The sequence below is a fragment of the Streptomyces sp. NPDC047515 genome, from assembly GCF_040643055.1.
GTDB lineage: Bacteria > Actinomycetota > Actinomycetes > Streptomycetales > Streptomycetaceae > Streptomyces.
Map to the genome: position 1 here is coordinate 1 of NZ_JBEYTM010000055.1, position 54690 is coordinate 54690.

General features: G+C 69.0%; 38 protein-coding genes and 7 pseudogenes. 17 read left to right on the forward strand and 28 right to left on the reverse strand.

All coding sequences use genetic code 11. From position 1 onward, the window contains the following. A partial coding sequence (locus ABZ826_RS31455) for a transposase (RefSeq protein WP_361455841.1) occupies positions 1-495 on the reverse strand: 495 nt, incomplete at its 3' end. Positions 496-830: 335 nt separating this feature from the next. On the opposite strand from ABZ826_RS31455, the gene ABZ826_RS31460 reads away from it, so the two are divergent. After that, positions 831-1208: a peptidase inhibitor family I36 protein gene (locus tag ABZ826_RS31460; RefSeq protein WP_361455844.1), complete on the forward strand. Its 378-nt coding sequence runs from the start codon at positions 831-833 to the stop codon at positions 1206-1208. A gap of 218 nt (positions 1209-1426) precedes the next feature. Here the strand turns inward: ABZ826_RS31460 and ABZ826_RS31465 are convergent, their stop codons facing one another. Next, positions 1427-2812 carry a hypothetical protein gene (locus ABZ826_RS31465; RefSeq protein WP_361455934.1) on the reverse strand — a complete coding sequence of 462 codons (1386 nt, stop codon included), beginning with the start codon at positions 2810-2812 and terminating at the stop codon, positions 1427-1429. A 180-nt stretch (positions 2813-2992) separates the two neighbouring features. On the opposite strand from ABZ826_RS31465, the gene ABZ826_RS31470 reads away from it, so the two are divergent. Then, positions 2993-4357 (forward strand): molybdopterin-dependent oxidoreductase, encoded by a 1365-nt coding sequence (locus ABZ826_RS31470; protein ID WP_361455847.1) that lies wholly within the window; start codon positions 2993-2995, stop codon positions 4355-4357. A 373-nt stretch (positions 4358-4730) separates the two neighbouring features. Here ABZ826_RS31470 and ABZ826_RS31475 read toward each other — a convergent pair whose 3' ends face one another. Genes ABZ826_RS31475 through ABZ826_RS31485 form a run of 3 tightly spaced genes read right to left on the reverse strand, consistent with a single transcriptional unit; the run spans position 4731 to position 6975 of the window. Continuing rightward, positions 4731-5537: a class I SAM-dependent methyltransferase gene (locus tag ABZ826_RS31475; protein WP_361455937.1), complete on the reverse strand. Its 807-nt coding sequence runs from the start codon at positions 5535-5537 to the stop codon at positions 4731-4733. Between the two features lie 20 nt (positions 5538-5557). After that, on the reverse strand, positions 5558-6244 hold the full coding sequence (locus tag ABZ826_RS31480) for a DUF2064 domain-containing protein (RefSeq protein WP_361455850.1): 687 nt from the start codon (positions 6242-6244) through the stop codon (positions 5558-5560). Then, positions 6241-6975, reverse strand: a complete 735-nt coding sequence (locus tag ABZ826_RS31485; protein WP_361455853.1) for a glycosyltransferase family 2 protein — start codon at positions 6973-6975, stop codon at positions 6241-6243. Before ABZ826_RS31485 ends, ABZ826_RS31480 begins: the two co-directional genes overlap by 4 nt. A 431-nt stretch (positions 6976-7406) precedes the next feature. Here ABZ826_RS31485 and ABZ826_RS31490 point away from each other — a divergent pair. After that, positions 7407-8093, forward strand: a pseudogene (locus ABZ826_RS31490) (response regulator transcription factor); the annotation flags it as partial. Beyond that, positions 8090-9197, forward strand: a pseudogene (locus ABZ826_RS31495) (HAMP domain-containing sensor histidine kinase). The pseudogenes ABZ826_RS31490 and ABZ826_RS31495, both read left to right, overlap by 4 nt. Here the strand turns inward: ABZ826_RS31495 and ABZ826_RS31500 are convergent. Then, positions 9175-10302, reverse strand: a complete 1128-nt coding sequence (locus ABZ826_RS31500; RefSeq protein ID WP_361455856.1) for an NAD-dependent epimerase/dehydratase family protein — start codon at positions 10300-10302, stop codon at positions 9175-9177. The pseudogene ABZ826_RS31495 and the gene ABZ826_RS31500 overlap by 23 nt on opposite strands. Before the next feature lie 668 nt (positions 10303-10970). On the opposite strand from ABZ826_RS31500, the gene ABZ826_RS31505 reads away from it, so the two are divergent. From ABZ826_RS31505 to ABZ826_RS31515, 3 genes and pseudogenes are all read left to right on the forward strand, one after another. Further along, positions 10971-11891 (forward strand): NADP-dependent oxidoreductase, encoded by a 921-nt coding sequence (locus tag ABZ826_RS31505; RefSeq protein WP_361455859.1) that lies wholly within the window; start codon positions 10971-10973, stop codon positions 11889-11891. A gap of 125 nt (positions 11892-12016) precedes the next feature. After that, positions 12017-12229 (forward strand): annotated as a pseudogene (locus tag ABZ826_RS31510) (short-chain dehydrogenase); the annotation flags it as partial. Between the two features lie 258 nt (positions 12230-12487). After that, positions 12488-13417: an NAD(P)H-binding protein gene (locus ABZ826_RS31515; RefSeq protein ID WP_361455862.1), complete on the forward strand. Its 930-nt coding sequence runs from the start codon at positions 12488-12490 to the stop codon at positions 13415-13417. Positions 13418-14767: 1350 nt separating this feature from the next. Here the strand turns inward: ABZ826_RS31515 and ABZ826_RS31520 are convergent. The 3 genes from ABZ826_RS31520 to ABZ826_RS31530 are packed head-to-tail and all read right to left on the reverse strand — an operon-like array spanning position 14768 to position 16171. Continuing rightward, positions 14768-15625: a class I SAM-dependent methyltransferase gene (locus ABZ826_RS31520; protein WP_361455864.1), complete on the reverse strand. Its 858-nt coding sequence runs from the start codon at positions 15623-15625 to the stop codon at positions 14768-14770. Between the two features lie 20 nt (positions 15626-15645). Further along, positions 15646-15990 carry a VOC family protein gene (locus ABZ826_RS31525; protein WP_361455867.1) on the reverse strand — a complete coding sequence of 115 codons (345 nt, stop codon included), beginning with the start codon at positions 15988-15990 and terminating at the stop codon, positions 15646-15648. A 1-nt stretch (position 15991) separates the two neighbouring features. Continuing rightward, positions 15992-16171, reverse strand: coding sequence for a ribbon-helix-helix protein, CopG family (locus ABZ826_RS31530; RefSeq protein WP_361455870.1), 180 nt, complete (start codon positions 16169-16171; stop codon positions 15992-15994). A gap of 860 nt (positions 16172-17031) precedes the next feature. On the opposite strand from ABZ826_RS31530, the gene ctaD reads away from it, so the two are divergent. Beyond that, on the forward strand, positions 17032-18675 hold the full coding sequence (gene ctaD / locus ABZ826_RS31535; protein ID WP_361455940.1) for a cytochrome c oxidase subunit I: 1644 nt from the start codon (positions 17032-17034) through the stop codon (positions 18673-18675). Further along, complete coding sequence (locus ABZ826_RS31540) at positions 18672-19061, forward strand: cytochrome c oxidase subunit 4 (protein ID WP_361455873.1); 390 nt, start codon at positions 18672-18674, stop codon at positions 19059-19061. Before ctaD ends, ABZ826_RS31540 begins: the two co-directional genes overlap by 4 nt. A gap of 9 nt (positions 19062-19070) precedes the next feature. Here ABZ826_RS31540 and ABZ826_RS31545 read toward each other — a convergent pair whose 3' ends face one another. After that, positions 19071-20711: a ubiquinol-cytochrome c reductase cytochrome b subunit gene (locus ABZ826_RS31545; protein ID WP_361455876.1), complete on the reverse strand. Its 1641-nt coding sequence runs from the start codon at positions 20709-20711 to the stop codon at positions 19071-19073. 399 nt (positions 20712-21110) lie between these two features. Between ABZ826_RS31545 and ABZ826_RS31550 the strand changes: the two are divergent. Continuing rightward, positions 21111-21286 (forward strand): annotated as a pseudogene (locus ABZ826_RS31550) (glyoxalase superfamily protein); the annotation flags it as partial. A 60-nt stretch (positions 21287-21346) separates the two neighbouring features. After that, positions 21347-22024 (forward strand): HdeD family acid-resistance protein, encoded by a 678-nt coding sequence (locus ABZ826_RS31555; protein WP_361455943.1) that lies wholly within the window; start codon positions 21347-21349, stop codon positions 22022-22024. 763 nt (positions 22025-22787) lie between these two features. On the opposite strand, the pseudogene ABZ826_RS31560 reads toward ABZ826_RS31555, so the two are convergent. After that, positions 22788-23758, reverse strand: a pseudogene (locus ABZ826_RS31560) (tellurite resistance/C4-dicarboxylate transporter family protein). Positions 23759-24603: 845 nt separating this feature from the next. Here ABZ826_RS31560 and ABZ826_RS31565 point away from each other — a divergent pair. Both ABZ826_RS31565 and ABZ826_RS31570 read left to right on the forward strand, forming a co-directional pair. Further along, the gene (locus tag ABZ826_RS31565; protein WP_361455879.1) at positions 24604-25917 is read left to right on the forward strand and encodes a GAF domain-containing SpoIIE family protein phosphatase; all 1314 of its coding nucleotides are present in this window, start codon (positions 24604-24606) and stop codon (positions 25915-25917) included. A gap of 135 nt (positions 25918-26052) precedes the next feature. Next, positions 26053-26322, forward strand: coding sequence for a carboxymuconolactone decarboxylase family protein (locus tag ABZ826_RS31570; RefSeq protein WP_361455882.1), 270 nt, complete (start codon positions 26053-26055; stop codon positions 26320-26322). A 95-nt stretch (positions 26323-26417) separates the two neighbouring features. On the opposite strand, the gene ABZ826_RS31575 is transcribed toward ABZ826_RS31570, so the two are convergent. The 5 genes and pseudogenes from ABZ826_RS31575 to ABZ826_RS31595 form a co-directional block, all read right to left on the reverse strand. Then, positions 26418-26825, reverse strand: a complete 408-nt coding sequence (locus ABZ826_RS31575) for an STAS domain-containing protein (RefSeq protein ID WP_361455885.1) — start codon at positions 26823-26825, stop codon at positions 26418-26420. Positions 26826-27382: 557 nt separating this feature from the next. After that, positions 27383-27667 (reverse strand): MGMT family protein, encoded by a 285-nt coding sequence (locus tag ABZ826_RS31580; RefSeq protein WP_361455888.1) that lies wholly within the window; start codon positions 27665-27667, stop codon positions 27383-27385. A gap of 8 nt (positions 27668-27675) precedes the next feature. Then, positions 27676-28203 (reverse strand): annotated as a pseudogene (locus tag ABZ826_RS31585) (DUF488 domain-containing protein). A 114-nt stretch (positions 28204-28317) separates the two neighbouring features. Then, the gene (locus tag ABZ826_RS31590) at positions 28318-28527 is read right to left on the reverse strand and encodes a DUF2945 domain-containing protein (protein ID WP_361455946.1); all 210 of its coding nucleotides are present in this window, start codon (positions 28525-28527) and stop codon (positions 28318-28320) included. A 1175-nt stretch (positions 28528-29702) separates the two neighbouring features. After that, the gene (locus ABZ826_RS31595; RefSeq protein ID WP_361455891.1) at positions 29703-30926 is read right to left on the reverse strand and encodes a saccharopine dehydrogenase C-terminal domain-containing protein; all 1224 of its coding nucleotides are present in this window, start codon (positions 30924-30926) and stop codon (positions 29703-29705) included. Between the two features lie 116 nt (positions 30927-31042). Here ABZ826_RS31595 and ABZ826_RS31600 point away from each other — a divergent pair, with 116 nt between their 5' ends. After that, complete coding sequence (locus ABZ826_RS31600) at positions 31043-31771, forward strand: TetR/AcrR family transcriptional regulator (protein ID WP_361455894.1); 729 nt, start codon at positions 31043-31045, stop codon at positions 31769-31771. 164 nt (positions 31772-31935) lie between these two features. On the opposite strand, the gene ABZ826_RS31605 is transcribed toward ABZ826_RS31600, so the two are convergent. The 6 genes from ABZ826_RS31605 to ABZ826_RS31630 form a co-directional block, all read right to left on the reverse strand. Then, positions 31936-33462 (reverse strand): alpha/beta hydrolase, encoded by a 1527-nt coding sequence (locus ABZ826_RS31605; RefSeq protein WP_361455897.1) that lies wholly within the window; start codon positions 33460-33462, stop codon positions 31936-31938. A 199-nt stretch (positions 33463-33661) separates the two neighbouring features. After that, on the reverse strand, positions 33662-34612 hold the full coding sequence (locus tag ABZ826_RS31610) for an SDR family NAD(P)-dependent oxidoreductase (protein WP_361455900.1): 951 nt from the start codon (positions 34610-34612) through the stop codon (positions 33662-33664). A 792-nt stretch (positions 34613-35404) separates the two neighbouring features. Further along, a complete protein-coding gene (locus ABZ826_RS31615) occupies positions 35405-36223 on the reverse strand; it encodes a DUF2690 domain-containing protein (RefSeq protein ID WP_361455903.1) in 819 nt (272 codons plus the stop codon). A gap of 91 nt (positions 36224-36314) precedes the next feature. After that, positions 36315-37325, reverse strand: coding sequence for a teichoic acid biosynthesis protein C (locus ABZ826_RS31620; protein WP_361455906.1), 1011 nt, complete (start codon positions 37323-37325; stop codon positions 36315-36317). A 77-nt stretch (positions 37326-37402) separates the two neighbouring features. Next, positions 37403-37834 carry an SH3 domain-containing protein gene (locus ABZ826_RS31625; protein ID WP_361455909.1) on the reverse strand — a complete coding sequence of 144 codons (432 nt, stop codon included), beginning with the start codon at positions 37832-37834 and terminating at the stop codon, positions 37403-37405. Positions 37835-37975: 141 nt separating this feature from the next. Further along, the gene (locus ABZ826_RS31630) at positions 37976-38215 is read right to left on the reverse strand and encodes a hypothetical protein (RefSeq protein ID WP_361455912.1); all 240 of its coding nucleotides are present in this window, start codon (positions 38213-38215) and stop codon (positions 37976-37978) included. 814 nt (positions 38216-39029) lie between these two features. Between ABZ826_RS31630 and ABZ826_RS31635 the strand changes: the two genes are divergently transcribed. From ABZ826_RS31635 to ABZ826_RS31645, 3 genes and pseudogenes are all read left to right on the forward strand, one after another. Continuing rightward, a complete protein-coding gene (locus ABZ826_RS31635; protein WP_361455915.1) occupies positions 39030-39299 on the forward strand; it encodes a hypothetical protein in 270 nt (89 codons plus the stop codon). 78 nt (positions 39300-39377) lie between these two features. Beyond that, positions 39378-39902 (forward strand): annotated as a pseudogene (locus ABZ826_RS31640) (reverse transcriptase domain-containing protein); the annotation flags it as partial. A gap of 93 nt (positions 39903-39995) precedes the next feature. Continuing rightward, entirely contained in the window at positions 39996-40289 is a 294-nt protein-coding gene (locus tag ABZ826_RS31645; protein ID WP_361455949.1) for a group II intron maturase-specific domain-containing protein, read from the forward strand. A gap of 588 nt (positions 40290-40877) precedes the next feature. Here ABZ826_RS31645 and ABZ826_RS31650 read toward each other — a convergent pair. The 6 genes from ABZ826_RS31650 to ABZ826_RS31675 all read right to left on the reverse strand — a co-directional run. Beyond that, positions 40878-42164, reverse strand: a complete 1287-nt coding sequence (locus ABZ826_RS31650) for an MFS transporter (protein ID WP_361455918.1) — start codon at positions 42162-42164, stop codon at positions 40878-40880. 88 nt (positions 42165-42252) lie between these two features. Continuing rightward, complete coding sequence (locus ABZ826_RS31655; RefSeq protein WP_093897039.1) at positions 42253-42459, reverse strand: MbtH family NRPS accessory protein; 207 nt, start codon at positions 42457-42459, stop codon at positions 42253-42255. A gap of 86 nt (positions 42460-42545) precedes the next feature. Continuing rightward, a complete protein-coding gene (locus tag ABZ826_RS31660; protein WP_361455922.1) occupies positions 42546-44042 on the reverse strand; it encodes an amino acid adenylation domain-containing protein in 1497 nt (498 codons plus the stop codon). Then, on the reverse strand, positions 44039-47383 hold the full coding sequence (locus ABZ826_RS31665) for an amino acid adenylation domain-containing protein (protein ID WP_361455925.1): 3345 nt from the start codon (positions 47381-47383) through the stop codon (positions 44039-44041). The genes ABZ826_RS31660 and ABZ826_RS31665 overlap by 4 nt, the downstream gene beginning before the upstream one ends. Beyond that, a complete protein-coding gene (locus tag ABZ826_RS31670) occupies positions 47376-49175 on the reverse strand; it encodes a carbamoyltransferase C-terminal domain-containing protein (RefSeq protein WP_361455928.1) in 1800 nt (599 codons plus the stop codon). Before ABZ826_RS31670 ends, ABZ826_RS31665 begins: the two co-directional genes overlap by 8 nt. Before the next feature lie 50 nt (positions 49176-49225). Beyond that, positions 49226-54690, reverse strand: a 5465-nt coding sequence (locus ABZ826_RS31675; protein ID WP_361455931.1) for an amino acid adenylation domain-containing protein, incomplete at its 5' end; no start/stop codon positions are given.

A 54690-nucleotide genomic window follows, 5' to 3' on the forward strand; every position in this document is an offset into this window, starting at 1 on the left:
TCGGCCGTAGCGGCGCCCCCAGTCCTCGTCGACCAGCTCGTCCAGCAGATGGGGGGAGGTGCCGGCGACTTCTTCCAGTGCGGCGCGTACCGCCTCTGTGATCAGCTCCAGGCGGGTCAGGTCGCGTACCGCAGCCAGGACATGAGTGGAGTCGGTGCGTTGTGTGGTGCGTTCGCGCACCAGGCCGGACTCCTTGAGGCGGGCCAGAGCGAGATCGAGGAGGCGGTCAGCACGATCGTCTTCGGCGAGACGGTCGCGGAAGTCGCCCAGCACGCTGTGGTGGAAGCCGGGGTCGACCAGCTCCATGGCCATGGCGTACTTGAAGTCGATGCGGCAGCGGACCGCCTCGGCGGCCTGCCGATCCGACAGACCAAGCAGGAACTGCAGCACACAGACGGTGGCCAGTTGGGCGGGCGAGAGGCCTGGACGCCCGTCGCGTGGGTACCAGTCCGCGAAGTCCTCGTCGCACCACAGGCCATCCAGCTGGTCACGCACCCATATCGCCGTCGTGCCGTCCGGGTTACTCGCCCGCGCGACCCGCGCAGTCAGAGGCGGAACTTGCTCACCGGAACGGGGACACAGGGACAACGGACACCTCGACAGCTATAACGGTCATCGGAACGACCCGAGCTTGCCCGTTGACCATACGGCCGCACCGGGAAACTCCAAGATCCCCGACAGAGTCAAGCTTAGAGTCCGGCGCGAAAGGGCGTCACCGTCTCTGGTCGGGCGAGCGCGGCGCGGCAGGCCGAGCGCCGATCCCGCTCTCCGGGGTCGGCCGGGCGGTGTTCACCGATGCCTCATTCCCGGAACGAAAGGAGCGTGCTCCGATGCCCAGGGTCAGCACATGCGGCGGAGTGGTAGCGACGGTCGCGGCGATGGGAGCGGCCATGTCCGCCGCGCTGGTCTCCCCGGCAGCAGCCGCTGCCTACGCATGCAGTGACGAGCACATGTGCCTGTACGGGGGGCATGTGGGCCAAGGCGCGACGTTCTCCACCCACGACGCCGTCTCCGACCTCCGCACCGTGAGGTTCAATGACAGAGCGCGCAGTGTCTTCAACAGCACCAGCCACGACTGGTGCCTGTACCAGAATAAGAACTTCGGCGGTGAATGGCGGCTTGTGGAGCCCGGTGAGGCCGGCAACCTCACCGGCGAGTCCGACCGGGCGGTGTCCTCGCTGCGGCCGGAGCCTGAATGCGGCTGCTGACCGGCCTGCGGCCCTGGGTATGAGATGTCCTGCATCTGTGCCCGGGGCCGACGTGTGCCCGGTGGCTTCGTTCGGGACATCGCCTTCGGCGCGTTCGAGGGACTTTGGACGGTGATCCGGCCCGAGCTCCCCCGAGTGCCGTACGAGACGGCGCATCCTGCGGCGGCGGCCTGAACTGCAGGTCCGTGTACAGGGAAGGCGCACACGTTTTCCGATGCTCACCAGCCGGTCCAGAGCAGGTGGTTGACGAGGAGGGGGAGGCTGGCTTGAGCGGTGAGCCAGCTGCGGCGGGTGTGCGGGGGAAGCAGTGCGGTTGCGGGGAGCAGCCAGAGGATGAACGGTTGCCAGATGCGTTCTGTCTCGGCCTTGCTCATGCCGGAGACGTCGGCGACGAGGAGGACGAGGAGGGCTGTGAGGGTGAGGAGGGCGAGTCGTTGGCGTGGGGTGGTGGTGTGGGTGCGCAGGGCGTGCAGGGAGGTAGGGGTTCCTGCGGTGGCACGGCGGAGGCCGGCGAGGGTGGCGAGGCCGGAGGCGATGGTGGTGCAGGCGAGGTTGGCCCAGATCCAGTAGGAGTAGGGCCGGATGCCGCCTGCTCCTTGGTAGTAGCGCGTGACGAGCAGGTGGTAGGCCTCCCACCAGTTGTAGCCCGCCACTGTGAAAGCGAGGGGGACGAGGAGCGCGCCGAGCAGGAAGGGGGGCAGGGGGCGGGCGGTGCGGGGGAGTACGAGCACGGCGAGAAGGAGGACCGCGATGAGTGTCAGTCCGTAACTGAGGTAGCAGGTCAGGCCGTAGAGCAGGCCGGAGGCGAGGGCGGCCGTTGCGGGGAGGCGGGTTGAGCGGGTCGCGGCCAGGGCGAGAAGGGCGATGGACCAGGCGGCGACCGCGGCGAAGTAACCGTCCGCCGAGGCGCCCGTCCACACGGCCATCGGGGCGAGGATCAGGAAGGGGGCGGCCCGGCGGGCGAGGCGTTCGTCCGCCAGGGCACGCACCGTGGCCAGGACCGCGATCGTCATGGAGCTGCCGAGCACGATGCACCACACCCCGGCCCAGGCGCCGCCGCCGAGTCCGATGCGGTCCAGCACGACGAACGTGAGCGTGGCGCCGGGCGGATGGCCGGCGACGTGGGTGGGCCAGTTACCCGGGGGGCCGATGAGGATGTGGTCGTTGAAGCCGCGCAGGGCGGCGCCGATGTCGTCGAACCGGGCGATGGCCCGAAGGTATTCGTGTTTCGTGGTGAGCCGTTCGGCGATGCCCCGGTCCCAGCCGTCGATCAGTGCCAGGGAGAGGATCCAAGCAAGGGAGGCGGCCCAGGCGGTGGTGAGGACACCGTGCCAGGGCAGCCGGTCGGCGAGGGGCGGGCCATAGGCCACGACGGCTGCCGCGACGGCGAGCGCGGCGGGGGTGCCCGGGCCGAGGTGCGGGTCCCAGGACGCCAGCAGAGGCGGCCAGTGGACGAAGAGGGTGCCGTCCGTGTCCTCGATCCAGCGGCCGACAAACACCGCGACGGTGATCAATAGGACACCTGCGGCGGCGGCGATCAGATCGCGGCGACGACCGATGCCGTCGATGGTGGTGCGCCGCCCGGCGGGGTGGTTGCCGGTGATGTGTTCCTCGGTCTTCACGCTGGCACGCTATGCAGGACGGAGCGGTTACCGGCGGTGCCACCGGGCCGCGTCATCAAACCGTCAGATCTTGGTCCGGTTGGCCGTAGCGGGGAGTGATGTCAGAGTTTCGTCAGGAGTCGCGGGCGGGCGGGCCCATTGCTCCGGCCTTAGCTTCGGGACATGGGCGACAAGCATCACAACAGAGCGTTCCGCTTCCCGTTCGGCTCCGGCCGGGCGGGGCATGACCCGTCGGACGCGTCCGGTCCCGAGCCCGGTGCGATCTCCGGGCGGGCAGCGGCGTTCCTCGAACGGTTTCAGGTCTCGGAGCGGCTGCCTTCCTCGCCCGGGTTCTGGCGCAGTCCGGTGCGCGGCGTCCGGTTCACGGCGGTCCTCGGTCTGGTTCTGCTCGTCGGGATGACGTTGCTGTTCGTGACGGGGCTGCTGTCGTACGCCGCGTACAACCCGGATCTGGCAGCGGTCAACGACAAGACACCGGACAAGGGGCTGCTGGGGTTCTATCTCTTCTCCTGGCCGACCGGCCCGCACTGGCTGTACCGGCTGACGCAGGGGCTGCACGTCACGGGCGGCATCATCCTCGTACCGGTTCTGCTGGCGAAGCTGTGGTCGGTGATCCCGAAGCTCTTCGCGCTGCCGCCCGCCCGCTCGGTGGGGCACGCGCTGGAACGGCTGTCGCTGGTGCTGCTTGTCGGCGGCGCGTTGTTCGAGTTCATCACCGGCCTGCTCAACATTCAATTGGAGTACGTGTTTCCGGGTTCGTTCTACCCGTTGCACTTCTACGGGGCGTGGCTGTTCTTCGCCGGGTTCATCACCCATGTCGCGCTGAAGCTGCCACGGACCGTACGGGTCCTGCGCAACAGGGAACCCGGAAAGGAACGGGACGAGTTGGCGTCACCGGCCCCCGACGCGCCGACCATCTCCCGGCGCGGTGCCTTCGCCGTGGTGGGTGCCGGATCGCTGCTCCTGCTGGTCACCTCGCTGGGCCGGAGCTTCGACGTGCTGCGGCCCACCGCGCTCCTCACCCCGCGCGGGGTCGCCGATCCGGGGCCCGGACCCAACGGCTTCCAGATCAACAAGACGGCCGCGTCCGTCTGGGTCACCCCCGCCGACACGGGCGAACGATGGCGGCTCACCGTCAGCGGCCCGGCCGGGGAACGCTCCTTCACCAGGGAACAGCTCCTCGCCATGACCCAGTACAGCTCGGCCCTGCCGATCGCGTGCGTGGAGGGCTGGTCGACCTCGGACCAGTGGTGGCGCGGGGTGCGGCTGCGGGACCTGGCAGCGCTCGCCGGGTACCCGGATCGGCCGCCGGGGGTTCTGGTGGAGTCCGTTCAGCGCATCGGGCCCTTCCGTAAGGCGGCACTCCGTGACAACCAGGTGCGCGACCCCCGCTCGTTGCTGGCGCTGGAGGTCAACGGTGAGCCGCTGTCGCCGGACCACGGTTATCCGGCGCGGGTCATCGTTCCGGCCGCGCCCGGTGTGCTCAACACCAAATGGGTGACCCGGCTGACGTTCGGAGAACTGTGATGGGACGGAACCGGCGAACTGTGACGGCAAGGAACGAGGTACGGACGGGCGGGCTGAGGCCGACGGCGGTCTTCAGACGCTGGTACGGAGAAGGGCCGCTGCATCTCATTCTGCTGGTCGTCACCTTCGCGCTCGCCGGGTATGCGGGCGTACGGCTGCTGGCGGGGGACACGTTCGCGGTCGCGGTGTGGTTCATCGGCTCGGCGCTGGTGCACGATCTGGTGCTGCTGCCGGTGTACGCGACGGCGGACCGGGCCGTGCGCACGGTGCTGGGACCGCGCTCGGGCCTGGTCAACTTCGTACGGGTGCCCGGCCTTCTCTCCGGGCTGTTGCTGCTGATGTGGTATCCCCTGATCGCCCGACAGGTAACCCATTACAAGGCGGCGAGCGGGCTGTCCGTCGATGTCTTCCTGGGCAACTGGCTGCTGATCACGGCTGCGCTGTTCGCCGTGTCGGCGCTCTGGCTCACCGTCCGGACCCTCCGGCTGCGGCGCAGGGCGAGGAAGTCGCGGCCGTCCGCCGTCCACTGATCGCGGAGCTGCCAGCCCTGCGGCTGTGCGTACCGGAGCAGCGCGGCGGCGCCGATCCGGGCCCAGGGGAAGTGTACGTCCCCGGGACCGGTCCGGTCCGGCGCACCGCCCGGCTTCGGCGCGAGGTGTCCGTCGACCAGCCGTACTCGGACCCGTTCGTCGATGTCGAGCGGCGCGGTCTCCGCGATGAGCAGTCCGCCGGGGGCGAGCAGTTCCGCGGTGCGCATCAGCAGGGCGTGCGGGTCGCCGCCGATGCCGACGTTGCCGTCGATGAGCAGGACGGAGCCCCAACGGCCCTCGCCGGGCAGCGGGTCGAAGACGGAACGGCGCAGCGCCGGGCCACCGATCCGCAGCGTGTGCGCGACAGCCGCCTCGCTGACGTCGATGCCGAGCGCCCGATGACCCCGCCCGGCCAGTTCCGCGACGAGGCGCCCGGGGCCGCACCCGATGTCGAGGACCGGTCCTTCGCAGCGGCGCAGCGCCGACAGGTCGGCGCTGTCGGCGGCCGCGCACCAGCGTTCGACATCCAGGGGAAGCAGCCAGCCGTCGGTACGACGCAGGAAGAGCGGACCGTGGCCGTTGCGCAGGGCGTTGGCGTACGGGTCGGCGCTCCACGGGGTGAGGTCCGGTGGCGCCGGCCTCCTCACCACGTGGTCTGCGGCCGTACCGCTCACCGGGTCACCGCCCCGGTCAGCCGGGCGAGGGTCGTGGCGAACCGCCCGCCCGGTGCGGCGGCGGCGACGTGTGCGGCGTCCGCCGCGCTGTCCACGTCCCGCAACGGGGGGAGATCCCGCACGGTGAGTCCCGCCTCGACGAGCCGCCGCCGCTGGACTGCGCCGGTCTGCGGTACGGACATGGGTACGCCCCGCAGGAGACCGGGGTCGGGGACGGCCAGGCCGAGTGCCCAGAAGCCGCCGTCGTCGGCAGGACCGAACCAGGCGTCGCAACCGTCCCAGGCGTCCGGTGCGAGCGCCGGCGCCAGATGCGCCGGGGTGATCTGAGGAGTGTCCATGCCGATGAGCAGCGCCGGCCCGGTACAGCCGGCGAACGCCGCCGCGAGCCGCTCGTCGAGCCGGCCGGAGCTCTGCGCGACCACCTCGATGCCGTCCGGCAGCCAGGGCCCGGGCCGCCCGTCGAGCACGAGAACACGCCGCCGGGCGGGGAGGGCGAGGAGGGTACGCAGCGTGTCACAGAGCGCCGCTTCGGCGAGCTGCGCGGCCTCGGCGGGGGTGAAGGGCGGGGTGAGACGGGTCTTGACCAGGCCGGGCAGTGGTTCCTTGGCGATCACGAGGAGAGCGGTGGGGCCAAAGAGCGTGAAGGGGCTGGGCGTGTCGCCGGTGCGGGCCGTTGCGCTCATCGGGATACCCCCGGCCGTGCCGTCCGGGCCGTATTCCTCAGCGGTGGCCGGCTCAGGACCGCCCGCATGTCGCGTACCGCGTGCCACGTTCCCCGCCAGGTGCCGGTGACCTTGGACTTTCCGGTACGTGGCAGATACGGCACATCCGTCTCGGCGACCCGCAGCCCGGCATCCGAAGCGTGCACCACCATCTGCAGCGGATAGCCACTGCGCCGGTCGGTGAGATCCAGCGCCAGCAGGTCCGCACGACGAGCGGCCCGCATCGGGCCGAGGTCCCGCAACCGCAGCCCCGTCCGCCGGTACAGCATCCGGGCCAGGGCCAGATTCCCCGCACGGGCGTGCAGCGGCCAGGCGCCACGGCCTTCGGGACGGCGCCGCCCCAGCAGCAGATCGGCCTCGCCATCGGCGATCCGCCTTACGAAACCGGGCAGCAGCCCGGGATCGAGGGAGCCGTCACAGTCGCAAAAGCATACGAAGTCGGCCTGGGCGGCGAGTAGCCCGGCATGGCACGCGGCGCCGAAGCCACGCCGCGGCTCGTGCACGACGGTTGCCCCGAGGGAACGGGCCAGGTCCGCCGAGCCGTCGGTGGATCCGTTGTCGACAACGATCGCGCGCCAGCCGGCTGGGATACCTGCCAGCACCCGGGGCAGTGCCGCCGCCTCGTCCAGACAGGGCAGAACCACATCGGCGCGGGGGGAGTCGGTGGGTGAGGTGTCTGTCACCTCGCTCACACTACGGAGCAGAACCCGGCATTTCGGGCTATGAGTTCTTACGAAAGACGGACGTCGACCCTTCGGGGGACCGCCGCCCGGCAGCGGGGTGCCAGGGTGGTCGCATGGAGAACATCCCGGACACCCCGGATTCCGGCCCCGCCGCCGGCACCCCGCGCGGCCACGTCCTCGTCGTGGACGACGACCCGACGGTCGCCGAGGTCGTCGTCGGTATCTGGACCGGGCGGGTTACGGCCTCGCCCACGATTGGCAGTGGGAGAAGGAGCGGCGTCTGGCGCCTTCGAATCCAAGGCGGAGGAGGGAGTCGGATGGGGCCTCCCCTGCTGGAACGCAGCTGAGAGCTTGGGGAAGGAGCGTCGGCGACTGACGACAACGCTGGAGGCGGAGGTCCCAGACGCCGCGACGCCGCTGACAATCGCGGGCGAGGCCGTTACGAGGTACGGCACGTCGGCGACGGCCCGGCGGCCCTGGAGTGCTTCGCCGGACATCGGCCGGACCAGGTGGTCCTCGATCTGATGCTGCCCGGCATGGACGGATTCGAGGTCTGCCGCCGGATGCGGGCACACGGCCCCGTTCCGGTCATCATGCTGACGGCGCGCGGGGACGAGGACGACCGCATCCTGGGTCTGGAAACCGACGCGGACGACTACGTCACCAAGCCGTTCAGCCCGCGCGAGCTGGTGCTGCGCGTCGACTCCGTGCTGCGCCGGAGCCGACTGCCGGCACCCTCAGCGGACGCCACCCCGGCCCCGCTGGAGGGCGCTGGGCTCCGGCTCGACGCCGTGGCCCGGCGCGCGACCCGCGAGGGCCATGAAATCGCCCTCACTCTGAGGGAGTTCGACCTTCTCGCCTTTCTGCTGCACCACCCGGGGCGCGTTTTCACCCGGGAGGAGCTGATGCGGGAGGTCTGGAGCTGGGACTTCGGGGACCTGTCGACAGTCACGGTCCACGTCCGGCGGCTGCGCGGCAAGGTCGAGACGGACCCGGCCCGCCCTTGGCTGATCCAGACGGTGTGGGGCGTGGGCTACCGGCTGGTGTCGGGTGCGGACCCCGACGCACCGTCCGGCGCCGCGACCGCCCCAGTCACCGGCCAGGCCGCCGGGGCAGCGCCCGTATGACCGACATTCTTCTCATCGCGCTCCTCGCGTTTCTGGGCGCGGCGGCGGCCGGACTCCTCGGCGCACCTGGTCTGCGGCTCTTGCGGCACCGTTCGCTCGTCGTGGCGGTGACCGTCGTCGCGGCCGTCGCCGTGACCGCGATGCTGGCCGGGACACTCGCGGTCGCCTGGGCGATGTTCCTGTCGCCGCACGACCTGACCGTGGTCACGACCGTCGTCGGCATGGCCGCGGCGGTGTCCCTCATCACCGCGATGATGCTGGGACGTTGGGTCGCGGCGAGGAGCCGGGAGCTGACCCTAGCGGCCCGTTCGTTCGGCGACGGCGGCACGTTTTCCGCACCCGAGGAGCAGGCCAGTGCCGAATTCACCTCACTGGCGAGAGAGTTGGCCGCCACCAGTGCCAAGCTCGACGGTTCCCGCGAGCGGGAACGCGCCCTGGAGGCATCGCGTCGTGAGCTCGTTGCCTGGATCTCGCACGATCTGCGGACCCCGCTCGCGGGGCTGCGGGCCATGTCGGAGGCGTTGGAAGACGCCATGGCCGCCGACTCCGGCCGCTGTCTGCGGCAGATACGCACTGAGGTGGGACGGATGAACGAGATGGTCGGCGACCTCTTCGAACTCTCCCGGATCCACGCCGGATCGCTCACTCTGGCCCCCACCTGCATCTCCGTCCACGACCTGGTCGGTGACGCTCTCGCCGGCGCGGACCCGCTGGCACAGGAGCACGGGGTGCGACTGGTCGGAGACCGAGTCGACGCGGTGCCGGTGGAGGTCGACAGCAAGGAGATGAGCCGGGTCCTGGGCAACCTCCTCGTCAACGCGATCCGCCGCACCCCGCCCGATGACACGGTCGCGGTGACAGCCCAACGGGACGACCACGGCGTGGTGCTGTCGGTGACCGATGGCTGTGGGGGCATTCCCGAGGAGGATCTGCCGAGGGTTTTCGATGGGCCGGCGGGGCAGCCACGCCCGTACGCCTCCGGCGGGTGCAGGGCTCGGACTGGCCATCGTGCGCGGCATCGTGGAAGCGCACAAGGGCCGAGCAGAGGTCCATGACGTCACGGGCGGCTGCCGCTTCGAGGTCAGGCTCCCGGCGGCAGGCTGAGCGCGTTCGGGGAGCGAGAGCCCGTTGCCGCCCTGCCTGAGCCTCCGGACGGACCCGGCGCGCCCCTCAACGCCGCGCCCGCGAAGTCCTTCATCCCCTCGGCGAACCCCACCTCCGGCCGCCAGCCCAGCTCCTCGCGCAACCGCCGCGAGTCCGCCGTCACATGGCGTACGTCACCGAGGCGGTACTCACCGGTGATCTCCGGCGCCGGACCGCCGTGCGCCGAGGCCAGCGCCGACGCCATCTCGCCGATCGTGTGCGGCTCACCGCTCCCCGTGTTGTACGCGGCGAAGCTCCCCGCCCCCCGTTGCCCCACAGCCTCCAGTGCCACCGCATTGGCGGCGGCCACATCATGCACATGGATGAAGTCGCGCCGCTGACCGCCGTCCTCGAACACCTGCGGCGCCTCGCCCCTGGCCAGCGACGAACGGAAGAAGGAAGCGACACCCGCGTACGGTGTGTCGCGCGGCATCCCGGGCCCGTACACGTTGTGGTAACGCAGCGCCACCGCCCGCCCGCCCGTCCCGCGGGCCCATGCGGCAGCCAGGTGTTCCTGTGCGAGCTTCGTCGCGGCGTACACGTTGCGTGGGTCGGTCGGCGTGTCCTCGCCCACGAGCCCCGGCGTCAATCCGCTCCCGCAATCCGGGCATCGTGGTTCGAAGCGGCCCGACACCAGATCGTCCACGGCCCGCGGCCCCGGCCGGACCCGCCCGTGCCGCGGGCAGTCGTACCGGCCTTCGCCGTAGACGACCATCGATCCGGCGAGCACCAGGTCCCGCACCCCGGCCGCGGCCATTTCCACCAGCAGCGCGGCCGTTCCCAGGTCGTTGCAGCCGACGTATTCAGGAGCGTCCGCGAAGTCCTTGCCCAGGCCCACCATCGCGGCCTGATGGCACACGGCGTCGATCCCTCGCAGTGCCACGGCCACGGCCGCCCGATCCCTTACGTCGGCGACGATCAGGCCCTCCCCGCCGTGCCCGGCGCCCCCGCCGTGGGCCGACTCCAGCAACGCGTCGAACACCACCACCTCGTGCCCCCGCGCCTTCAGCGTCTCGGCGATGTGTCTCCCGATGAATCCGGCTCCGCCGGTGAGCAGTACACGCATGACGCCACGTTAGGTCCCGGTATCCCGTCCGCACCGGCACCGCGCGGGTACGTCACCGGAGCGTAAGAACCATGAGGGCCCTCCGGCGATACGCGCCTCCGGGGGTGGGGCCCGCCGTCGGTCACCCCAACCCGTTCGGCGCCCGCCAGGTCTGCATGGCTTCCACGAGGAGAAGGGGTGCCGACGGTGTAACCGCGAGCCGGACGACGAAGCACGTCGGCAGGGACTTCGATGCCGCAGACGTCCGGGACCTCGCGCGGTGCCCGAAGAGATCGTGCGGATCGGCTGCGTGGAGAGCCGACCGGGTGCGCGTGGGAGCCATGGCAGCTGGGCGGGCAGGGCGTCGCCCCGGCCTGGCTCCGGGAAGGCCGGGTCTGCTCCGGGGACTCGGTGCGGATCACAGATGGTCCGATCACCGCGTACCGCAGGGGCGTCAACCCGGACAAACTCGCGCACGTCTGAGCTGTCACACCCGGAGGGGCTACCTCGCCTCCCTGATGAGAACGGAAAACGGGCGACGAAGGAATGCACGCGAGCAGGTGAGATCGATCGTGCGGAACGGCATGCATACACATACATACAACTGCTGTATCTCCCCGATGACGAACGGCGATGAGCCCTGCGTGTGAACGGCGCGGTCGAGTCGCCCCTCCCCAGTAAGGACCCGTATGCAAGCCATCACTGTTCGAGACCGTGACGCCGGTCCTGCCGGGATGTCCCTGACGGACATGCCCCACCCCCACGCGGCCGAGAACGACGTCATCGTGCGGGTGCACGCCGCGGGCTTCACTCCTGGCGAACTGGACTGGCCGGGCACGTGGACCGATCGCGCCGGCCGCGACCGGACGCCGAGCGTGCCCGGACACGAGCTGTCCGGTGTCGTCGTAGAGCTGGGGTACGGCACCACCGGCTTGAGTATCGGCCAGCGAGTGTTCGGCATGGCTGACTGGACCCGCAACAGCTCGCTCGCCGAATATGCCGCGGTGGAGGCCCGCAACCTCGCGCCGCTGTCGGCGGACATCGACCACACCCTGGCCGCCGCACTGCCGATCTCCGGGCTCACCGCCTGGCAGGGCCTGTTCGACCACGGCCGCCTTACCACCGGCCAGACCGTGCTGATTCACGGTGCTGCGGGCGGCGTCGGCTCGATCGCGGTACAGCTCGCCCGCGAGGCCGGCGCCCGCGTCATCGGCACCGGCCGGTCCGCCGACCGGGACAGGGCGCTCGCCCTGGGCGTCGACACCTTCCTGGACCTGCGGACGGAGAAGCTGGAGGACGTCGGCGAGGCCGACGTCGTGTTCGATGTGATCGGCGGCGACATCCTCGACCGCTCGGCCGCTCTGGTCCGGGCCGGTGGCACGCTCGTCACCATCGCCAGGCCGCCCAAGGTCCGGCCCAAGGACGGGAGGGCGGTCTTCTTCGTCGTCGAACCCGACCGCGCCCGACTCACCGCTCTCGCCGTGCGGCTGAGAGACGGTCGGCTCAAGCCGGTCGTGGGTGCCGTGCGGCCGCTCGCCGAAGCACCTGCCGCGTTCGCCCCCGGCAAGCGCACCCCGGGCAAGACGATCATTCGCGTCACGCAAGACTGAACAGGAGGCCGATCGTGATCGGAATGCGGATGGCCGGTCACGTGCCGGCCGTCGCCACGCTTACCGCAGCCACGGCCTGCTCGACCTCGGACCAGCCCGCCCACGCCAAGGGGCCGACCGCGGCCGCGTTCCCGCCACTGCTGCGCCGGTCACCGGATCCGGTCATCGCCAACGTCAGCAGCGGTATGGGCTCGCTCGCTCTCACCCGCGACCCCTCGCGGCCCGAATCCGAGGTCATCGCGCCGCTGTACACCGCCTCGAAGGCGGCGCTGACGATGCTGACCGCCCCATACGCCAAGGCTCTGCCGGACGTCCGGATCAATGCCGCCGCCCCTGGCCCACCTGGTGGTCCACCAGCATCACGGCGACGTTCTCGCGAGTGAGGTGACGATGTCCGATCCCATCGGACGGGAGACTGAAATCGCCGGATCGCCGGACATACAGCACATGGCGGACGAGCGCCGAGATGGGACATGCGTTGACTGGGCGTCGGACCGCTGAGCCGGACCTCGGTGTGCTCGCCGACTGTTGTCTCAGCGCCGACGGTTCGGCGGGCTCCAGTTGCGCCCTGGCCTTGCCCACCACAGGCTGCCCCTATGGACCGCACCCCCGAAACCAGTGTGCTACCCATTCTGGTGACAGGCGCGGCGGGCAGTGTCGGTGCCGTCGGGCGCTCCGTGGCCGAAGGCCTTCGGCGTCGGGGCCTGCCCGTCCGGGCCATGGTGCGCCGCGATGACGAGCGGGCGGAGGCGCTGCGCGGGACGGGCGCCGAGACCGTCGTCGGAGACCTGACGCGTGCGGGCGATGTCGCCGACGCCCTGGACGGTTGTGGACGTATGTACTTCGGCATGGGCGTGTCGGCGCAGTATCTGGAGGCTGCCATGACGGTGGCGGCCGTCGCGCGTGCGTACGGGTCCCTGGAAGTGTTCGCGAACATGTCGCAGCTGACGGTCTCTGAGATGCACCTCACCAGCACTTCCGAGTCCGTGCAGCAGCGGCAGCAGTGGCTGGTGGAGCAGGTCCTCGGCTGGTCGGGCCTGCCCGTCGTCCAGGTCAGGCCCACCGTGTTCATGGAGAACCCGCTGTTCCGTGTGGGCTTCTCTTCGGTCGCGAAGTACGGAAGCATCAGGCTGCCCTTCGGCCGGGCGAAGACCTCCCCCGTGGCGGCTGGGGACGTTGCCGCGGTTGTGGAGGAGATCCTGGCCGATCCTGCCCCGCACGTCGGCCGGATTTATGAGCTGACCGGCCCGCGGTCGGAGGACGTCGCCGGCATGGCGGCGGAGGTCTCCGCAGCCCTGGGCCGACAGGTCGGATACATCGACGTCCCCTTGCAGGAATGGATCGACGACGATCTCAGGCCGTTGGGGCTGCCCGACCACGTCTTCCAGCACATCTCCACCATGGCTCGCCTTCACGCGGAAAATCGGTACGACCGCAAGGCGGACGGGGTCGAGCAGGTCATTGGGCGGCCTCCTTCGGGAGTGGCCGATTACGTCCGTGAGAACCCCGGCCTGTTCAGCCCCTGAAGCCACCTCCTGGTCGTACGTTGTCGAGCGTATTGTGGGCTGACCGTTGGAGGCGCCGATTGGCCGTCGTGCGCGGGGCCGGCCGTCACACGCACGCCGGATCGAGTTCTCACGCCGACACCACCCCCGAAAGGCCCCGGCCCGTGAGTGACGAACTGCTTGACCTGGCAATCACCACGAACCGACGGCCAGGACCGCCCGTATGACGCAGGCCAGCTGGAGTGCAACTGGGGCTGGGGGCTGCAGAGCCGGTTCCGGCCGGCCTGGAGGCCACCGGAGTGGTGGAGGCGATCGGCAGGGGAACGCGCGTGGCGTTGGTGTCGAGGTCGGTGGCCGCGTAGCGGTCTTGCCCCAGCCGGGGGCGTAGTCCCGGTGGATCGTTGCGGATGCCGAGGTGGTTGTCGCCGTACCGGACGAGTTGTCGGACGAGGCCGCCGCGCAGATGCTCGCGAACCCGCTCACCACGGTGGTGCTGCGCCGTGAGGCGCAGGAGCACCTGGCCTTCGGATACGACGGTCTTGTGGTGCAGACCGCCGCGGGTTCGTCGATCGGGCGGCTGGTGACCGGCGTGTGTCGGTTTCACAACCTGGCACTGGTCAACGTCGTCCGCAGCGACCGTGGGGCTGCCGAGCTGCGCAAACGGTTCCCCGACGTGCCGGTCGTGTCGACAGATCATTCGGGCTTTTTCAGCCCGCGACCTCGCCGTAGGCGCGGTCGGGGACTTGAGGGTCCGGCGGCGGTCATGGACGATCGTCTGGCCGCTGTCGACGGCCGCGTCCTGCCTGAAGGGCTTCTACCTGCAACAGTCGTCGCTCGGCGTGAACGGCGAGCTCGGCAAGAAGCTCGACAAGTCCAGGCCGGCGTCGCGGGTGGACCGGCGCCGCTCGTTCCTCGGGCACGTGAAGAACGCACTGCCGGCGAACCCGCTCGCGCCAAAGGGGCCGCACCGTCGGCACCCGAAGATGCTCCCGGTCGGGGCGAGGAAGAGGCTGCTGGAGACAGTGCACTCGGCCCGGGACCGGCTGGTGGCGATCCGGCTCGCCGACGGGGGCTTGAGGATCGGCGAGCTGTGCGGGCTGCACCTGGTCGACCTGCACCTGCGGGAGGACGCAGCCTGCGGCGAGTGCCGCAGCCCCACCTGCACGGTTGCCACCGGCCCGGAAACCCGAACCGGGCCGGTGGCCAAGACCAAGCGCTCCTGGCAGGTCGCGCACGGCACGGTGACCGGTGGAGCTCACCGGCTTTCACAACTGATGGAGCGGTGGCTCCGTTCACCCATCGGCCACCAAAAGCGTGTCTTTGAACCGCAAGGCCCGGAGGCTCCTTGGAACAGGAGGCGTGACGAGGGGGTCAGGTGGTGGCCAGCAGCAGGTCCTCTCCGCTTGACGGGCAAAGACCGTCGGTGCGATCGGCGAAGTAGCGCTCGGCGAGCAAAGCTCCCGACACGTGTCGCGCGTCTTCGAAGCCGGCTTCGCGGGCCAGTGCCAGCATCTCGGGCGGGGTGTAGAAGCTGATGAACGGTGTTCCGGATGCTTGCGCGCCTTTCCTGCTCGCCCGGAGGCCGGGGCGGTCGGCGTCGTCGAGCAGTTCGGTCGGCAGCAGGAAGGTCATGGCGAGTGTCGAGCCGGGTGCAAGCCCGGCAATCTTCCGCAGGGTGGCCGTGGTGGCGTCTTTGGTGAGGTACATGGTGACGCCGGTGGAGACGATGACCGCCGGCTGGCCGGCATCGAAGCCGGCCGCGGCCAGCTTCTTCAGCCAGTCTTCGCTCGCCTCGAGGTTGACCGGCACCAGGCGCAGCCAGTCGGGGATGCGGTAGCCGAGTTCGACCAGGCGGTGGCGCTTCCATGCCTGGGTGCCGGGCTGGTCGACCTCGAAGATCCGCAGGCGGGAGGCGAGCTCCGGCTTGCGCTGGGCGAAGGTGTCCAGACCGGCCCCCAGGATGACGTACTGGGTCACGCCCCGGTCTGCCTGCTCGGCGATCAGGTCCTCGATGAAACGAGCGCGGGCAACGATGGCCGCCCGGAACCCGCTCGTGGCCCGCGGGTCCATGTCCGGGCGGGCGTGCCAGTCATCGCCGGGGGCCGCCAGCTGCAGGCCGATCTCGTCCTCGACCACATGCGGGGGCGGATCGACCTGGAGGTGCATCGCTCGCCAGAGGGCGGTCCGCACTGCGGTGTTGTCCGGTGCCTGTATCTGCTCGTGCGCCACGATGTTCCCCTTCGTCGCAGTCAGTTCTTGGCGGGAGCTTGGAGGCTCCACAGGCGCCCGTCGGGGTCGCGGACGGTCATCTCCTTGGTCCCGTAATGGGTGTCCTCGAACGGCGTGACCACCTCGACGACAGGATCGGGACGGAACGCGTCTGCGTCCGGCACCTTCAGCACGATCCGTGTCTGGGGCGCTTGGTCCTCGGGAACCTCGGCGATGAACACGTAGGGACCGTCGCCGTTGCGTAGCTGGCCGGAGTTGTGGTCCGTCGCGAACTCCAGCCCATACCCCAGCGCCTGGAAGAACTGTGCCGCCTTACCCCAGTTGTGGGTCGTCAAGAACACGGCCTCGATGCCTTCGGTCTCCATATCAGGTTTCCTTCTCGGTCGACTGCTGTGCGTGCCCATGAGCGTCATCGAGGTAGGCGCGCAGTGCGTCAGCGACCAGCGCCGACAATGACATGCCCGACTCGATGGCGCGGTACTTGACCTGCTTGATCAGCTCGATCGGCAGGTACACGTTGAACTGCTTGACTTCCTCATCACTCACAAGGCGATGCTAGCATCCTAGCAAGTTAGCCGCGTGCGGCACGGTGGCGTCCTCGCCTCCAGGGCGGCGACGAAGGAGCACGGCCAGCCCGCACGAACTCGTCCTTGCTGCGGGCGCCGCGTCCGTAGACGTGGCAGAACAGCCGGTCCGGGCCCGACATCTCGAAGCGTGGAGAACGGCCGCGTCGCGTGTCCCTCGGATCCCGCCAATCTCAGCAGGTCGGGTGACCAGCGGCAGGTCGAACGTCAAGCTCAGCGGCCGGTCCGTAACCAGGGACACACCCCCATCGCGATCGCCGACCGCGTTCCAGACCTTCCTGGACCAGCACGACATCCCCGGTCGAAAACCTGGCGAACCCTCGGCAGCTGACCGCAACCACACCAAGATCTTCGAGAGAGTCAAGCTGAGCCGGTCCCCGATCGGGCGGCGGCCATAGCGAGAACAAACCCACGGCCGAAGCAAAGGCGACTCGGAGCCGTCCACGGGCACGCCCGTGCCCTTGGGCCGGCACGGCGTCCACGGCGTCGGAAGGGCTGGTCCGCGGCCAGAGCACAGTCGCGCATTCCCGCCCGAACAGACCTGCCGTCAACGGTCGGCCCGGTCGCTCGCAGCAGAACTGACAGCTGTCTGACTCATGACCCCCAAGGCATCCTGGACGCGGCGGGACCCTGGGACACCCGATCGGAGCATCGGTGAACCGGTGAACTTCGAGGTGTCACCGCCAGTCGTACGGGCCGTCCGTGGTGGCAGGCTCCACCATCGAGTCAACCGGGAGGGACGGAGAACCGATGGCGCAGGACCTGCAGGAAGCCGTATCGGCCGAGCCGGCCAACAGGCGCATCAATGCCGGTGGGAGGCTCATGGGCTGGCTGACGACCACGGACCACAAGGTCATCGGCAATCTCTACATGGTCACCGCGTTCGGGTTCTTCCTGCTGGCCGGAGTGATGGCCATGCTGATGCGAGCGGAGCTGGCCCGGCCAGGTCTTCAGATCGTCAGCACAGAACAGTACAACCAGCTGTTCACCATCCACGGCACCGTCATGATGTTGCTGTTCGCCACGCCGATGTTCGGCGGCTTCGCGAACGCCATCATGCCGCTGCAGATCGGCGCGCCCGACGTGGCCTTCCCCCGCCTCAACGCGCTCACCTACTGGCTCTTCCTCTTCGGCGGAATCATCGTGGTGTCCGGATTCGTGGTGCCCGGTGGCGCGGCACACTTCGGCTGGTTCGCCTACGCCCCGCTGAACAGTGCCGTCTTTTCGCCCGGCGCCGGCGGAGACCTCTGGACCATGGGCCTGGTGCTGTCGGGGATCAGTACGACCCTGGCATCGGTCAATTTCATCACTACGATCGTCTGTCTGCGCGCCCCGGGGATGACCATGTTCCGGATGCCGATCTTCACTTGGAATATTCTGTTCACCTCGATCCTCGCGCTGCTGGCTTTCCCGGTGCTCGCGGCCACCCTGCTCGCCCTCGAAGCCGACCGGAAGTTCGGGGCGCATGTTTACGACTCCGCCAACGGCGGTGCGCTGCTGTGGCAGCACCTGTTCTGGTTCTTCGGCCATCCCGAGGTCTACATTGTCGCGTTGCCCTTCTTCGGAGTAGTGAGCGAGATCATTCCCGCGTTCAGCCGGAAACCAACGTTCGGCTATTTCGGAATGGTGATGGCCACCATCAGCATCACCATGCTCTCGGCGGTTGTCTGGGCCCACCACATGTTCGCAACGGGAGCCGTTCTGCTGCCATTCTTCTCCGCCATGTCGTTCATCATCGCCGTGCCCACCGGCGTCAAGTTCTTCAACTGGATCGGCACCATGTGGCACGGAAGTATCTCATTCGAGACACCCATGCTCTGGGCGATCGGCTTCCTTGTGACATTTCTCCTCGGTGGCCTCAGCGGCGTGCTGATTGCCTCGCCCCCGCTGGATTTCCATCTCACCGATTCATACTTCATCGTCGCCCACCTCCATTACGTACTGTTCGGAACAGTGGTCTTCGCCATGTTCGGCGGCTTCTACTTCTGGTGGCCAAAGTTGACCGGACGCATGCTGGATGAACGCCTCGGACGTATCCATTTCTGGGCCTTGTTCGTCGGATTTCAGCTGACCTTCCTGGTCCAGCACTGGCTGGGGGAGGCCGGAATGCCCCGGCGTTACGCCGACTATCTCTACGTGGACGGGTTCACCTTGCTCAATACGATCTCGTCCATCGGCTCCTTTCTGCTGGGCCTGTCGACTCTGCCGTTCCTGTACAACGTGTGGCGCACCAGCCGTTACGCACCGAGGGTCGAGGTGGACGACCCGTGGGGGTTCGGCCGTTCCCTTGAGTGGGCGACCTCCTGTCCACCCCCGAGGCACAATTTCCGGGCTTTGCCCCGCGTACGTTCAGACTCGCCGGCCTTCGACCTGCACCACCCCATCGGGCCGGAGCAGGAGAAGCCGGGCCTCGGCCGAGGCGGGTCCCACTCCACATCGGGTGCTGAAGAGGAGTCGGGCCAATGAAGACCGAGGCCGTTCTCTTCGCCGGAGTCGCGGGGTTCTTCCTCGTGACCGATGTTCTCTACGCCGTGTGGTCCCGTGATCCGACAGGCACGGCAGCTCTCACCGTCTCGTTCCTCATGGCATTGCTGGTCACGTTCTTCTTCGCCATGAACCACCGGAGGAAGGGACCGCGCCCCGAGGACCGCGGGGACGGGCACGTCCATGAGCGGTCCGGCCCGATGGGCTTCTTTTCTCCGCACAGCATCTGGCCGTCGCTGACAGCCGCGGGTGTGGCCCTGCTCGCTCTCGGTGTGGTGTTCGGTCTGTGGCTCTTCCTGATCGGACTGGGCGTGGTCCTGGCGGGGGTGTTCGGAATGGTCTTCCAGTACGTGCGTGCGCAGGCCTGAGGGCGGTTCTCAGTCCTCAGGCTCGCGGACCGGCTCCGGCGGCGCTTTCCGCTCCGCGATTCGGGACCATTGCTCGTCCGTGGCGGGCAGTTCCACGAGGTCCCGGTAGTACCAGCTGCTCAGCACGGTCCGAAGTCGTTGCCGACGCGAGACCGGGCCCTCCGCGGGAAGCTCCAGGGGCGTCGGGACATCACGCATCAGGATGCGGTAGCGGGCTGTCGGGCTCAGGCCACGGAAACTCTCCGAGAGGTCGCCGTTCACCGACTGGGTCACCTGGCCGGTCTCCTCGCCCTCGGTCAGCCGTCGGCGGTCCCGCATCTGAAGAGCGAGGCAGAGGCGTTTGGCCAGCGCGAAGGCCAGAACCGGGGCGGCGATCAGCGCGATTCTGAGGATCCAGATCATGACCTCGACCGAAACCCTGAACGAGTAGGCGACCACGTCGTTGCCGCCGGCGACCAGGAGAACGGCGTAGAAGACGATGGCCGCCACACCGAGCCCCGTGCGGGTCGGCCGGTTGCGTGGCCGGTCGCACAAATGGTGTTCTCCGCGGTCGCCCGTCACCCACTTCTCGAAGAACGGATAGAGGAACAGCACCGTGAAGACCACACCCGGCAGCACGATCGCTGGAATGAACACATTCCACATGACGGTGTGGCCTGCGATGTCGGTCTCCCATGGCGGCATCAGCCGGAGCGCTCCCTCCAGGAACCCGACATACCAGTCCGGCTGTGCGTTACCGGAAACCTGGACGGCGCGGTAGGGGCCGTAGTTCCAAACGGGGTTGATCTGGGCGAGGGCGCCCAGCAAAGCCAGCACGCCGAACAGCATGAGGAAGAAGCCTGTGGTCTTCGCGGTGAAGTGCGGGAACGCCGGTGAGCCGACGGCATTGGTGTTGGTCCTCCCCCGACCCGCCCAGTGGGTGTGCTTGAGATGGACCACCAGGATGAGGTGAGCGGTGATCAGCGCGACAATCAGGCCGGGTACGAGCAGGACATGCACGGGGTACAGACGGGGGATCACGTCATCGCCCGGGAACTGTCCTCCGAAGACGAACAGCTCCAGGTACGTTCCGACGACTGGGATCGACCCCACAATGGTGGCCGCCGTCCGCAGGCCCGTACCGGACAGCAGGTCGTCGGGCAGCGAGTAACCCGCGAATCCTTCGAGGAGCGCGAGTACGAACAGCGTCACGCCCACGATCCAGTTGGCCTCCCGCGGCTTACGGAAGGCGCCGGTGAAGAAGATCCGCAGCAAGTGGACGGCGATCGCGGCGACGAACACCAGGGCCGCCCAGTGGTGGATCTGACGCATCAGCAGGCCTCCGCGCACGGCGAAGCTGATGTCGAGGGTGGTGGTGTAGGCCTGCGTCATCATCTCGCCCTGAAGGGGCACATAGGAACCGGTGTAGACACTCTCCGTCATGCTCGGGTCGAAGAACAACGTGAGGTACACGCCGGTAAGGAGCAGGACCACAAAGGAGTAAAGGGCGATCTCGCCCAGGAGAAAGGACCAGTGGTCGGGAAAGGCCTTGCGCAGCAACTGCCCAGCCAGCTCGCTGACGGGCAGGCGCCCATCCACCGCGCCGTACCCACTGACCGCCGTCGGCCCGGCCTGGGCCTTCAGCTGCGCCTTACGTCTCCGCAGAGGCATGCACCACTCTCCCGTCGATCTTCCTGCCAGCCTGTGCCCCTTATTGTTCCGATTCGCCCTTTATGGGTAACGCATTACTCGAAGGGGCTACGCAGAATCGTGGTATCGGCACCTGATCGGCCGACTTGGCCCTGACGTGCCAGGTGGGGTCGCACTGGAGCGTCGGGCCCACCTCCTGTCCGGCATCGGCATCCGGTTCATGCAGGACGCGGTACTGTCCGTTCCGATCGTCGGCACGTACCTGCAGATGTTGCTCTTCGGCAGCGAGTTCCCGGGCCACTACTTGATCCGATGTTCGCGCCCGGGGACTTCCGGCCCGGTTACCTGGCCGCCTGGTGGACAGCGACCTGGTGCCGCATCAGGCAACGTTCGCCCTGGGCGGTCTGCGACGATGACTCCATGGACGAAGAAGTCATTCCCATTCTTCGCGTCGAGGACGCTGCGGCGGTCGCGTGGTACGAGCGACTGGGCTTCGCCAAGCAGTGGGAACACCGCTTCGAACCGGGACTTCCCGTGTTGAGGTAGCCCGGGGCGGGGTGCGGTTGTTCTTGTCAGAGCACAAGGGCGACGCCCGCCGTCAGCCGGGTGGACCGGCAAAGGTGGCGGGGCGCCCGTGCCCGGTACAAGCATGGATCATGACCGACGCACCGAGCGGCTCCCCCCGGGGGCCGGAATACGACGACCGCCACGCCCATGCCGCGGGTGACGTGCACGCGCCGAAACCGCCCCCGGGCTACATGGAGCCACCCTTCGAGGGGATCCTGCACCGCCTCTCCCGCACCGCCTGGCAGGTCGTCCTGATCACCGGCATCGCCTCCCTGATCCTTGGGATCGTGATCCTGGCCTGGCCGGGCCCGTCCCTGCTCGTCGCCGGGATCCTCTTCGGCATCTACCTCATTCTCAGCGGCGCGCTCCAACTGGCGGCCGCCTTCGGCACGCACAAGGCGACCTCGCTGCGTGTCCTGGCCTTCATCAGCGGCGCGCTGTCGATCCTGCTGGGCCTGTTCTGCTTCCGGGGCCGGTTGGAGTCGATCCTGCTGCTCGCGTTGTGGATCGGCATCGGCTGGCTGATCCGCGGAATCACTCATACTCTGGCCGCCGTTCACGACCCCACCATGCCCGCGCGCGGCTGGCAGGCCATCCTCGGCGTCGTCACCTTCATCGCGGGGGTCGTGCTGATCACCTCGCCGTTCAACTCGATCGCCGTGCTCACCCTGGTCGCCGGCTGGTGGCTGGTCGCGGTCGGCATCGTCGAGATCGTAACGGCGCTCCGGCTCCACGGCCGTGCGCAACGGATCCCGCGCACGGCATGAACCCCGTGCAGTGCGTCAACTTCGTGCCGCACAGGTAGCCGAGAGGGCGGTTCTCGGGGTCGATACGCTGAACGGTGCGTGCCATCGCTGGCAGATGCCCCCTTGTGAGCCCAACCCCGCAGCACCCACGCACCGCTCGTCGGTATGCCTGGCTGCGCGTGCTTCTGCTGCTCGCGGCGGCGGTGGAGGGCGACTCCGCCGCCGTGCCCACGGCTCAGGCGTGCGACGCGGGGCACGACGCGCCCGCCACGGCACTGCGCTCCACGGGCCTTCCGGGACACCACACATGCGCTCTCCGTCGCAGGCTACGTAGCCGAACCAGCCGACCGGTCGGCAGACGCTCTACGGCGCAGACTCCTGCCCACGACCAGCGTGAGCATCCCGGAAGACCGTCACACCAGCTCTTCGACCTGCGAATTTCAAGTCGGCGCAAGCTCAGTGACCACCATGCTCTGCTGACGGCCGAACAGCACGGGTACGACACTCCGCCAACCCATGTACGTGGCAGACGAGACGCTCGAAGGGCCGAAGTACGGAGGCCGGTGTGCGGGCCAGGCCCCGGGTCGGTGCGCACGTGCCCTGCCGGTGGGCCGCACCGCCGCTGCCGTGGCCGGCGGACCCTCTCCGCTTCCCTGCAAAACTCGCGGCCCGGCTGCGGACGGTGCGGTGCAAGGTCCACGTCGGGAGCCGGACACGGTCAGCTTCGGGGCAGACTCCCCGAACCGCAACTGGCCGATCGCGCAGACCACCTCTCGTACACCCGTCACTTGGCTCCCGGCCACTGGGAGCGCCGGAGCGCGGTCACCGGGGCGGCGAGCATCCCGGCGAAGACCGCCACCCACACCGCCAGCGCAGCCCACGCCTCGCCCGCACCGGTCGCGGTCATCCATCCCCAGCCTGCCGCCTCGCCCAGCTCCCGGGTCGCCACCCCGTACATGCCGACCGGGAACACCATGCCCCACAGACTCGTCTCGTAGCGCAGCGGTACGCGGTGCAGTACGTGCCGCCATACGCCCAGGGCCAGCAGGAGCGGGATCAGCCAGGTGGAGAACGACCATGCCACTGCGGACACGCCCAGCACGAACGCTCCGGGCAGCAGGGCGTCCGCGGGCGGAAGGCGGAGGAGCTTCGCACCGGCCAGCACACTGATCGCGGCGGCGCCCATGAACACCCAGTACGGCGGGACAAGTTCCGTCGGATCGACGGGTTCCAGCAGGAGCCGGGCCAGTGCCAGTGCGGCCACCAGCAGGTACTGCAGCAGTCCGACGGCCCAGCACACCGAGGCCAGGATGCCCAGGGCCGGGCCGCCGGTGTGCGGGGCGAGCGCGGTGCCGGCGACGGCGACGGACTGCGTGCCCACCACCCAGATGAACCAAGTGCCGTTGACCTGACGCAGTGACAGGACACGCCCGGAGCAGACCAGCAGCAGCGGCCACCATAGCCGAGCACCAGCCAGCCGACAGCGCCGATCACAGTCAGTGCTGTGGCGGCGCCGTAGTGCCGGTCGAGGGCCAGTCGGCCGGCCAGCACGCAGGAGGCGGCGACGAGGGTGAGGTGGTCGAAGCCGCACGGCCCGGTGAGGTCGGTGCGGAAACGCTCCCACCGCCATACCAGGCGCCACAGGTAACCAGCCCACAGCACGACGTATCCCACACCCGCGATCCACAGCAGCGCCGCCGCGGAGGCCGACGCGCTGTGCCCGGCCAGCGCGGTGGACACGATGCCCGTGGCCATGACGAACGCGAACGCCCCAGGGCTGAGGCCCTCCGCCGCACGGCGCCACGTACAGGTCGGCCTGCTGGGCACCGCAGCCACGCCATCACCTCCGTCTCGGCTTCCCGGTCGCCGGTCCGCCTCGTGCCATCCCGTCCCCGATCGTGGCCGACGCCGTCGACCCGGTGATGGGCCGCTGTCTTGACGTTCCGTCGGTGATCGCCCGGTACGCAAGCGGGCGTAGTGCGTATCTCTGTGGATGGGCACTCGACGCGTCCCCGGACAGGCCGGTACTCAAACCGAGGCGATCGGCATGATGCCGGGCGTGCCGTCGTCAAGTGTGTGAACCCAGCCGTGACCGATGAAGTGAGCAGGGACCCCGAGCGCCCGCTGCTCCGGCGCATCCTGTGGTGACGGGTCACGACGGATCCACGGCCGGCCGTCGCGCGTCGGCGTGGGCGACCGGACCGGCCCGCCGAACCGGGCGGCCGCTGTTCGTCGCGTACATCAGCCCCGTCCCCACGCCGTACGCCCCGGGGACGGCCGTCGTTCCTGTGGTCGAGGGGGAGGTCGATGCGCTTGCCCGGCTGCGCGCGGAAGTCACCGACACCCTCCCCGCGACGCACCACCTCATCGGGTCGGTACCGGCGTGGATGGCTTGCCATGCACACTGCCCCGTCGTCATCGTGCCCCTGGCCGTGCCCGACGTGCGGTCGGCCCAGAAAAAGGGAGCCGGACACAGTGGCCTCCTGGGGCGGGCACAGGGACGGCGCGCCGCTTCGGCCTGCTCCCGGTCGGGTGAGCGCGTAGTGTGACAAGGCAGGGCGACATGATGACGGCGCCTGGAGGCGCCGGGAGGAAGCACCATGGCGCACAGCCCGTGGCAGAAGCGGGGGCGGGGCCAGGCCCGGGACGGCGTGGCCGTGCAGCAGCAGCGTGCTCTGGACCGGAACCGACTGCGGCGCCTGCTGGGCGTGGTCGGGGCGGTCAGCGCCGACATGGACACCCGCACCGTGCTGCACCGCATCGTGGAGGCGGCCACCGACCTGGTTGCCGCGCGCTATGGGGCACTGGGGGTGCTCTCGGAGAGCGGCAAGGTCATCGACCTGATCACCGTGGGCGTCGACGATCCGCACTTGTGCGCTGCCATGGGCCTGCCGCAGGGCCATGGGCTGCTGCACACGCTGGTGGACGACCGGGAACCGTTGCGGGTGGCGGATGTGGCCGCGCACCCTCGTTCGGTCGGCTTCCCACCCAGGCATCCGGTCGTGCGGACCCTGTTGGGCGTTCCGCTCCTGGTGCGCGGCGCGGTCTACGGCGACCTCTATGTCGCCGACAAGCTGGATGGCATGCCCTTTGATGACGATGACGAGGGCCTGCTGACGGCGTTGGCCAGTGCCGCGGGCGTCAGCCTCGAAAACGCCCGCCTGTATGAACAGCTCAAACGCGCCGCCGAGCACTTTCAGCGCCGCATGCTGCCTGTCCTACCCGACCTCTCGCCGCTCGAAGCCGCGGCCCGCTATGAACCCGCGTCCGAACTGCCGAGGCTGGGCGGGGACTGGTTCGACGCCATGGTCCTGCCCGATGGCGCCACCTGCGTCGTGGTGGGTGACGTGACCGGTCACGACGTGGAGGCCGCCCCGCTGATGGGACAGATCCGCAACATGCTTCGGGCGATCGCCATCGACCGGTGCGGGCCGCCCGATCTGGTCATGTCAAAACTGGACCACGCGCTGACGATGTTTGACGACCCGCCCACGGCTACGCTGGTACTCGGCCGCATCGATCATGGCCGTGCAGAGGGCGGGGGGTACACCTTCGGCTGGAGCAACGCCGGGCATCTGCCGCCGCTGCTGGTCGGTGCGGATGGCAGCACGTGCTACCTGGCGCCCGCCCGTCACGGAATCCCGGTGGGCATCGACGCGTCCGTCTCCCGGTTCAGCCACGACCACCCCCTCCCGCCCGGCAGCACGCTGCTGCTGTTCACCGATGGGCTGGTCGAGCGCCGCGACCAGGACATCGACACCGGACTGGGCGACCTGGCCGAACAGGCCGCCCGCCTGGCCACGGCACCGCTGGAAGAGCTGTGCGACACCCTGATCAGCCGAAGCCGGCAGGTGTTCGACGACGACGTGGCCCTGCTGGCCCTGCGCACCCCCTCGGACAGCCCGGCGCAGTGAGAGACGCCCGCCCGCCAACCGGCACCGCTTTCCTGGCCGACATCAAAGCACTGCTCGAACACTGCACATCGTCGTGCAGGGCTGTCATGACCTCGCCCTACTGCCGTACACGGGGGCAACACCAAGACGGAAGTCGTGCGCCACCCGGTCACAGCTGAGATCGGACAGCGACGCGCCGAACTCGCCCCGGCCATCAACGAGGCGTTCGACAACTTCAGCCGTGCCGTCTTCGCGGAAGGCGCGCTGCCGGAGAAGACCAAGCAACTGATCGCCGTCGCCCATGTGACCCAGCGCCCGCACTGCATCCAGCGGCACACCCGCCTGGCCCAGCGCAAGGGCGCCGACCCGCATGAGATCATGGAAGCGATCTGGGTCGCGGTCGAGATGCGCGCAGGCGGCGCCTAGCACGCCATGAAGGAGACCGCACCCCACACGCAGCCGTGAACCCACCACGGGTCGGCCGCCATTTGGGCACCCGGCTCGGCGACGCCGCGCGTTCCTCAGCCGGAGGTGGGATGCGGCCAGTGCGCGAGGCTGCCGGGCGAGGGGGCTGACTGCGCCGCTTCCGCTGCCGAGGGGTAGATATGGTAGCTCTCGCGCATGCCGCTGAGGTCGAAGATCCTGAGCACCCGGCTCGACACGGACGCGATATGCAGCGAGCCCTCGTGTTCACGGATGCGTTTCGTGATCGCCACGATCACGCCCAACCCCATCGAGTCCATGAAGGCGACGAAGCCCAGGTCCAGGACGAAGTGGCGGCGTCCCTCATCGAGAAGCTTGATCACCGCCTCGCGGATCATGGGCGCGGTATGGGCGTCCACCTCACCGTCGACTTCCACAACGGTCCAGCCGTCAACCACGTCATAGCTCACGATCATGCTCTCGTGCCGGACAATGTTCGTTCGCATGGCCACCCTTCTTCACTTCCTCGGACGGCGCAGGATCCGCCAGCCACGGACCGGTTGGCGCGGATGAGGGAGACCGTCACCGCTGGACCTCGTAAACTCGGCGATACGTGATCTGTTTGGCCATAACGGTGTCCTTCCAGATCGGTCGGCCGCCTCGGCCTTGAGCGGGTGGATGGCTCCGTACGCTTGCTGGAAGCGGACGTTCCCGACTCGCCCATTTTATCGGGGACTGGTGACGCGAACCCGTCGGAGCTCTGCACGGTCGGTCATGGAGCGTCGCCCGGTGGGGAGCGGCGCTGTCCAGGGCGGCGCATTGGCGAGGAGCGTGGTGTGCCCGGCAGGCGTCCCCCGCTCCATCCCGCGCGGACGGCTCCCCGCATGAGGTCCTCGCGTGAACCGGACGCGGCAGTGGCCACCGGGGTAGTGGACGGCCCGGGGCTTCGGCCACGGGGTGAGCGCTGCGGATATGACCTGGTCAAGGCCGGTCTTGCGGACCGTTTCGACCAACAGCACCGAACCGGCCTGTCAAGGGAGACGCCGATTTGATGCAGGCATCGTCAAGGCGCCCATCGTTGCCGCGCACGCGTCATGTCCACCCGCGCACCGAACATCGGTGTCCCGTCATCGTTGAGCAGCCCTGGTGCCCGTCCATCGTGGCACGAGGCGGGTGTTCCGTCGGCGTGGACGACACGCCACCACGGCACGCTGTCGTCGAGCAGGCTCATTGCTCGCCCCACCTGTCGTGGGCCCACGCCGATTCTCTTGCCGATGTCACCGTAGGAGGCGACGGCACCAGCTGGGATGGCGATGACCGCTTCACGGACATCCTCGATGATGCTCATGTCGGCAATCAGGCCCGAGGCGGGTAGGTGAGGCGCCCGTCCTGAACATGCGCGTACTCGTGCAGGGTTGCCGGCTTCACCGTCGTGGTCGACATGACGTCCACAACCTCCGCTCCCGCGACGACCAACGCATCAGTGATCAATCGGCGATGGCAGCGCCACGGCACCGCCTCACTGCACATGATCGCCGGCCGGCCGTGTTCAGCCAGCTCAAGCAACTCATTCAGGCCCTCCTTGAATTCATTGCTGTCCATGTCGTCGGCGTAATCGCGGAAGGCTTTCATCCGCCATGCGCCGTTCACGCTCGACACGCCCTTAGGGGTGTGCCGCCTGCCGCCCAATTTCGGGATCCATCGGTATTCGATCTCGCGAGGCAGTGCATCGATTATTGCAGACTGGTTCCATTACGGAAATTTCCTTGACGATGGGAACGATCGAACATCGACCAAATGGGTGATCTTGTTGTTCTGCAACATCGCCAGCATTTCATCGAATTCGCGTGTCGAATGCCCCACCGTGCAGATGCGGTTCGCCATCCTGCCGCCCCGCTCAAGTTGTTGAGTTGCTCATTCTGAGTTGTCGAACCGGTCGTTTGATATCCCGAATACGGGTTTGGAAGTGCACCGGCAACTCTGCTCTCCGGGTTCTCTCTAGAGTTTCGTCAGTGCATCTCCCTTGTGCATGGCGATGTGGCTGGTTTTGTCGCTCTTGATCTCATATTGTGGATCGCTTTCAGTGCAGTGATGCACGTAGCCTTTGCACTCCACGTCGTGCGTGTGTTTTTTGACGATAACGCCTTCAACGTGTCCGGCTTCGGAGTTCCATCTGACGTGGTCTCCGACAGTGAATTGCTTCACCATTCCCGTTCCTTTCAAGATACGGCTGACCAGGTGCCTGCCCAGACAGGTCGCGACCCGCACGAAGACGCGGCCGTCGTCGACCATCACCTTTGCCCTCCAGCGCCTTGATGGGGGCGTCCTGGCTGAAGCGGCATGCTGATCGGTAGTGGCGCCCAGGCGTGAAGGCTGGGGGAGCGAACCGGTTGACTGAAGGCAAAATGATCTGTGAGAACCGTACGACATGGCAGGCCGAGTCGACGGGCGGTGCGGAGGTCCGGCCCAGGTCAAGCCCCTCGTGATACAGGAACAGGGTGGCCTCCCACCCGCCGAGCCAGATGATCACGTGGCCGTTCTGCTGGCGGCCAGCCCTTGGCCATGTCCGCCCCGCCAGGGCAGCGGTGTCCGTGGACGGCCGACCCCATGCCCTGACCGGCGGCTCGGACGGAACGGTCTGCGTCTGGGACCTCAGCGCCCATCAGCAGGTCGGCTGTTTCCTGAGTCGGCCACAGGGGGACGGTTCGGGCGGTTTCTCGGATCGGGCCCGCCGACAGCGCCCTCGTCCTCACCGCCCACTGCTTCACCACCTGACGTCACACAGAGTTGATGCTCTGGAACCTCACGAGCGACGCACGCCCACTCGCGCTCCTCAGCCTTCGCATCCCTCCAGTCCTGGCAGTGTCAGGAATCGGCGTCGGCGGCCGGGTAACGGCTCTCACCGGCAGCGCCGACGGAACGGTCCGGCTCTGGGACCTCACCACGCGCAGCCAGCCTGGCGGGGCCTGATCCGTTCGGACCACCTGGCAGGTGACCGCCAACGGGAGGGCACCGAGCGGACTGTCAGCGGGTTGAAGTTGCACCCTCGGGTTCGTCATCCTGTGCCGCCTCTGGGTGGACCAGGCTTGGCCAGGTCTTCGGACCGACCTGACCGTCCGCCACCGGATTCGGTGACGGTCCGCCGGCGCCGAATGGAAGGAGCGCGGAAATCAAGAGTCCCCACTGCGTCAGGTACTGAAAGCAGAGGCCGGCACGGGCGCCGGCTCGCCACCCTTCGTGGAGGTGAAGGCAACGAAGCGTCGCCATGCGGTGAAACTCACCGTCCCGGCCCTGGCCGCGCCCACGCCCGCAGCAGACGGCCGCCGTCCGCCGAAGCCTCTGCAACTGCCGGCCGCTGCCCGTGCTGGGCCCCGACAAGCGTGTCAGTTCTCCTCGCGCAGTCCCCACGGAGAGCCGTATGCCGTGAGCAGGTCGAGGAACGGCCGCGGCGGCAGGGCCTCGGGCCCGAGGACTCCGCTGCCTTGCCACGTACCATCGGCGATCAGTTCGAGAGCGATGACCGGGTTGACGGCCGTCTGCCAGACCACGGCCTGGGAGCCGTACTCGCGCATTGACCACTCGTTGTCGACGACGTGGTACAGGTACACCTCGCGTGCGACACCATCCTTCGTTCCCTTGACCCAGGTGCCCGCGCAGGTCTTGCCCTTCATCCGGTCTCCCAACGTGGCGGGGTCGGGCAGACACGCCGCGACCACGTCGCGCGGGGATACCTCGACCGGCCCGTCCGCGCTGGGGACGGTGACCTTCTCTGTGGAGTCGAGCCCCAGGTCGTGCAGGGTCTTCAGCTTGGCGATGAAGTCGTCACCGAGACCGTACTTGAACGTCACCCGGCGCGCGTCCACCCAGCGGGGTATCAGCAGCACCTCCTCGTGCTCGACGTTCACGCACTCCACCGGGCCGATGCCGTCGGGGAAGTCGAAGACTTCCGGGTCACTGAACGGCGCCGTGGTGAACCATCCGCGGTCCTTCTCGTAGACCACAGGCGGGTTGAGACACTCCTCGATGGTGGTCCAGATACTGAAGGAAGGCGCGAAGCCGTAGCCCTCGACGCTGAGGTTCGAGCCGTCGCGGACTCCGATCTCCTCGATGTCGTCGAAGAGTTCATCGGCCGCGTACCGGGCAAAGACGTCCGCCAGGCCCGGCTCCACACCCATGCCGACCAGTGCGAGGCGGCCGGCCCGTTCCCAGGCCGCGACCTGGGCGAACTGTTCGTCGCCAAGCTTGACCCCGCACTGTTCGTGCGGGGCGGTCGCGTGCGGCGCGGACAGCGACATCGCCATGTCCACATAGTGCGCGCCCGCGGCGAGTGCCGCGTTGAACAGCGGCATCACGAACCGCGGGTCGGTCGCGTTCAGCAGCACGTCGCAGCGTTCCTCGCGGAGGACGCGGCCTACCGCGGCCTCGTCGGAGGCGTCCAGGCGGCGCGCGCTGAACCGGTCCTTGTGGTCCTTGTGCGTGGCGACGGCGGCCTCGGCACGGGCCAGGTCGTAGTCGGCAACGACCATGTGGGTCAGGAAGTCACGGCGGGCGGCGATACGGGTGACGGCGGTTCCGACGCCGCCTGCACCCACGAGAAGTACACGCATGTCACACATCATTTCGTTGAGACGGTCCCGGTGAGTGCCCGAGGACGCGTCGATGCAACACGATCCCGGCAGTTAAGGTCTACGACGTTGGCATAAGGATTCTCAGGGAGGGCGCGATGCCCAAAAAGGTGGTTCCGGAGGCGGAACGACGCAGGCGGCGGCCGACCCGGCAGGGCATCGTGCTGTCGGAGAAGCTGATCGTGCAGACGGCGCTGCGCATGCTGCGCGAGCACGGGAGTGCCGGACTGACCGCCCGCCGCCTGGGCAGTGCCCTCGGCGCCGACCCGAGCACCCTTTACCGATACTTCGCCGGCCTGGACGATCTGACCCGGGCCATCGGCGAGGAGTTGATGGGGCGCGCCCTGGACCGCTGGACAGTCACCGGGAAGTGGCGTGCCGACCTGCACGCTCTCGGCCTGGCCATCCACGCCTCCTATCTCGCCCACCCCCAGGCCGCCCTGCTGACCGCCAGCCGGGTCACCGGGCGCCCCCGGGAGATCGAGGTGGACGAGACGATCCTCGGCATCCTTCGCGGCGCGGGCTTCGGCGACGTGGACGCCGTCGGCATATACCACGCCTTCATCGACCTGGCGCTTGCCTTCGCCGCCCTGGACGCGGGTGCACTGGCCATCAAGGACGAGGCCAGGGAGGCGGACGAGGAAATGTGGACCTCCACCTACGCCCGGCTGCCCGCCGAGAGCCATCCACACATCGCCGCCACAGCCCACCTGCTGGCGGACCGGATGAATCTCAGCGCCTATCCGGTCGTGCTGGACACGCTTCTGGACAGGGCGGAGACGCGGCTCGGCAGCGTGCGAAACGATGGCAAGGGTCGCACAGCGTAAGCGCGCGGCCGTTGCCACCGGATTGGCGTTTCGTACTTGGCGGGTGCCGACCCTCGTTGCGAAAGGCCGAGCGAGGGCGTTGACCACCTGTCGCACATTGTTGCCATGCCCTCTGCGCCGGAGGTTCGGTTCGGCCGCCACCGTCACGCGTCACGACCGTCTTCCTACCGGATCCGCCTTCCGGACGGATCCGGATCGGCAAGGTGCCAGGACGGCACGGCGGGGCAGCTGATGCCCCGTGGTGGGACTGCCAGGTCGGTGAGGTAGTTGTCCACGGCGTCCTCCATACACGGACCGCTGGTGACGCTGCCGTGCCCCTGGCCCTCGTAGGTGAGGAGCACGCCGCTGCGGCCGAGCTGCCGGGCCACCGAGACCGCCCACGGGTAGCCGGTGGCGGGGTCGTGCAGCGCGTTGGACACCACGATCGGCGGGGCACCGTGTGCGTCCAGGAGGTGCTGCGGGTTGGCGGTCGGCGCGCCCAGACACGCCGCTGCCATGTGGAGCGGCAGCAGGTAAGGCAAGTCAGGCGCGGTCATGTTCATCATGGCGACGAGCGAGGCGTACTCCTGGTAGCCGCGCATCGGCAGATGCCAGTCCGAGCAGAAAACCGAGATGGCCGGAGGCAGCGGAGCTATCAAGGTGGGCGACGCCGGCAGCGGCTTGCTCGCAACCATCCCCGCGAGCATCATGGCCAGGCCCGCGTAGTCAGCCTCGTAGAACTTCCGGAACGCGATCTTGTTGACCAGATCCGAAGACGACAGCGAGATGCCCGGCTTCGCCGGGTCTTCCAGCTCGCCGCGCCCGGCCCGGGCCAACAAGCCCTGCCAGAGGGCACGGACGTCGCGGCCGTGCAGCGCGCAGTCCGCGGTACCGTCGCACCACTTCACGAACTCCTGGAATGAATCCGCTGCCGTGGCCGCCTCGGACCGCAGAAAGTCACGGGTGGTCGGGACTCTGTGGTCCATGACGCTCTCCAGCACCATCGCGCGCACGCGGCGTGGGTAGGTCTCGGCGTACTGCGCGCCGAGCAGCGTGCCGTATGAGCTGCCGTGGAAGGTCAGTTTCCGCTCGCCGAGGGCGGCCCGGAGGGCGTCCAAGTCCCGGACCGTCTGGGCGGTGTCAAGGTGGTCGAACACTGGGCCGGTACGGGCCCGGCAGTCGGCACGGAGCCGCCTGTTGTACGCCACGGTGGCGTCGAAGTCCGCCTGGCTCTTCAGCTCCGGTGACGGCCGCTCGGCAAGCAGGTCGCCGGAGCAGGTCACCGGGTTGCTGCCGCCCACGCCGCGCGGGTCGAAGCTGACGATGTCGAACCTACGGCGGACCTCGGGGCTGAACCGGCTGATGCGGCTCACCACCATCTCGACACCCGAGTCGCCCGGCCCGCCGGGGCCGAACACCATCGAGCCGACGCGTGCGCCGGGGTCGGTGGCCTTGCGGCGGGCCACAGCCAGGTCGAGTCGCGGCCCGTCCGGGTGGGCCCAGTCGACCGGCACCGAAAGAGTGGCGCACTCGGCTCCCGGCTCCGCCGGGTCGTCACACGGCGCCCACCGAAGGGCCCCTGTGGCAGACGGCGACGCGTGAACCGCGGGAGCGGCGGCCAGGCCGGTGACAGCGGCCATGGTGGCTCCCACGGCCATGGCCATGCCCCGCGCGGCCATGAGCCGCAGCGCTGATCTGCCCCTGAACGGCATGGATCCTCTTCGTGAAGAGAGCGGTTGGAGGCCGGGGCACGCGTCGTCACGTTAGGCGCACTGGCGCCCACGTGGTGCCCCTGTCAGGGGCTTTTCCGGGTCGGGTCGGGGACCGATGAGGGGCGATCGGGGCGCAGGGCGAAACGGGCTGAGCACCGCAGTTGGCCGCTGGATGGCCGCCCTGGGCACGGCTCTGCGCCTACCGGAAGCCGAGGTGTGGATCGGTGCTGGCCAGCTCACCGCTGGCGGCCCACAGGCGAGCGGCGACGGCCCGGTCGGCCATATGAGAGGGGACGGGCTCACGCCGTGGTGTGCCACGCAGGCCGAAGACCCTCGGCCCCCACAGCTGCCCTCCCTGCACCACCGGATCGAGGACGGCACGCACGACGGGCCATGCTCCGGCGTCCTTGCCCTGCACCAAGAGCCCGGCGGGCAACGCGCGCAGCCGCTCGCCGGGGGGTGTCACGCGTACCGGGGGGCGGGAGGGGGTGAGAGAGTCCAGTGCGCCGCCGGGGTGGGCCACCACACTGAGCACCGTGCTGTCGCCGGCACGCAGGCGGCGATCGAGTTCGAAGCCGAAGCACATCTGCGCCAGCTTCGACCGGCCGTAGGTGCGCTTGGGCCGGTAGTCCTGGGTCGACTGCAGATCGTCCAGGGCCAGTCGCTCGGACCGCCCTGCGAAGCTTCCCACTGTCACGATGCGGCCTGCCGACGCCGCGGACAGCAGGGGGGCCAGCCACTGGGTGAGAGCGAAGTGGCCGAGGTGGTTGGTGCCGAACATCAGCTCGTGGCCGTCCTCGGTTTCTCGACGCGGCGGGTCGTCGAGCGCAACCCCTGCGTTGTAGACCACCGCGTCGAGATGATCGAGGTCCAGCCTGTCCACGGCGGTCTTCAGGGACGACAGGTCGGCGAGGTCCAGTGGAAGGTGCCATACGTGCGCGCCGGAGACGCGTGAGTGGATCGAGGCCATGGCGGCGTCGGCCTTCACGGCGTCCCGGCTGCCGAGTACGACGACGGCGCCGGTGGCGGCGAGTTGCTCAGCGACGAAGTAGCCGATCCCGGCGTTACCCCCGGTGACCAGGAAGATCCTGCCCTCGGCAGATGGCAGGCGGTGAACGTCCCACGGTTGGCTCTGGGATGCGGAAAACACGATGACAGGCTCCTTGCTCTCGGGGGCAGCGTGCTCATGGGGAGCACCAACCCGCCCAAGGTCGCAACCTCCACCGACATACCGCCGACAGATCACGGTCGCCGTCGACAGGCTTCCGACACCGCTCCGTAGAACTGCAGAGAGCAACAAGGCCGCTACGCCATGCCCGGCGCAGAACTGAGCGCGAGCGCGGCCCGATGAAGAACTCAGTGGCCAACTCGGGCGCTCAGGACACACTGGTTGATCACAACCACACACAGCCCCTAGCCCCACCTGCACGGATGAGGTATTCGGCAAGGGCAGGGACAGCGGTGGGAGAAGCTGGGCGTTACCACGTAGACCGGGCCCTGCTTTGAGTGGGACCGGTGAAAGGCGCCTGACAGACAAATGGCCAGGTCAGTTTGTCGCCCTCTCCGTCCTGCCGATCGTCTTCGAGTTGCTCCGGGCCTGCCGCAAGGGTGGCCCCGGTTTGCCGCTCCCTGCAGTCGGCCGGATACCCGCTGGAGGCGACACGCGGGAGACCAGGGTCGCGGTGCCGGGCCAAGCAGGAGCAGACGCTGCGCCATCACACCAGCGACGCGGTCGGCGGGCTCCCCGGTGGGTTGCCGGGGCCTCGTCATGGCCGGTCGGTCGTGGCAGGCGATCGTGATCCCGCTGGCACACGGGCCGGGCGGCGGAGAGCAGCTTGTCGGGGACGTCGGCACCGGGATCTACCCGCCGCGTCCTCCGCCGTAGGGCTTCATGAAAGCTTCACGGACCTACCCGCACAAGGCACTTGGGTGGAGGAGAACCTCAGCGGGCCTCCGGCAGATCCGCGGAGAGCTGTACGGCCCCGGTGCAGGCCAGTCGGTCCACCACCTCGACGCACGCCTCGGCCCCCTTCGGGCTGGTCGCGGGCAGCATCGGGCTGCTTTTGCCGTGCGACACCCTGTCCCGGCGCGAGGCGAGCAGCTCGTCCGCTCCTGATCGGATCGAGACCTCCAGGGAGCCATCGCGCGCGTCCGTCTCCACCTCGGACCAGACGGTGGCGCAGGACGGGCTGAACCGGAGCCGTACGGCGTAGGCGTCCTCAGTGACGGTGCTCTCAGTGCGGGCATCCCGGTTGCAGCGGGAGGAGCCCGGATACTGCCCCCGGCAGCTTTCCATGCGGCAGGACGCCGCTTGCCGTTCCGCGCTGCGGCCCGACAGGGCCGGGGCACCCACGGCGCAGGCCACGGCGACCAGCGTGGCGGAGACGGCCAGCACGACGGCCGTCCGCAGCCGTCGCGCCCGGGCAGCTGCCGCGAGGGGCAGCCGCGGCGCAGGGGGTTGGGGCGCCGTGCTCAGCGGTCTGGTCTCGGCCCGGCAGGCGTTCTCCCACAGGGCGACCAGCGGCGCCATCTCCGTGCCCCCGAGTCGTCCCAGCGCCTCGACAGCGGTACGCGGCGGGAGCTTGACGCCGTTGAGATAACGGTGCCATGAGGACTTGCTGTGGGCGGTGCGTGTGGCCAGCGCGGCCAGGCTCAGCCCGGTCTGCTGTTTGAGGTCGCGCAGCCGCTCCACCAGCAGCAGCCCGTCGGGGCCGAGCGAGTCGGGCAGTTGCTGCTGGCGAGCCGTCGCTTGCTCCTTCATGCCGTTCCCAATCCTTCTATCAGGCATCCGGTTCATTTCGGATCGCGTGATGTGTGCCCTGGGGTCGGGGCGGCCACACGTACGGCCGGAGTCATCGGGCGATCGGCTTGTAGTACAGAGAGAAGGTGCGGTCCGAGGGCGGGCCCTGGGTGAAGCCAAGGCACAGCCAGGGCCCGCCCCGGCGCAGCACAGCCAGGCCCTCCGGCTCGCGCGGGTAGAGCCCCCTCGCAGTGTGGTCCAGCACCTGCTGCATCACGCGGCCAGTACGCACGTCGATACGGAACAGACGGACGTCGCCGGCCGAGCCGGCGGGGTTGTCAGCGCCGTATCCGTGGCCGAGCAGCTGGTAGGCGTACGGGCCGTACAGCGCCATGCCCTGGAAGGGGAGCCCCAGTTCGGCGCCGGGCTGAGCGAAGCCGGTGACCGGCCGGAAGTCCCCGGTCGCGAACTGTTTGAGCCCGTACACCCCGTAGCGCGGTGTGCCGCCCACCTTGTACCGCAGCAGCAGCCGGTTGTGCGCCGGGTCGAGGGCCACCTGGTTGTTCGTGGAGCCGGGGAGCGGGCGATGCGTGGCAATCCTGCGGCTGGCGCGGGTCAGCACCCGGCCCGCGGTGAAGGTGAAGCGGCAGATGCCGCGGCCGTAGCCGGAGGCCGGCTGCGCGTCCCACTCCGTCCACAGAGCGCCGGCACGGCGGGCGGTGTCCTCCACGCCGAGGGCGCTGCCGTGGCCGAAGCCCAGCAGGTACATATCGCCGGTGAGCGCGCCGCCCATGGTGAACCGGTTCAGACACAGGTCGCCACGGGCCGCGCGCTCGGCACGGGTGTACGCGCGCGGCTCGCCCGGCAGCCGGACGCCGCCCGCCATGACCTGGAGCGCGTACATGTGGCCGTGCCGCTCGTCGAAGGCGAAGGACTGCAGCACTGTGGAGTGGTGCAGCCGTACACCCTGGAGCCACGGCTTGCCCGCCGGCGCCAGGCCGGCCGGCTGAGCCTTCGGCTGGGCTTCTGCCCTGCCGGCGGGGAATGCGGCGGCCAGTGCGACCGCAGCTCCAAAGCCGAGGACGGCTCTGCGGCCCGGACTGGATGGAAGGGAAAGGGACATGGGGTCTCCTTGCTTGCTCGTGAGCTTCGTGGAACGGGCCCGCCCGCCCCGTGAGCGGGACGGGCGGGCACAGCGGCTCAGCACCAGGGGATGGCGCTCACGTTGCGGACGTAGCGGGCGGAGACGTAGCCCTTGCTGTGGGAGAGCTTGTACCAGCGGTGGTTGCCGCGGACGTTGCGCCCGTACTTCTTGCAGGGGATGTGGACCGTGCTGGCGGGACGCAGCGAGCCGATGACCTGGTAGCCCGTGCCCGGGCCCGAGCGGATCCTGAGCGGCATTTGGCGGGTTACCACGCGGCCCTGGACGTAGCCGGTGCAGGTAGCGGGCCGGGGCGTGGAGTGGCTGGGCGCCCACAGCTGGGGCGGGGCCGTGCGTCGGTGGGGCATCTGCTGGTGAGGCGCCGTGTGCCGCTGCTGTGCGGCGGCGGTGTCGGCGGAAGCGACTGCGGCGGGCACCATCGCGATCGCCGCAATCGCGGCCACGACGCTGCGCTGGATCGTGCGGTTCATGGACTCTCCTATGAGGGTGTCTGCAGGATCGGCTGAGTGAGACCCTGTGTCGCTCAGCGTTTCCTGGCCGTCGGACGAAGATTCCGTCCCACGCGTTTCCGGGAGAAAGCGGGACGTCCCACCCGAGGGGACGGTTGCGTCTCAGCCGCCGTCGCCCGGGAGACCAGCCACACTTCCCGTCAGGCGGCGGATGAGGGCCCCGTCAGAGTCGGTGGTGGCCAGCTGTTCGATCCCGTCTGCCAGTGCCTTGAGGCGGGCCCTGCCAGCCGCCAGCTCGTCGGCGAGTTCGCGGATGAGTTCGGCGGTGCGTCGTTCGCCCAGAGGCGCGACGCGGTGGGCCTGTGCGGAGTTCACGGCGGCGTCCGCCAGGGCCTGCGCCACGGTCTGCTTGCTGACGCCGTGCCTGCCCAGGTAGCCAGCGATGCAGGTGGTTCCGGCGGCCCGGCGTGCGCTTCATCCAGCGACGGTGATGTGGGCGGGCCACACGTGCTGTTCGGCCACTGCTGGGCGACCCGATGCGTCGAACACACGCGGCACGCCCGCATGCTGCACCGGTGATGGAGGCAGGCGCTCCGGGACCGCCGACGCAGGGGGAGGTCTCAAACCGCGTGTGTCACGAACGCAGAGGGGAGTTCAGGTAGGGAGAGCTTCACGATGCGGTGCTGTGCGAGAGATGAGGGATTTGGCCCCTCCGTGCCGCCCTGCGGGGGACGGCGCCAAACCGCCACATGCTGCGTTGGTTGATGACCGTCGTGGTGAGCGATGTGGAAAAGGCGGCGGTAGAGCCGTCAGGTGGGGATCAGGAAGACGAACGCAAGTGAATCGCTGCTGAAGTGTCGTTAGAAAACAGGTGACATCAGAACCGGAGATTTGTGGTTGCTCCGGGATAAGTCTGGCGGGGGTCCCGTTTACTGGCCAGGCGGTGTCCGGCACGGAGGCGACGTGAGCCTGATCTGCGGCTTTCGTATGGAACGTGAGAAGGCAAGCCTCGACAATGCCGCTTGACTGATACGGGTGGTGAAAGGGAGCGGCCCAAGCGGAGGAACCGTGAGGGCCTGAGTACCGATGCGGGGCTTGCTGGCGGACCGGCTCGTAGTAGTGATGAACCCTTTGTAATGAAGGGGGAGCGAAGGGGCCGGGTCATCCGTGACTGTTTGTTCGTTCGGTCAACCGGAATTTCTCCGGGAGGAGCTGGGTGGATCAGTTGAAATCATCAGGCAAGCCGTTTGAGATCTCGAAATGGGAGGTTCAGGAGGCGTACGAGAAGGTCAAGGCCAACAAGGGTGCGCCAGGGGTGGACGGGCGTTCCATCGAGGACTTCGAGAAGGATCTGAAGAATAATCTTTATCGGATCTGGAACCGTCTATCCTCGGGGGAGCTACTTTCCCCCTCCGGTAAAAGGTGTGGAGATACCGAAATCGCATGGCGGCGGGGTTCGTTTGCTCGGGGTGCCCACAGTAGCTGACCGAATTGCCCAGACTGTGGTAGCCCGGCGTCTTGAGGAGAGGGTCGAGCCGATCTTCCATCACGACTCCTATATGGTTACCGTCCTGGGCGGTCCGCGTTGGATGCGGTCGCGGTATGCCGAAAACGCTGCTGGAAGTACGACTGGGTGACTGATCTGGACATCCAGAAATTCTTCGACAGCGTGCCATGGAACCTCGTTGTCAAGGCGGTCCAGGCCCACACCGATCTCCCCTGGGTAGTGCTGTATGTGCGGCGGTGGCTTGAGGCGCCGTTGCAACTGCCCAACGGGACCTTGCAGCGGCGTGATCGTGGGACCCCGCAGGGTTCTGCGATTTCGCCTGTGCTGGCTAATCTGTTCATGCATTATGCGTTCGACATGTGGATGGCCCGGGAGTATCCGGGCGTACCGTTCGAACGGTACGCAGACGACGGTGTTGTGCACTGCGTCAGCGAGAGCCAGGCCCGGAAACTGCGGGAGGCAATCGCGAACAGGATGCGGGAAGTCGGGCTGCGGCTGCATCCCGACAAAACCAAGATCGTGTACTGCCGGGATGGTAAAAAGCGCCGACGGCCTTACGGGCAGACGGAGTTCACCTTCCTGGGGTTCACTTTCCGGGCCCGCAAGGCCATCGACAGGAACGGGGAGAGGTTCACCTCGTTCCTGCCGGCGATCAGCAAGGAAGCCTCGAAGAAGATCAGCGGTGAAGTGCGGCAATGGCGGCTTCACCGACAGATCGGCCGGACCTTCGCCGAGCTCGCACGGGCGATCAATCCAATCGTTCGGGGCTGGATGCAGTACTTCGGTGCGTTCTACCGGACAGCTCTGCTTCCCCTCCTGGAGCGCATCAACGCCTACTTGATGCGCTGGATCCGAAAGAAGTTCAAGCGGCTGCGGACCTTCAAAAAGGCCCATGCGTGCTGGCGGCGTATCACGCGTCAGTACCCCAGGCTATTCGCCCACTGGGCATGGGTTCCCACGTTCTGGTGACCAGGATGACAAGAGCCCGGTGACGGGAGACTGTCACGCCGGGATCTGTGAGGGCCAGGGGGTGAAATTCCCCCCGGCTACTCGACCGCAGGTTGCTCCGGTGCTCGGTCCGTGGACGACCGGATCGCTCAGACAGTGGCCGCGATGTGTCTGGAGCGTCGGGTGGAGCCTGTGGTCCATCCGGACTCCTACGGCTACCGGTCCAGGCGTCGGCGTTGGACGCGGTGGAGCGGTGCCGGCAGCGCTGTGGGCGGAGTGACTGGGCGGTCGATCTCGACATCCTGGCATTCTTCGGCAGCGTGGACCATGAGCCGATGCTCAAGTCGGTCGAGCGGCATGTCGACGCTGACGGGAATGGGTCCTGCTCTACGGCAAGCGGTGGCCGGTCGCTCCGCCGGCGAGGCCGATCAGCCCGCGTCCCCCAGGACTGCGAGCTTCATGGCGCACCCTTCGTCGAGTGTTTCAGGACCCCGCGGGCGTCCGGGGCACAAGCTCCGTCCCGTACGCCCTTCGTCGTAGAGCCCTTCCGCACTGCGCTCGGCGCGGCTCGTTGTGGCGGGCCCCCACCGGGGCTCATCCCACCGGGGCTCACCCTACCCGCGGCTCGCCCGCGGGTGCGCCGCTGTCCTGCTCGCGCGCTGGGGCCGCGCCCGGTGCGGTCCCCTCGTCGGCCGGGGCGTCCGCCACCGACGGCACCACCTCCGGAGCGGGAATCGAGCGGACCAGCAGACTGACCGCGCACGCCACCGTGGTCACTGTCATCACCAGGTACATGACCCGGTAGTCCAGCACCCCGATCAGTGCAGCGCCCGCCGTGAGCGACAGGGTCTGCGCCCCGTCCTTCGCGGTGTTGACCGTGGCGTTGACGCGGCCCTGCATGCGGGCCGGTGCGTACAGGTGCACCGCCGCGCCCAGTACCACGGCCACGAACGGCAGACCCGCACCGATGAGTGTCGTCCCGACGAGGAAGAGCGCCACATCGCGGGAGACGCACAGCAGCAGCCCCACCGCGACGAGTCCGTAACCGACGCAGCTGGTACCGACGTCCCCCAGCCGCCGTACCACCGTTCCGGAGATCAGACCGCCGAGCGCGGAACCGGCGCCCTGGATCGACGCCATGACCCCGATGAACGCCGCCGGGCGGCCCAGGCCGTGATCGACGGCGGCGAAGGCCGCGGTCTCCAGCATGCCGATGCCGCCGAGGAAGACGACCATCGCCAGCGTCAACCGGAACAGCAGCGGTGTGCCGCGCAGGTAGCGCAGGCCGGCGGCGAGGGAGGTGCCGAAGGACTCCTCGACGGGATCCGGTTCCGACTCGACCACCTGGACCGAACCGATCAGCAGCGCGGCCGCGCTCAGTGTGAGCGCCCCCAACACGGCCAGCGCGGCACCGCCGAAGGCCACGTACACCCCGGCTCCGGCCACCGGGGAGGCGATGCGCACGCCTTCCCTGGTGGCGATGAGGAGCGACCTGGCCTGGACGGCGTCGGACGACGGCAGCAGGTCCTTCAGCAGCGCCTGACGGGCGGGTGTGGAGACCAGCACCCCGTAGGCGAGGGCGACCACATAGATGATCCACAACTGGCCGGAGCCCCGGACGGCCAGCAGGGACAGCACGAGAACCGCCATGCCGCCGTACATCCTGACCAGCAGCGGTTTGCGATGCACCCGGTCCACGAGGTGCCCCAGCAAGGGCGCCGACAGGCCCGGCACGGTGAGTGCCAGCATGACCAGACCGGCGGCGGCGTTCGAGCCGGTGAGGTCCTTCGCCCAGATGGCGAGTGACAGAAACATGGCGCTGTCCCCGAAGCTGGAGACCGCCTCGCCGGCGAACATCCGACGGAACTGCGCATTGCGGCGAAGAAGCGCCCACACGGCTGACCTCCACTGCTGGCTGGGATACGACCGAGGAAGGCACCCGTACGACGACGGGTTCCCTCCCTGGCCCTCGGTCGGTGAGCTGTCAGTTCTCGCCCATGGCCACCCGCAGGCTCCTGGGACGCATGTCCGTCCAGACCGCGTCGATGTGGGCCAGGCACTCCTCGCGCCCGCCGCTGAAGTCCGTGCGGTGCCAGCCGGCCGGGAGCGGCCGCCCCTCGGCCCACAGGCTGTACTGCTCCTCGTCGTTGTGGACCACGCTGTACCGGGTGCCGGTCGTCTGCTCGCTCATGAGATTGCTGCCTTTCTGACTGACGGTTGAATCGACTGGAAGGATCTGTTCGGGCGCACGACCGGTGACGGTGTGCTGTGCCTTGTTCAGGGTCGTCTCAGGCGCTCCTCGACGATCCGCCGCACCCCGTTGCGGTCGGTCTTCCCCGAGGCGTTGCGCGGCAGTTCGTCGAAGAACAACAGGCGTCCCGGTCGCATGTGGACCGGCAGGTCCCGCCGCAGACGTTCGCGCAGCGCGGCCTCGGCGGCCCCCTGGTCGACGGGTTCGCCCTCCCCGGCCCGGTACACCACGGCGAGATGCAACTCGGCCCGCCCACGCAGCGCTTCGGTGAGCAGGGCGACGGCCTGCGAGACGCCTGGGGTGCGCTCGGCGGCCGACTCGATCTCGCCCAGCTCGACCCGGTGTCCCCGGATCTTCACCTGGTCGTCGATCCGGCCGTGGAAGACGTACTGCCCGTCGGCACCGATCCGCACCATGTCACCGGTCAGATAGGCACGGGAGCCGTCGGGGCCGGTGGTGAAGGACCGGGCGGTGAGACCGGGCTCACCGACGTAGCCGCGCGCCACGCCGACCCCGTAGAGGCAGAGTTCACCGACCTCACCTTCGGGCACGGGCTGCCGCGACCCGTCCAGCACCTGGGCGCGCAGGCCGGTGATCGGTACGCCTATCGGCAGCGGGTCCCGGTAGGGGGGACGGACCTCGGTGCACAGGCCGCAGACGGTCGTCTCGGTGGGGCCGTACCCGTTCCACAGGGTACCGACGACCCCGTCCAACTCCTCGGCCAGCGCGGCGGGCAGCGCCTCCCCGGCGCTGACCAGTTGGGTGAAGGTCCGCTCACCGGCCAGGAAGGGAAGCAGTAGCCGCAGCTGACTGGGTGTGGCGTACGCGGCGCCGGGTGCCTGGGTGAGCAGCCATTTCGCGAAGAACTCCGGGTTGCGCGCACACCGTGACGGAGCGACGGAGATCGTGCCGCCGCTCGTCAGCGGCACCAGCATCTCCGGCACCGACATGTCGAAGACGATGCTGCTGTGCGCGAGCATCCGGTCGCCCGGCCCCAGCCCCATGGACTCGGAGAAGTGGTCCAGCATGGTGAGCAGCCCGGTGTGCTCGATCTCCACTCCCTTCGGGAGCCCGGTCGAGCCCGAGGTGAACAGGATGTACGCGGCAGGCTCGCCCACGTCCGGCGGGCCGGCGGTCCCGGTCGCCCGCGCGGAGACCACGTCGGCGACGGCGGCGTGGACGATGCCGTCGGCGTACGGAAAGGGAACGGCCGCCTCGCAGCCCGCCTGTCGGACCTGGTGGCGGCGGCGCTCGGCCGGCGCGGCCGGATCGAGCGGCACCGCCACCGCGTCCAGCAGCCAGGTCGCCAGCAGGGCGACCACGTAGTCGGTGCCGTACCCGCACTCGACGGCGACCCGCGTGCCGGGGCGTACCCCATCGGCCGACAGCCTGGCCGCGCGGGCGCGGGCGGCGGACTCCAGTGCCGCGTAGCTCAGTTCGCCGCTCTCGTCGACGATCGCCACGGCGTCCGGCTGGACCTGCGCCCAGTGCAGGATGCGGCCCAGAGAAGGAGCGGGGCTCACAGCCCACCTCCCGTCAGTTCCTGCCGTACGAGGGTGGTGAGCCCGCCCAAGGTGGGATTCTCGAAGAAGTCGACCAGATCGATCGTGACGTCCAGCTCCTCGCCGAGGAGAGCCAGCAGCCGCATGGCCTTGATGGAATGTCCGCCCGCGTTCAGGAAGTTGTCCTCCGGCCGGACGCTCCCGGTGCCGAGCACCTCCTGCCAGAGCGCGGTGACCGTGCCGTCGACCGGGTCGCCGTCCTGAGACGGATCGGCGGACTCCGCCGGAGCACAACCACCGGCCGCGGCCGACGTCGACAGGAGTGCCTCGCGGTCGGCTTTTCCATTGGCGGTGACGGGGACGCGGTCGACGACGATCACCGTCGGCAGCATGTACTGCGGCAGTTCGCTGCGCAGTGCGCCCCCGAGCACGGTGACGTCCAGGGCTGCCTGCGGTCCGTCCCCGGCGGTCTCCGGTGCCACGAAGGCGATGATCTCGATGCCGTCGTCCGTCGGACGTGCGTGCACGACGGCGTCGGCCACCCCGTTCTGCCTCCGTACCGCCGCCTCGATCTCGGCGAGTTCGACGCGATGACCACGCACCTTCACCTGGTCGTCGAGCCGCCCCACGTACTCGTACCGCTCACCGGGCAGGACCCGTACCTGGTCGCCCGTGCGGTAGAGCCGCTGCCCGGGACGCCCGGCGAACGGGTCGGGGACGAAGGCCGCGGCGGTCTGCGCCGGGGCGTCGAGATAGCCGTGGGCGAGCCCCTCGCCGCCCACGTGCAGTTCCCCGGTCCCGCCGGTTTTGACCCGGTGCCCGGATGCGTCGAGGACGTACGCCGTGCTGCGCGGGAGCGGGCGGCCGAGGGGGACCACGCCCTCGGCGAGGTCCTCGGCGGTCACCTCGTGGGTGGTGCTGAATGTGGTGTTCTCGGTGGGGCCGTAGCCGTTCACCACAGCGGCGGGTGGGGCGGCCGCGAACAGCTTCCCCAGCCTGCGTGCATCGTGCTTCTCGCCGCCGAAGAGCAGCACCCGAAGATCCCGGAAGGCGTCCGGTGCGAAGTCCACCATCTGGTTGAGGAGGGTCACGGTGAGGAACATGACGGAGATGCGCTCGTCGGCGAGGAAGGAACGCATCCGCTGCGGTGACAGCAGGATGTCCCGGTCTGCGACGACGAGCGTGCCGCCACCGGCCAGCGCTCCCCAGATCTCCAGCGTCGCCGCGTCGAAGGCGGGATTGGAGACATGGGCGACCCGGTCGGCGGGGCCGAACGTCACGAAGTCCGCGTCCGGCACGAGCCGTACGACGGCACGGTGCGGCACCACCACCGCCTTGGGACGGCCCGTCGAGCCCGAGGTGCAGATCACGTAGGCGACATCGGCGCCGGTCACCGCCGCCGGGGCCACCGGGGCCTCGTCGGTGACGAGCAGCTTCTCCAACAGGTGGGCGGGCACCATCTCCGCGAGCAGTTCGGCCGTCGCGTCGTCCGTGACGACGGCCGCCGTTGCCGCGGTACGCACGATGTGCCGGGTGCGCTCGGCCGGCTGAGCGATGTCCACCGGCAGGTAGGCGGCGCCCGCGTACAGGATCCCGAGGCATGTGGTGACCGACGCGATGCCACGCTCCATGGGCACGGCCACCACCGCGCCGCGGCCGATCCCGGCCGTCCGGAGCCCCGCGGCCACAACGCTCGCCCGCCGGTCCAGCTCCCCGTACGTCAGCGTCGTCCGCCCGTCTCGCACCGCCACCGCGCCGGGATGCTCCACGGCCCGGCGGTGCACCCTTTCGTGGATCGGTACGAACACGTCGAGCGCGTCCGTACCGTACTCCGGCAGAGGCGTGTCCGGCTGCGCGAAGGCCTCGCCGACGGCCGTCACCATGCGTCGGTGCAGGGCGGCCGCCGCCTCGTCGGTGAACAGGTCTGTGGAGTACTCCAGTTCGCAGACCGTTCCGCGACCGGTCCGCGTGACCAGCCACAGCACCTCGTACTTCGCGGTGCCCGTGCCGATCTGCTCACGCTCGGCGCTGTGACCGTCCCACCGCAGCCCGCACCGTGTGGTGTCCATGTAGGTGAGGGCGGTCTGAGCCAGCGGGGCCCGCGAACGGTCGGTGCCGGACCGTACCTCCTCGACGAGCGTCTGGAACGGCACCTGCTGATGGGCCAGGGCACCGGTCACCACACGACGCACCAACCGCACCACGTCACGGGCCGTGGCCTCCGGCCGGACGGTGAACCGCAGCGGGAGCGTATCGACGAACATGCCGACCTCGCCCGCCTGGGCGGGACCCCGCGACGAGGCCGGCACGGCGAGCACCAGGTCCCGGTCGCCCGTCACCGCGATCAGGCCGGTCACATAGGCGGCCACCCACGCCATGAACGGGCTGAGCCGTTCCTCCTCGGCCGACGACAGGATCGTCGACACCTGCTCGTCCGTGAGCAGGATGCGATGGGCGGCGCCTCCGACACCGGGCCGCGCAGGACGGGCCAGATCGTGCGGCAGGGACAACGCCCCCGGGCAGCCGGCGAGCATCGTCCGCCAGTGGTCCAGCGCCGCCCCGGCATCCCGGGGTCGTACGGACACGGCCTGCCGGCCGGCGGATTCCCGCTCCCAATCCGTGCCCTCTGAGCCCGAGCCGTCCTCGTAGAGGTGCTGGAGCTGTGTTTCGAGGAGGTCCAGCGAGACCCCGTCGCACACCAAGTGGTGCACGGTCAGGACCAGTTCAGCGCCCGCGTCGCCGCGGTCCACGACGAGTGCGCGCAACAGCGGAGGCCGGCCGAGGTCGAACGGTGTGCGCACCTCGGTGTCGACGAGTTCGCGCACACTCTTGTCCGACACGCCCCGCGCGTCCACCCACCGGCAGGCCACGGAGGCCTTCTGCGCGGTCAGTGAGAGCGCGGGCTTCACGAATCCGCGCCGCAGTGCCTCGTGCCGGGCCGCCAGCGTGTCGAGCGCGGCGCGCAGCCTGATGACGTCGAGACCGCCGGGAAAGCGGTAACGGACGGCGAGATGGTAGACGGCGCTTCCCGGGTGGAGCTGTTCGGCGGTCCACAGCCGTTCCTCGGCGGCGGTCAGCTCCCTCGTCTCCGGCGCTCCCTCATCGGGGCCTCCGCTCAACACCGCCGACAGCGCGCCGAACTCCGGGTACTCGTAGAGGATGTCCAGTTCGAGCTCCTGGCCCATGAGTTCGCGCAGCGAGATCGCCACCTCCACGGAGAGGACGGAGTCGCCGCCCTCGTCGAAGAAGTTGCAGTCGTCGCGGACGTCGTCCAGGCCGAGGGCGTTGCGCCAGATCGCGGCGACGGCCTCACGGAGCTCCGCCGCGGAACGTGCTCCTGCGGGGGCGGGCCGCTCACTCATCGGTCGCACCTGCGGTCCCGGCGGCCGACGGCTGGTCGCGGGTCACCAGCCAGTCGCCGATCGCCAGCGCGTCCAGCGTCGAGCGGGCGTACGTGGCGACCGCGACGTCCGGCGTCCGCACGATCGGCTGGCCGCGCAGATTGAACGAGGTGTTGACCACCATCGGGATGCCCCGGTCGTCACCGACCCGGCGGATCAGGCGCCAGAACCTCGGCGCGCTCTCCCGGTCGACGGTCTGCACCCGGGCCGAGCCGTCTACGTGCGTGATCGACGGCAGCTTGTCACGGTACTCGGGCCGCACCTGTGCCACGAACAGCATGTGACGGTACATCGACTCCTGACCGGGTTCGATCTCGAAGTAGGTGGTGGCCTCCTCCGCCAGGACGGCCGGCGCGAACGGCCGGAACTCCTCACGCTGCTTCACGACGGTGTTCAGATGGGCACGCATGCCGGGCGATGCCGGGTCCGCGAGGATACTCCGGTTGCCCAGCGCACGCGGGCCGAACTCCATCCGCCCCTGGAACCAGGAGACGACCTTCCCCGCGCCGATCAGCGACGACACCTCGGCCAGCAGTTCGTCCTCGGCCAGCTTCCGTACGGTGAATCCGGCGCCCAGCCCACGCAACTGCGCCTCGATGTCCGCGTCGTCGAACTCCTCGCCCCAGTAAGGCATCGTCATCGGGGCCGGCGGCGCCGGTACGCGCTGCTGGAGCTGCCACAGAGCCGCGCCGAGGGCCGTACCGTCGTCCCCCGACGCCGGCTGCACGAACACCCGGTCGAACAGACCGCTGCGGGCGATCACCCCGTTGGCCGTGCAGTTCAGCGCGACACCACCCGCCATGCACAGATTGCGGGAGCCGCCCGCGCTGTCCGCCGTCTCGCGCAAGACATACAGGAGGCTCTCCTCCAGCTTGCGCTGGACGGTCGCCGCGACATCCATGTGCCGCTGGTCGAGCGCTGCCTCCGGATGCAGGGCCGGACCGAACAGCTCCTCCAGCCGTCGGATGGCCCCCCGGTGCGTCTCGCGCTCCGTCGGTGACTTGTCGTGCGCCAGGACGGGGACCAGCAGCCGTCCGCCCGAAGCCCTGCGCACCAGCTCGTCAGCCACATTCGCGTACCGGCTCGCGTCCCCGTAGGGCGCCAGGCCCATCACCTTGTACTCGTCCATTCCCGGCAGGAACCCCAGGTACTGGGTGACGACGCTGTAGAGGATGCCCAGTGACGCGGATATGGAGTAGCTGCGCACACCGTGCAGTGCGTCACCGCTGCCCCGCAGCACCGACGTGGACTCGGCCTCGCCCATACCGTCGGCCACCAGAACCGTCGCGTCGGGGAACCCGCTCAGGTAGTAGCTGCTGGCGGCGTGTGCGACATGGTGGCCCACCCGGACGAACTTGCGCTCCCAGTCCTGGTCCGGATAGTGCGCGCGCAACACCTCGTACTGCACGTCCTCGCTGTACACCTCGCGGTACCAGCGCCGGGCGAACTCGTCGAGCTCGAACGCGACGGACGGCTCGTACCGGAAGCCGTGCGCGACGAAATCGACGTCGTCCAGGGTCACTCCGGCCATTCTCAGGCACGCCTCGACCGCGTCGACGGGGAAGGCCCCCGTGCCCTTCACCCCGTCGTGCCGCTCCTGCGCCGAGGCGGCGATCACGCCCTGCTCCCCGACCAGGGCCGCGGCCGAGTCGAGGCCCTGCACCACACGCTGTTCCCGCCGGTCCAGACCGGGCAGCATGTTCTTCTTGACGGACAACGATCGGTCGAGTCCGCTGACACCGAGCACCAGCACGTCGAGTTCCTTTCGAAAGGGTCCAGCCGGATTCGGATGTGCACGGCGGATCAGGACCGGCCGGACACGCCCCCGTCGGTCTGATCTGTCGGATCGTCCGGGCCGGCGAACACCTCGGCCACGTCCCCGATCCAGGGCTCCCGCATGAGCTGGTAATGATCGCCGTCGGCGTACGAGACACGCAGCGTCCCGGCGCACCGCTCCCACCCGGTGATCTGGGCGCGGACGGCCGTCTCCTCACTCCGGCGGGACACCACGAGGTGCACGGGGCCCGGGTAGGGGGAGGGCCGGTGTCCGGCCAGGCCGGACAGCATCCCCTGCCAGAACTCCATGAGTGACGCGGTGACGGGCCCGTTCAGCTCGGCCAGCGCCTCCGCGTCCACGCCGAGCAGCCGCAGCACGTCGTCGATGGCGTGCTCCGCCAGGAGCCGGCGCGGTCCCAGCCGTGCCACATCAATACGCAGCCGCCCCAGCGCCGCCGCGTCCGCCGCCGTGTCCGGCCCCTGTCGGGGAGCGGCGTCGATGACGACGACACGATCGGCCACGATGCCCCGGTCCGCCAGCCGTGACGCGACCTCGTGCGCCAGCACACCGCCCGCCGACCAGCCCGCGATCACGGGCCGCCGCCCCCGGAGCAGGGGCGCCAGTTCGCGGGCGTAGCCCGACGCCAGCGAGGCGAAGTCCGCCGTGTCCCCGCCGCCCATCAGGTCCCCCTGGACCCCGAGGACCTCGAAGGACCCCGAGATCCGGGCCGTCAGATCCCGGTAACAGAAGAGCGTGCCGCCGAGCGGATGCACCAGCACCAGTGGCTGGAGCCCGGGAGAGCCGCCGAGGCCGATGACGCTGCGCGGGCCGCCGCTTCGGCCCCTGCCCTCACGCTCGTGCCGCGCGTCGTCGAGATACGCCGCCTGACCCGCCAGCGTGGGAGTGCTGTACAGCTGCGGCAGGGGAACCGTGGTGCCGAACGCGGCGCCCAGCTCACCCGCGAGCCGTACGGCCAGCAGACTGTGACCGCCGATCGAGAAGAAGTCGTCCTGTCGGTCGGCACGAAGGCCGAGGAGCTTGTGCCACACCTCGGCGACGCGCCGCTCCGTCCGGGAGAACGCCGACTCCGTCGCGCCACGGCCGGGTTCGCCCGGACCTCCGATTCCTTCAGACGTCCCGATTCCTTCGGGACCAGAGCCGGGGCCGGCGGTCAGCAGGGCGCCACGGTCCAGCTTTCCGGCCGGGGTGAGCGGCAACGCGTCGACCACGACGAAGTGCACCGGAACCGCTGCCGACGACAGCAGCGAGGCGGCATGCCGTCGCAGTTCCCGCTGGTCCGGGGCGCCGCCCTGGGCCGGTACGACGTTCGCCAGCAGCCCCTCGTGGTCCGGATGGCGGCCGACGATCGCGCCGGCCACGCCCGGATGGGCGCGCAGCACCGCCTCGACCTCCTCCGGCTCGACGCGCTCGCCGAGCACCTTCAGCTGGTGATCCACTCGCCCCAGGAACTCAAGATCGCCGGAGTCGGTGAGACGGCCGACATCACCTGTGCGGTAGAGACGACTGCCCGCCGGGCCCCAGGGGTCCGGCACGAAACGCTCGGCCGTGGCCCCGGGCCGGCCGAGATAGCCCCGGCCCACCCCGGCGCCGCCGACGCAGATCTCACCCGCGGTGCCGGGCGGCACTTCGCGCCCTGCGGCGTCCAGGAGATGGATCCGGGTGTTGGCGCAGGGCCGGCCGATGACGGGCCCGCCGTCGCCTGTCACCCGTGAGACGGTCGCTTCGACCGTCGCCTCCGCAGGCCCGTAACTGTTGAACACCTGCACCCCGGAGCGTACGCCCAGCGCCGCCCACAGGTCGGGCGGGCACGCCTCGCCTCCGAAAACGAGCAGCCGAGGCGGCCACGGAGCATCCAACAGCCCTTGCTCTACCAGGAGTTGAAGCTGGACGGTGGTCGTGTCGATGACGTCCACAGACCGCTCACGGTCATGGGCGAGGGCAACGAGATGTCCGGGGTCACGCCGCTGCTCCTCGTTCAGCACGCACAGTGTGTGACCGTCGAGCACCAGGAGAACCTGCGCCAGCAGGAAGTCGGAGATGTACGCCGACGTGCCGGTCACCACCCGCAGCGGCCTCTCGGTCCCCAACGAACGGGTACGCGCCAGCGGTGTTCCCACCGCGTAGGCGGCAAGGCTGCCGTGCTCGATCATGACGCCCTTGGGACCGCCGGTGGTGCCGGACGTGAACATCACATACGCCAGGTCGCGGGCGCTCACGGACGGCAGCGCGGAACTGTCCGGGCCCTCCCCGGACCGCGAACCGGTCTTCCCCTGCCCTGCCTCGTGCGTGACGGACGACAGATCGAACAGCGGGTGACCGCTCGGGGCGGCCTTCGGGTCGTCGGTGATCAGCACAACGGGCCGGGCCTGATCCAGCATCGAGCGCAGGCGGTGTTCCGGCAGGCCGGGATCGAGCGGGACGAACGCGGCCCCCGCCTTCCACACCGCCCAGAACGTGGTCAGCGCTGCCGATCCGGGCCGCAGGAAGATTCCGACCAGATCGCCGTGACGCACCCCGTCCCGGCGCAGCCGCCGGGCGAGGCGGTCGCTGTCCGCGTCCAGCCGGGCCAGGCTGATCCGTGTCCCGCCGTCCTCGATCGCGAGCGCGTCCGGGGTACGGGCGGCCTGCCGCCGCAGCAGCTCGTGCACCGGAACCCTGCCGGCCGCCCTGGCGTCCGTCGTGTAGTTGAGCATGTCGAGCAGCGCCTGCTCGGCCTCGCTCAGCAATGGCGCCCCGTACGCGTCTGCTCCGATGTCCGCCGCCACCGCCTCAAGTGCCCGCAGGTGGTAGTCGCGCAGCCGGGTTACCTGGTCGGCCGACAGCTCCGCGGTGTCGTACTCCAGCTCCATCCACATTCCGCCGAGTACCGATTCCCGGCTGAGCGTGACGCTGAACGGGAAGCTCGTGGGAGCCACGCCAGGGACGTCGCTGCCCGGTCCCTCCTTGGCCAGCGCACCTGCCTCGGCGAGCGCACCGAACTGCGGGAAGCTGTTGTAGGTGAAGTTGACCTCGAAGAGCGGTGCACCACCCAGCTCGCGCCGGAGTGCGGCCATCGGATACCTGCGGTGCGGCAGCATCTCGCGCTCGGCGTCGAACACGGCCCGCGCCAGATCGGCCCAACTGCCTTCCGGCAGACGGAGCCTGAACGGCACGGTGTTGAGGAAGAGCCCCCGCACTTCGGCCCCGTCGGTCTCCTCCAGCCGCCCGTTGGCCGTCAGCCCGGTGATGACATCCGGGCTCCCCGTCGCCAGGCTCAACGCACGCAGATGGGCGGCCAGCAGCACTGCCTTGAGCGGAACCCCGGCCTGCGCGGCACCGTGCTCCACTGCGGCGAGGAGCCGCGGGGGCAGATGCGTGGTGACGTTGCGGTAGCCCGGCTCGTCGGACAACGCGGCCGAATCGCACGGGAGGCGGGTGTCGGGGCGGTCGGTGAGGAGGTTGTGCCAGTAGGTGGTGTGTGCGGGGTTGGTGAGTGCGTTTTGTTCGGCTGCGATGTAGTCGCGGTAGGTGGAGCGCAGGGGTGGGAGCGTGGGGGTGTGGCCGTCGAGGAGGGTGTGGTAGGTGTGGATGATTTCGGCGAGGGTGGAGGCGAGGCTCCAGCCGTCGAGGATGGCGTGGTGGTCGGTGACGGTCCACTGGAAGGCGTCGTCGGACAGCACATGGACCGTCATCCGGAACAACGGCGCCGCACCGACGTCGAACACCTTCGCCCGCTCGGTACGGACGCACTCCCGCAGAGCCGTGCGCTGCGCGTCATCCCCGAGTCCCCGCAGATCCAGCACCGTCAGTTGCACATCGGCGTCGGTGTGCACCAGTTGGAGCGGCTTGCTGTACCCGGTCAGCGCCAATGACGTACGCAGAACGGGATGCCGCTTCACCACCAGCGCGACAGCCCGCCGGAAGACCGGAGCGTCGAACGGACCGGCGACCGGAAGGTTCTCGACGTTCAGATAGGGGTTGCGGTCGGGGTCGCGTTGCATTTCGTAGACCATGCCGATCTGGAGTTCGGCCATGGGGTAGGCGTCGTCGAGGTGGTGGGGGAGGTGGTTGCGGTCGTGGGGTGTGAGGAGGGAGAAGGGTTGGGTGGTGGGTGGTGTGGTGGTGGGTTGTGTTGTGGTTGTGGTGGTGGGTTGTGTTGTGGTTGTGGTGGTGGCGAGGTCGGCGAGTGTGGGGTGGTGGAAGAGGTCTTGGAGGTGGAAGGCGAGTCCGTTGTCGCGGGCTCGGCCGAGTATCTGGATGCTGCGGATGGAGTCGCCGCCGAGGTCGAAGAAGTTGTCGTGGCGGCCGATGCGGTCGATGCCGAGGATGTCGGTCCAGATCGCTGCGAGCAGTTCCTCTGTCCCGGGCAGCGGGGCGATGAACTCGGCTGTGAGTTCCGGGCGTTCGGTCGTCGGAGCGGGCAAAGCCCGGTGGTTGAGCTTGCCTTGCGGGGTGAGCGGGAGGGCATCGAGGAGGACGAAGTTCCTCGGGATCATGTAGTCGGGGAGGTGGTCGGCGAGCGCGTCGCGGAGTGCGCTGGTGGTAGGCCTGTCGGTGCCCGGTTCCGGCACGAGATAGGCGACCAGATCCGTACGGTCCTCAAGATCGTCCCGGACGACGACAACGGCCTGGAGGACCGCATCCAGCCGGGCCAACTGATCCTCGATCTCTCCGAGTTCGATGCGGTATCCGTGGATTTTGACCTGGGCGTCGGCGCGGCCGAGGTATTCCAGGTCGCCGGCGGGTGTCCGGCGGGCGAGGTCGCCACTGCGGTAGAGGCGGGAACCGGGGGTCGGCGTCAGGTGATCCGGTACGAATCGTTGTGCGGTGAGTGCGGGTTGACCGGTGTAGCCACGTGCCAGGCCCGCGCCGCCGACGTGGAGTTCCCCGACCACTCCGATGGGGGTGGGGTTTCCGTACGGGTCGAGGACATGGAGTCGGAGGTCCGGGAGGGCGGTTCCGATTCTGGTGTTGTTGTTGAGTTGGTGTTCGTTGATTTCGTTGGTGGTGACGTGGACGGTGGTTTCGGTGATGCCGTACATGTTGATGAGGCGGGGTGTGGTGTGGCCGTGGCGGTTTGTCCAGCGGCGTACGGAGGGTGTGTCGAGTGTTTCGCCGCCGAAGACGATGGCGCGTAGGGCGAGGTCGTGGTTGTGGGTGTGGTCGGTTGCTTCGAATTGGCGGAAGGCTGATGGTGTTTGGCTGAGGAGGGTGATGGCCTGGTCGTGGACGAGGGTGTAGAAGGCGTCTGCGTCGCGGCTGGTGAGGTGGGGGACGACGACGAGGCGTCCGCCGGTGGTGAGGGCTCCCCACATTTCCCAGACGGAGAAGTCGAAGGCGTAGCTGTGGAAGAGGGTCCAGGTGTCGTCGGGGCCGAAGGGGAGGCGTTGTTGGGCGGCGTTGAAGAGGCGGGTGACGTTGGCGTGGGTGACGGTGGTGCCTTTGGGGTGTCCGGTGGATCCGGAGGTGAAGATGATGTAGCAGGCGTGGT

What these genes read in the sequence shown, in the direction of transcription:
- ABZ826_RS31460 (WP_361455844.1), top strand. Translation starts at nt 831, where the DNA reads ATGCCCAGGGTCAGCACATGCGGCGGAGTGGTAGCGACGGTCGCGGCG.
- ABZ826_RS31470 (WP_361455847.1), top strand. Translation starts at nt 2,993, where the DNA reads ATGGGCGACAAGCATCACAACAGAGCGTTCCGCTTCCCGTTCGGCTCC.
- ABZ826_RS31480 (WP_361455850.1), bottom strand. Translation starts at nt 6,244, where the DNA reads ATGAGCGCAACGGCCCGCACCGGCGACACGCCCAGCCCCTTCACGCTC.
- ABZ826_RS31500 (WP_361455856.1), bottom strand. Translation starts at nt 10,302, where the DNA reads ATGCGTGTACTGCTCACCGGCGGAGCCGGATTCATCGGGAGACACATC.
- ABZ826_RS31505 (WP_361455859.1), top strand. Translation starts at nt 10,971, where the DNA reads ATGCAAGCCATCACTGTTCGAGACCGTGACGCCGGTCCTGCCGGGATG.
- ABZ826_RS31515 (WP_361455862.1), top strand. Translation starts at nt 12,488, where the DNA reads ATGGACCGCACCCCCGAAACCAGTGTGCTACCCATTCTGGTGACAGGC.
- ABZ826_RS31525 (WP_361455867.1), bottom strand. Translation starts at nt 15,990, where the DNA reads ATGGAGACCGAAGGCATCGAGGCCGTGTTCTTGACGACCCACAACTGG.
- ctaD (WP_361455940.1), top strand. Translation starts at nt 17,032, where the DNA reads ATGGGCTGGCTGACGACCACGGACCACAAGGTCATCGGCAATCTCTAC.
- ABZ826_RS31540 (WP_361455873.1), top strand. Translation starts at nt 18,672, where the DNA reads ATGAAGACCGAGGCCGTTCTCTTCGCCGGAGTCGCGGGGTTCTTCCTC.
- ABZ826_RS31545 (WP_361455876.1), bottom strand. Translation starts at nt 20,711, where the DNA reads ATGCCTCTGCGGAGACGTAAGGCGCAGCTGAAGGCCCAGGCCGGGCCG.
- ABZ826_RS31555 (WP_361455943.1), top strand. Translation starts at nt 21,347, where the DNA reads ATGACCGACGCACCGAGCGGCTCCCCCCGGGGGCCGGAATACGACGAC.
- ABZ826_RS31565 (WP_361455879.1), top strand. Translation starts at nt 24,604, where the DNA reads ATGGCGCACAGCCCGTGGCAGAAGCGGGGGCGGGGCCAGGCCCGGGAC.
- ABZ826_RS31575 (WP_361455885.1), bottom strand. Translation starts at nt 26,825, where the DNA reads ATGCGAACGAACATTGTCCGGCACGAGAGCATGATCGTGAGCTATGAC.
- ABZ826_RS31580 (WP_361455888.1), bottom strand. Translation starts at nt 27,667, where the DNA reads ATGAGCATCATCGAGGATGTCCGTGAAGCGGTCATCGCCATCCCAGCT.
- ABZ826_RS31590 (WP_361455946.1), bottom strand. Translation starts at nt 28,527, where the DNA reads ATGGTGAAGCAATTCACTGTCGGAGACCACGTCAGATGGAACTCCGAA.
- ABZ826_RS31595 (WP_361455891.1), bottom strand. Translation starts at nt 30,926, where the DNA reads ATGCGTGTACTTCTCGTGGGTGCAGGCGGCGTCGGAACCGCCGTCACC.
- ABZ826_RS31600 (WP_361455894.1), top strand. Translation starts at nt 31,043, where the DNA reads ATGCCCAAAAAGGTGGTTCCGGAGGCGGAACGACGCAGGCGGCGGCCG.
- ABZ826_RS31605 (WP_361455897.1), bottom strand. Translation starts at nt 33,462, where the DNA reads ATGCCGTTCAGGGGCAGATCAGCGCTGCGGCTCATGGCCGCGCGGGGC.
- ABZ826_RS31615 (WP_361455903.1), bottom strand. Translation starts at nt 36,223, where the DNA reads ATGAAGGAGCAAGCGACGGCTCGCCAGCAGCAACTGCCCGACTCGCTC.
- ABZ826_RS31620 (WP_361455906.1), bottom strand. Translation starts at nt 37,325, where the DNA reads ATGTCCCTTTCCCTTCCATCCAGTCCGGGCCGCAGAGCCGTCCTCGGC.
- ABZ826_RS31625 (WP_361455909.1), bottom strand. Translation starts at nt 37,834, where the DNA reads ATGAACCGCACGATCCAGCGCAGCGTCGTGGCCGCGATTGCGGCGATC.
- ABZ826_RS31655 (WP_093897039.1), bottom strand. Translation starts at nt 42,459, where the DNA reads ATGAGCGAGCAGACGACCGGCACCCGGTACAGCGTGGTCCACAACGAC.
- ABZ826_RS31665 (WP_361455925.1), bottom strand. Translation starts at nt 47,383, where the DNA reads ATGAGTGAGCGGCCCGCCCCCGCAGGAGCACGTTCCGCGGCGGAGCTC.